Below are 56353 nucleotides of genomic sequence, written 5' to 3'. Positions count from 1 at the left end.
TACGCCCGGTGGGACGCCGACGACGAGTCCCTGCGCGTGTATTCGAGCACCCAGACCTCCACCAGCGTCCGGATGGCGATCGCGGCCAAACTCGGCCTGCCGCTGCCCAAGGTCGAGGTGATCGCCCCCGACGTGGGCGGCGGCTTCGGCGTCAAGATCGTGCATCCGTGGCCGGAGGAGGTGCTGGTCCCGTGGGCGGCCATCCGGCTCGGCCGGGAGGTGAAGTGGACCGAGGACCGGCGTGAGCACTTCGTCGCCGCCGCGCACGAGCGGGCCCAGGCGCAGTCCGTCCGGGTCGGCTTCGACGACGACGGCCGGGTGCTCGGCCTGGAGGTGGACATCCTGCACGACCACGGCGCCTACACGCCGTACGGGATCATCGTGCCGATCATCACCTCCACCCAGCTCCCGGGCCCCTACAGGATCGGCGCCTACCGGGTCGAGTTCTCCTCCGTCTACACCAACACCGTCCAGGTCACGCCCTACCGGGGCGCGGGACGCCCGCAGGCCGTCTTCTGCATGGAGCGGACGATGGACCACATCGCCGAGTATCTGGGGGCCGATCGCACGGCGGTGCGCGAGGCCAACTTCATCCAGCCGGACGAGTTCCCCTACGACCAGGGGATGACCTTCCAGGACGGCCGCCCGCTGATCTACGACAGCGGCGACTACCCCCGGTCGCTGCGGATGCTCAAGGAGCTCATCGGCTGGGACTCCTTCCCCGGGTTGAAGGCCGCCGCCGCGGCCGAGGGGCGCAGCCTGGGGATCGGCCTCGGCTGCTATGTCGAGGGCACCGGGGTCGGGCCGTACGAGGGCGGTCACGTCCAGATCACCTCCGACGGCCGGGTGCACGTCTCCACCGGCCTGACCTCCCAGGGGCAGGGGCACGAGACGGTGTTCGCCCAGGTCGCGGCGGCCGAGCTGGGCGTGCCGCTGGAGCGGGTCTCGGTGGTCACCGGCGACACCCGCAGGTTCGGCTACGCGGTCGGCACGTTCGCCTCGCGGGCGGCGGTGATGAGCGGCAACGCCATCGCGCTGGCGTGCCGCAAGGTCAGGGAGAAGGCCCTGCGGATCGCCGCGGAGGCGCTGGAGGCCGATCCGCGCGACCTGGAGATCGTCGACGGTGAGGTGCGGGTGGTGGGTTCGCCCGGCGCCTCCATCCCGCTGGCGACCGTGGCGGTGCTGTCCAACCCGCTGCGCTACGCCTTCGACTCCGAGGCGGTCCGCGCGACCCAGTTCGCGGGCACCCCGTCCCCGGGCAGGCCGCCGGTCGCCGAGGGGGAGGAGCCGGGACTTGAGGGCCGCGACTACTACTCGCCGATCCGCTCGACCTTCGCCTCCGGCATGCACGCGGCGATCGTCGAGACCGACCCGCTGACGGCCGAGATCCGCATCCTGCGCTACGCGGTCGTCCACGACTGCGGCAACCTGATCAACCCGATGATCGTCGAGGGGCAGATCCACGGCGGTGTCGCCCAGGGCGTCGGCGGCGCGCTGTACGAGCGGATGGTCTACGACGAGCACGGCCAGCTGCTGAACGCCTCGTTCATGGACTTCCTGATGCCCTACGCGACGGAGATCCCGTTCGTGGAGACCGCCCACCTGCAGACCCCGTCCCCGCTCAACCCCCTCGGTGTCAAGGGCGCCGGCGAGGCGGGCGTCATCCCGGTGTCGGCGGTCATCGCCTCGGCCGTCGAGGACGCCGAGGGGATCCGGATCGACAGGATGCCGATCTCTCCGTCGGAGCTGTTCGACCTGCGCCGGGGCGCCTCCCGGACCCGGCCCGGCCCTCCGTGACGGTCCCGCCGGATCGCATCCGACCCCCGTGACGGTCCCGCCCGATCGCACCCGGCTCTTCGTGGTGGTTCCGCCGGACTCTCCGCCGCCGATCCCGCCGGGCCCCTGCCGGCCCGGCGGGACCGGCGGCGTCAGGACACCTCGGCGGTCAGGCGCCTGCGGAACACCCAGTACGACCAGACCTGGTAACCGAGCACGAAGGGCAGCGCGATCAGCCCGATCCAGGTCAGCATGCCCAGCGTGTAGGGGCCGGAGGCGGCCTCGGCGACGGTCAGGCCGGGCAGCGGGGCGGGCCGGAGGGCGCCGAACAGGGCGGCGGAGCCCAGCGCGACGGCCGAGGCGGTGGCGGTGAACGCCCACCCGTCCCGGCCGCGCCAGGTCAGCGCGGTCCCGGCGGCCAGCGCCGCCATCGAGGCCAGCGAGCACGCCCAGAGCCACGGGGAGGCGGCCCAGTCGGTGCCGCCCTCCCCCGCGGCGGGGATGTTGGACAGCGCCACCACCGCGACGGGCAGCGCCACCGCGGAGGCGGCCATCGCGGTACGGCGGGCCCGGGCGCGCACCGGGCCCGAGGTCTTGAGCGTGAGGAAGACCGCGCCGTGCAGCACGCACAGGGAGAGTGAGAACACCCCGCCGACCAGCGCGGCCGTCGCGCTGCCCCGGAGCAGGTCCGCGAAGACCGCGCCCCAGAGGAACGCCGGGAGACCGCTGCCGACCAGGATGCCCAGGTCGCACCAGAAGCGGTCGGAGGCGTGGTGGACCTTGCCCCGCCACTCCAGGCCGACGCCGCGCACGATCAGCCCTACCAGGACCAGCACGAGCGGCAGGTAGAACTCGCTGAGCAGTCCCGCGTACCACGCGGGGAAGGCGGCGAACATCGCGCCCACCGCGGTGATCAGCCAGACCTCGTTGCCGTCCCAGACGGGGCCGATCGTGCCGAGCACCTGCCGGCGCTCGGCCTCGTTACGCGACAGCACCGGGAGCAGCAGGCCCACACCGAAGTCGAACCCCTCCAGGACGAAGTAGCCGGTCCAGAGGAACGCGATGACCGCGAACCAGAACGTGGTGAGTTCCATCGTCTCCGCCTTCAGTACATGAGGGTCGGCTGGAGCAGCGGGGACGTCTCCCCGCCGTCCCCGGCGTCGGCGCCCCAGCCGGAGGGCGGCACGCGGGGGGGATCGGCCGGGGCGGGTTCGGGGCCCGCCTTGACGTGGCGGACGAGCAGCACGGCCTCGGCCAGCGCGAGCGCGCCGTACAGGGCGGTGAAGATCGCCAGTGAGGTGGCCACCTCGCCCAGGCCGACGCCCGGCGACACGCTCGCGGCGGTCAGCAACTCACCCTGGACGGTCCACGGCTGGCGGCCGATCTCGCTGAGCAGCCAGCCGGCGGTCATCGCGGCGGTCGGCAGCGGCAGCCCCAGCAGGCAGGCGCGGGCGAACCACGCGGGGATCTCGCGCGGCGGCCCCGGGTTCCGGCGGCGCCGGCGGGTCAGCCAGAGGCCGAGAACGGACAGGCCCACCGTGGTCATGCCGAAGACGATCATCACGCGGAAGGACCAGAAGACCACCGGGAGGTTGGGCCGGTAGTCGGCGGGGCCGAACCGCTCGGTGAACCGCGCCTGCAGGTCCTCGGTGCCGCCGACGACCGCCCCGGGGTCGCCGGTGGACAGGAAGCTCAGCAGCATGGGGATCTCCACCCCGGGCACCGGCGAGAACGGCGCGGCGGCCGTGTCGTGCCTGAGCCCCTCGGCGGCGGCCAGCTTCATCGGCTGCTGCTCGTACAGCAGTTTCGCGGACATGTCCCCGCTGCCCGCGACCACGGCCCCCGCGATCGCCGTCATGACCAGCGCGGCCCGCATCGGGGTCCGCCACACGTCCACCCGGCTCCGCCGGCCGGGACCGTTCCGGCGCTCCCGCAGGATTCGGTAGCCGCACACCGCCAGTGCGAACCCACCCGCGACCACGAAGGCCGCGGCCACCACGTGGGGCACCTGGGCGAGCGCGGTGGAGTTGGTGAGCACCGCCCACAGATCCGTCATGCGAGCCCTGCCGTCGACCACCTCGTAGCCGACGGGGTGCTTCATCCAGGCGTTGGCGGCGAGGATGAAGTAGGCCGACAGGTTGGAGCCGATGACCGCCGCCCAGATGGTGGCCAGGTGGACGCGTTTGGGGAGCTTGTCCCAGCCGAAGATCCAGAGGCCGAGGAAGGTCGACTCCAGGAAGAAGGCGAGCAGCGCCTCCAGGGCCAGCGGGGCGCCGAAGACGTCACCGACGAAGATCGAGTACTCGCTCCAGTTCATACCGAACTGGAACTCCTGCACGATGCCGGTGACCACGCCCATCGCGAAGTTGATCAGGAAGAGCTTCCCGAAGAACTTGGTGAGCGTCAGGTAGTGCTCCTTGCCGGTGCGGTGCCATGCCGTCTGCAGTCCTGCGACGAAGACCCCGAGGCCGATCGTCAGGGGCACGAACAGAAAGTGGTACACGGTGGTGACCCCGAACTGCCACCGTGCCAGGTCCAGTGCGTCCATCTTCCCCTCACGGATATGGAGCTCTACAAGTTGTAGTTCTACCAACAGTAGTACTACAAGCTGTAGAGCATCGGGAGAGGGGGGCGCCGCGAGCCCCTGCGATCCTCGTCACATGGTCCGGTGCGGGACCGCACTTCCCGGCCGGACCGGGATCATCCCCTCGGGCTCGCGGCGCCGGCTCTCCCCCCCCCGCCGCCCGGGACGGTTCCCGGGCGTCCCGGACGGAGCGGATGTGGCGCCCTCCGTTCCGGGAGCGCTCGCCGGGCAGCGGTCCCCGCGAGCACATGACCCATGGTGGGGCACGCGGTGCCGGCCGGGCGTCAGCCGCTGGGGTGACCTCGGGGTACGCCGGGCGGCGGACCCCGGCCCCGTCCCTCGCCGGAGACGGGGAGGGACGGAGGTGTGGGTGTGTGCGGGCCGGGGGCGGGAGGGGGCGCGAGAACGCGGGGGAGCGCGGGGCCGCGGTCGGCGGCGGGCTATCCGGTCGCGGCCTTCAGGTAGGCGTCGAGGTTGCCCAGCTCGAAGCCCCGTCGCCTGATCTTGTCGACCAGGACGCGGAAGTCCCGCGACAGGTTGGGCCGGAAGTGCATCAGCAGCACGTCACCCGGGCGGAGTCTCTTGTCGGGCACCTGATAGGCGATCTTCCCGCCCGGCTGCACGGTGGCGGTCCAGAGCAGGAGGGCGTGGACCCCGCAGGACTTGGCCGCCCTGCGGGTCAGGACGTTCTGGTTGCCGAACGGCGGGCGGAAGAGGGTGGGCGAGATCCCCGTCCGCCTGCGGATCAGCCGGGAGGCGCCGCAGATCTCGGCCCGCTGCCCCTCATAGCCGAGAGCCGTCAGGTTCGGATGGGTCAGCGTGTGGTTCTCGATCATCGCTCCCGCGTCGCGCAGGGCGCGTACGTAGCCCCACTTGCCCGCCCCCAGGAACCTGCCTCCCTGGACGGTCGGGTCGGCGGCGCCCCTGGCCTCCACGGCGTCGCGGGTGACGAAGGCCGCGACCGGGATCCGCCGGTCGCGGACCTGGGCGAGGAAGCCCGGATCCTGCTCCCAGCCGTCGTCGATGGTGAGGAAGACGACCTTTCGCTCGGTCGGGATGGAGCTGATCACCGGTGGCAGCCCGTCCGCGGGCCGGGGGATCCGGCCGACCTCTCCCGGTCGGGGCAGCGCGCCCGGTGGTCCCGGCGGACGGGTGGGCGAGACGGTGGGGTGGAGGGTGACGCGGGGAGAGGCGGGGGCGGTCTCCTCGCCGGGAGTGTGGCCCGCGTCGCGGGGGCCGGCCGCGCATCCCGCGCTCGCCGCCAGCGCCGTCAGCGCGGCCCCCGCCCTGATCGTCCATGACGTCCCCGATGCCATGGGCCACCATCCTGCCAGCAGCGGGGGCTCGAACCAGCCAGTGAAACGCTCATCAGATCATCTGTCGGGAATATCGCTTTCGCGAGTAGATGGGTGCTATGTGGTCTTGTGTCCCTTGGGCTGCCCGCCGGGCCCCGATCCGGCTCCGGCCGATCTGATCTGAGGTGATGCGCGTCCGAGGGGGGGCGGCACTACTGTGAGCTGGGGAGGGGGCAGGGGTGCGTGGTCATGGTAAATATCGGAATTCTGTGAAGACCCTATTCCCCGGGCTGTTCGTGGATTTATCCAGTTATTTGGTTATTCGGCGCGCAAGGCTGATGTAGTGCTGTGCAGTGATCCGGCTCAACCGAGGAGAAGCGTGACCAACTCAACCGTGATCGGCCCCGCGGACCGATCGGCCGGTGCCGGGGACGGGGCGCGGGGCAGCGACTTCGCACGCCTGTCGCGCCGCATCGCCAAGGCGGGGCTGATGGACCGGCGCCCCGGCTACTACACCCTGCGGCTCGGTCTCGTCGGCACCCTGTTCGTCGCCGGCTGGGCCGCCTTCTTCGTGGTGGGCGACTCCTGGTACCAGCTTCTGGTGGCGGCCTTCCTGGCACTGGTGTTCGCCCAGGTCGCGCTGGTCGCGCACGACCTGGCCCACCGGCAGGTCTTCCGTACCCGCCGGGCCGGCCAGGCCGCCGGCCTGCTGGTCGGGAACCTCGGCATCGGGATGAGCTACGGCTGGTGGATGGACAAGCACACCCGCCACCACGCCCACCCCAACCACGAGGAGCACGACCCCGACGTCTCCCCCGACGTCCTGGTCTGGTCGGTCGAGCAGGCCGAGGCCAGCCGGGGGCTGCCCAGGTTCATCGGCCGCAGGCAGGCGTTCCTGTTCTTCCCGCTCCTCACCCTTGAGGGGTTCAACCTGCACGTGGCCAGTTTCCGGGCGCTGAGGCGCCCCTCGCTGAAGCATCGGGCGCTGGAGGCCGGGCTGCTGCTCGCGCACGTCGCGGCCTACCTGGCCGCCCTGTTCACCGTGCTGTCGCCGGGCAGGGCGGTGGTGTTCCTCCTGGTGCACCAGGCGATCTTCGGCGTCTACCTGGGCTGCACCTTCGCCCCCAACCACAAGGGGATGCCGATGCTCACCGGTGAGGACGAGCTCGACTTCCTCCGGCGCCAGGTGCTGACCTCCCGCAACGTGCGCGGCGGATGGGTGGTGGACACCCTGCTGGGCGGCCTGAACTACCAGATCGAGCACCACCTGTTCCCCGGCATGCCGACCCCCAACCTGCGCCGGGCCCAGCCGATCGTCAGGGAGTACTGCGCGGAGCTGAAGATCCCCTACCTGGAGTGCGGGCTGGCCGATTCCTACGGCCAGGTGCTGCGGCACCTGCACGAGGTGGGGGCGCCCCTGAGGGCCGGCGGGCGCCGCGCCACCGAAAGCGCCACCTGAACGCGCCAGTGAACGCACCACCTGGACACGTGGCCTGAAGACACCGCTCGAACAGGTTGTCCGGACGTCGCCCGAGCGGAGCCGTGCCGGGGCCGTGCTGTGACAACCGCACGCCCCGCCGGCGGGCAGATGTTGCTGTTATCCATCCGGCGGGTGATTGCCTAGGGTGCTGATGTGAAGCTCGCAGGCAGTGCCGTGCTCGGCATCGACAGAGATCGCGTGTGGTCCGCGCTCCAGAACCCGGCCGTGCTCGCGCGCACGATTCCGGGCTGCGAGCGCCTGGAGGAGACGGGGCCCGACACCTACCGGATGACGGTCACCGCGGGGGTGGCCTCTATCAGGGGCGTCTACCAGGGGGAGGTCGCCCTGTCCGAGCCCGAGGCCCCCCAGCGGTTCGTGCTCAGGGCCCGAGGTCAGGGCGCCCCCGGCACCGTGGAGGCCACCGTGCGGGTCCGGCTCAGCGAGGTCGGCGGCGGCACCCGGATCGACTACGACGCCGAGGCCGTGATCGGCGGCATGATCGGGGGAGTCGGCCAGCGCATGCTCAGCTCGGTCGCCAAGAAGACCGCCGGCGAGTTCTTCTCCGCCGTCGAGAGCCATCTCTCGGACGGTTCCCTCCCCGCCGGAACCGGAACCGGAACCGGAACCGGAACCGGAACCGGAACCGAGGACAGGGGCAGGACCGGGGACGGGGACGGGGACGAGGCCGAGCGGGCCGGGACCGGGCGCGTCTTCGAGCGTCCCGCCGGGCAGCCCAGGACACCGGGCCCGGCGTGGCCGGTTCTGGCCGCGTTCGGTATGGGCGCGGGCGTCGCGCTCGGCAGCGCGGTGATCGGCTGGCTGCTCGGCCGTACCGGCAGGAGGGCTTGAGTCTCCAGCGGTGCCACGCGCTCGGCGCCCCCCTCGCGGGCCGCGGTCTCCGGGCCCGGCGGCACCGGCCCCGGACGCGGAAACCTCGCGCCGGCCGGAGTCGCGGCGTAGCCTGGCCGGTATGCGCGAGGCACGTGCGGAGGATGCTCGGACCGAGGCCAGAAGACTGATCCATGACCTGTTGGGCGAGGAGCGACTCGACGCCGTGGCCCTGCTCGGCGAGGCGGGGGCCGTACTCGGCGCCGGCCGCGTCGCACACTGCGCCGGCCTCGCCCGAGGCGCCCCCCTCACCCGCCGGTCCACCGAGCTCGCGGCGCTGGCCGGGCTGCTGGTCGGCACCCGTGACCTGGGCGACGAGTGGTGGCGGCGGGCGCGGGGGGAGAAGCTGCCCTCGCCGGACGAGGTGCTGGGCACCGCGACCGCGATCGACCCGTGGAGCGACCTGACCGTGCTGGAGATGCTCGCCGCCTGGATCGCCGACGACGCCGCGGACGAGGTCTGGGGGCGGCCGACCGCGGCGGCCGACCTCAACTCCTGGCAGGCCGAGGACCGGGTCGAGCTCCCCCCCGACGCCGTCCCGGGGCGGCGGATCGTGATCTCCTTCGACGCGGGTGGCCGGCTCGACGCGGTGGTGGTCGAACGTCAGGACGGCGAGCTCGGCTCCAACCTGGACTTTCACTCCCTGCGCTACTCCCGCCCGGCCGAGGCCCAGTGGAGCTGGGGCGTGGCGGCCGGTCTCGGCCCGCACCCGCTGGGCGGGGAGGACCCCGACCCCTACGCGCGGCCGGTGGAGCCCGCGGCCGCCGAGACGCTGCGGGCCTGGGCCCTGCGGCACGGGGCCACGGCCGACGAGGTCGGCGGGCCCTGGCGGGTCAGGGGCGAGGTCGTCACGGCGATCGAGCAGGCCGACTGGATGTGGCGCAGCGGCGAGTGGTTCGCCTGGTGGCGTGGGGTGGCCGCCCTGGTCGACGGCGAGCCCGCCCAGCTGGCCGCCCGGCTCGAAGAGATCGCCGCGGACCCCTGAGGGCCGGTGGGACCCTCAGGAGTCGCCGAGGTCGCCGGAGCGGTAGTGACGGCGGCAGAGGACCTGATAGCGGATCGGGGCCTCGTCCGTGCCACCGCCGTCACCGATGTCGCCGATGACCACCTGCTCGCCGGTGCGGACCAGCCTGCCGCCGGCCACACGGGCGTTCAGGCGGCCGGGCCGGCCGCACCAGCAGAGCACCTCGACCTGGAGACGGTTGATCTCGTCGGCCAGCTCGAACAGCCGCTGGGCGGCGGGGAACATCTGTGACCGGAAGTCCGAGGCCAGACCGAAGGCGTAGACGTCGACGCCGAGGTCGTCGGTGATGTCGGCCAGCTGCTCGATCTGGGCGACGGTGTAGAAGCACGCCTCGTCGCAGATCAGGTAGTCGACCCGGTGGTGCGAGCGGACCAGGGCGACCAGGTCGAGGTCCTCCTCGACCTCGACGGCCTCGCTGCCCAGCCCTATCCGGCTGGTCACCTGCGGGCCGCCGGAGCGGTCGTGCCTGGTCAGCACCAGACCGTTCCTCCCCTGGCGGTGGTGGTTGTAGTTCATCTGCAGGGCCAGCGTGGACTTGCCACAGTCCATCGGGCCGAAGTAGAAACGCAGCACCCCGTCCCTGGTTCCGGCGGGGACGGCGGAGAGCGCGGACAGTTCGATCACGGGGCGCCAGCCTACTGGGTCGGATGTCAGAGTTTGGGCAGGCGGTGAGCTGGTAAGAATGTCGGATCCTGCGGTACAGAGCCTGACTTGGCTTGATTGGGAAAAGCGTGGGAGATTCATACTGGCCTTTCGAAAAGTGGGAGAACCTGTGACGACCGCCAAGACCTCTGCCCCGCCCCTCAACAAGACGCCCGCGGCGACGTCCTCCGCCTTGCCCCCCACCACGCAGCCGGGTGAGACCGTCGAGATCCCCAGCGCGCTCGCGGCGATGATGACGGAGGACGAGGCCGTGGCCGCCAAGGCGGAGGCGGCGCGCTGGCGCTACGGGTTCTACGTCGTCGTCACGGGCCTGCTGGTCATCCTGATCGCCTTCGCGGTCGTCGCGATACACGGCGGCGACTCGGCCGCCCCGTTCGCCGGTCTCGTCGGCGTCTCCGGCGCGATCATCGGCGCCTACTTCGGTGTGCAGGTCGGCCAGTCGGGCAAGGACCGGGTCGAGGCCGAGCTGCGCCGTACCAACGAGATGGCCATCCGCCTCGCGGCCAAGGTGCACTCCCACGACGCGGACGCGGTGATCGGCTCCACCATGGGCCCCCGCCGCCGCTGACACGCGCCACGGTGCCGCCGACGGGGGCGTCGGCGGTGCCGGGGGCGGTGCCGCCAACAGTGCCCAACGGACCGGGGCAGCTTCGGCAGGGTCCGCCGATTTGGGAACGCGGTCCGGCTGGGTAGACACGGGGGCATGCGCAGCGTCCGTATAGGAGTCGACACCGGGGGCACGTTCACCGACGTGGTCGCGGTGGACGAGCAGACCGGCGAGATCACCACCACCACCAAGACCCCCTCCACCCCCGCCGACCCGGCGGACGGGTTCATGGAGGGGGTGGGCAAGGTCTTGGTGGAGGCGGGCGCGGCGGCCGTGACGGCGGTCGTGCACGGCACCACCGTCGCCACCAACCAGCTCCTTGAGGACCGCGTCGCCGACCTGGGTTTCGTGACCACCGAGGGGTTCGAGTTCATCCTGGAGATCGCCAGGCAGAGCGTTCCCGACGGCTACGGCAACTCCTACTTCTGGGTGAAGCCGCCGAGGATCGTCCCGGTGCACCGGGTCAGGACCGTCGGCGGGCGGCTGGACCACACCGGCGCGGAGGTGCGGCCGTTCGACGAGGAGCAGGCCGTGGTGGCGGCCCGCTGGTTCCGGGAGCGCGGGATCACCGCGATCGGCGTGTGCTTCCTGCACTCCTACGCCAACCCCGGGCACGAGGTGCGCATGCGTGAGGTCCTCGGACGAGAGCACCCGGACGCGGTCGTCTCGATCTCCAGCGACGTGCTGCGCGAGTACCGCGAGTACGAGCGGTCCGTCACAACCCTGGTGGACGCCGCGGTCAAGCCCACCATGCGCCGCTACCTCGCCGCCCTGTCCGAGCGCCTGGAGCGGTTGAGCCGGGCACCGGAACCCCCGGAGACGGCCGAGGCGCCGGGGGGGAAGTGCCGCGCCGGGCCCGGCGGCCGGGCGGAGCCTGCCGTTCTCGGTGATGAAGAGCAACGGCGGCGTGCTCTCCGCGGCCGAGGTCGTGCACCAGCCGATCACCACGGTTCTGTCGGGGCCGGCGGCGGGCGCGCTCGGCGCCGCGCTGATCGCGTCCACCGCGGGGCACCCCTCGGTGATCACACTGGACGGCGGTGGCACCTCCACCGACGTCGCGGTGGTGGCCGACGGCGAACCCTCGCTTACCACCGAGGGCGGCATCGGCCGCTACCCCTGCGGGATCCCGATGATCGACATCGTGACCGTCGGCGCGGGCGGCGGATCCGTCGCGTGGATCTCCCCGGAGGGCGCGCTGAAGGTCGGCCCCCGGTCGGCGGGGGCCGATCCGGGCCCGCTCTGCTACGGCCGGGGCGGCACCGAGGTCACCGTCACCGACGCGCACGTCTTCCTCGGCCAAATCCCGCCGCGCCTGCTCGGCGGGGAGATCCCGCTCGACGCCGACGCGGCCCGGCGGGGGATCGAGGCGCTGGCCGGCAGGATAGGGCTGACCCCCGAGCGGACCGCGGCCGGCGTCCTGGAGATCAGCGCGTTCAACCAGTCCAACGCGATTCGGCGGCTCACCGTCAAGCGGGGTCTGGACGTGCGCGACTTCCCGATGGTCGCCTTCGGCGGCTCGGGGCCGCTCCTGGTCTGCCGGTTGATCGACATCCTCGGCCTGCCGTCGGTGATCGTCCCGCCCGACCCGGGCAACGTGTCGGCGTTCGGCCTGCTCACCGTGGACGTCAAGAACGACTACGTGCGCACCTTCGTCACCCGGGACCTCTCCCTCGGCGCGGCGGCCGAGATCTTCGGCGAGCTGGAGGGGCAGGCGGCCCGGGCCCTGGACCGTGAGGGGTTCACCGCCGACCGGCACGTCTACGCGCGCAGCGCCGACCTGCGCTACTGCGGCCAGGCGTACGAGGTCCGGGTGCCGGCCCCCGCCGGGCCGCTGGACGAGGCGTGGCGCGCCGAGGTGCTGGACCGCTTCCACCTGGCGCACCGGAGGCTCTACGGGTACGGCTACCGCGACGACCCCCGGCACGCGGTCGAGTGGGTCAACCTCCGCGTCTCCGGTATCGGCCCGATCACCCGCCCGGCCGTCGGGCGCAGGCCGTACGGCACGGCGGACCCCCGGCCGCCCGGGAGACGTGAGGTCTTCTACGACGCGTGGGGGCCGGCGCCGATTCACCGCCGCGCCGACCTGGCGGCCGGGGCGACGGTCTCCGGCCCCGCGGTCATCGAGGAGTACGGTTCCACGCTGCCCGTGCACCCCGGCTTCACGGCCACCGCCGACGCGTTCGGAAATCTGGAGGTGCGCCGGTGAGCGCGGACGGACGGCCGGGGAGCGGCGCCGACCCGGTGCTGGTGGAGATCGTCGAAGGGACCCTGGCGTCGGTGGAGCGGGAGGTCGAGACCGCCATCGCGCGCACGGCCCGCTCACCGATGATCCGTGACGCCCACGACTTCCGGGCGGGCATCCACGACGTACGGCTGCGCAAGCTGACCGGCAGGTCCTACTCGGCGCTGGTCCAGCCCGTGGTCAGGGACTTCCCCGTGGAGGAGATGAACCCGGGCGACGTGTTCTTCCACAACGACGTCTACCTGTCGGAGGGCGGCATCGGTCATCTGCCCGACCTGTGCGTCACGGTCCCGGTCTTCCACGACGGTGCGGTGGTCGCGTTCGTGCAGGCGTTCGGGCACCACGACGACATCGGCGGGGCGGTCCCCGGGTCGATGCCCTCGCACGCGCGCAGCGTGTTCGAGGAGGGCCTGATGGTCCCGCCGATCAGGCTGTGGGACGCGGGCGTTCCCAACCGGGCGGCGCTCACGATCATGACGCGTAACTCCCGGATGCCCGACTCGCTCGCCGGTGACCTGGACGCCGAGTGCTCGGCCTGCCTGATGGGCGCGCGGAGGCTGGGGGAGCTGTTCGCCCGCTACGGGCGTGCCGCGGTCGAGGCGTGCTTCGACGCGATCGTCGCCAGGACGACCGAGACGTTCCGCCGGGAGCTGCTGGACAGGATCCCCGAGGGTACCTACGTGTGGGAGGACTACGCCGAGCACGACGGCGTCGACGAGCCGCGCCTGCACACCCAGCGGATCACCCTCACCGTCGACCACTGCGCGCCGGCGCCGCTGCTCATCGACTTCACCGGCACGTCGCCGCAGGCCAAGGGGCCGATCAACCACGCGGGCGACTACGCGGACGGGGTGTTTTTGAAGAAGTGGCTGGCGCCGATCCTGCGGAACCTGGCCGAGACCCCGGAGCGGATGGCGGAGCTGGACGTCAACGAGGGTGTCGTGCCGCTCGTCGAGATGCGCTTCCCGGCGAAGGGGACGCTGCTCACGCCGGTCTTCCCGGCGCCCACGAACGCCCGGACGTTCGTGATCCTGCGGCTGCTCGGCGTGCTCGCGGGGGTCCTCGCGAAGGCCACCGGCGGCCGGATGCCCGCCGACCAGGAGACCATCCGCTACACCGGCGTCCACGGCGACGACGTCGACGGCAGGCCGTACCTGATGCGGGAGGTTCTCGGCGGGGGCTCCGGCGGGCGGTGGTACGCCGACGGGGAGGACACCATCCACGTGGTCCCCGACTCGCGTAACATCCCGGTCGAGTTCGCCGAGTCCCGCTGGCCGTTCAGGGTCGAACGGCTCGGCCTGGCCGTGGACTCCGGCGGTCCCGGTCTCCACCGGGGAGGTCTCGGCTACGACAAGCGTCTGCGGATGCTCCGCGACGCCTCGTTCATGTCCGTCGCCGACCGCTCGATCCTGTCCTGCTGGGGTGTGAACGGCGGCGGGGCGGGGCGGCCGTTCCTGGTGGAGATCGAGGGCAGGCGGATGGAGGGTCTCGTGGACGACTCGCCGGTCCGCGCGGGCGAGGTCATCCGGGTGCGCACCACCGGCGGCGGCGGGTGGGGGTCGCCGCTGGACCGCGACCCCGCCCTGGTGGCCGCCGACGTCCGCGACGGCAAGGTCTCGGCGGAGGGGGCCCGCGACGACTACGGGGTCGTCCTGTACGGTCCGCCGGACGACGTCCGGGTCGACACCGAGGCCACCGCCCTGCGCCGAGCCGAGCTCCGCGCGCTCCGGCCGGCCGTCGTCCCGTTCTTCGACCGGGGCCCCGGTTTCCCCTCGCTGTCGGGTGGTCTGCCGTACGCGGAGGTGGACCTCATCTGACGTCATCCGACGTCCCGCCGAGCCGCGGGGGACGGGGCCGGTCGCGGGCGTTCGGTGACAGGAGGGTGACTCTGAGTGGGGCCGGTGGTCCGGGTGGGTGAGTCGGCCGGGGGTGGAACGTACCATCACAAACCGGTTTCCTGATCTCCATTGACGTGCGCCCCGTCCTACGATCTGCTGCGGCTATCGGCGCGATGCCCGATCAGCGAGGTTCGAGGAGGGAGGGCCATGCGCGTGCGGATGGCGGCGGCCGGTCTCGTGCTGGCCATGGCGGCGGCCGTGTCCCTGCCGCCCGCGACGTCCGAGGCGTCCCCGGTGCCCTCGGTGTCACTGCTGGGCCACCCGTCGTCCGCTCCCGATGTCGCCGCACCCCTGGCCCCCGCCCCGGCGGCCGAGGCCGGGTGCGACCCGATCGCCGGCGCGCAGTGCCTGCTGCCGTTCCCCAACGACTGGTTCACCACGAAGGCGCCCACCTCCACCGGGCTGCGGGTGAACCTCTCCGCCGGGGCCATGCCCCGCAACGCGGCGGGCACCCCGATCGACCCGGCGCTCTGGAACACGGCCGACGGCTTCTCCCCGGGCTCCATGCTGCTGGCCCACGTGCCCGGCGTGGACCTCGCCAAGTCCGGCGTGGCGCCCGTCACCGACATCGGGTGGTCCCTGCGCCTCGACGCCCCCATCGTGATCGTCGACACGGTGACCGGGGAGCGCTGGCCCTACTGGGCCGAACTCGACGCGGGCGCCACCGACCCGGCCCGGCAGATGCTGATCATCAGGCCGGCGAAGAACTTCCTGGAGGGCCGCCGCTACGCCGTCGCGCTGCGCGGCCTGAAGAACGCCGGGGGTGAGAACATCCCGGCCCCGCAGACCTTCACCAGGCTGCTGGGAGACGAGCTCCCCCCGGGCGACGCGCTCGCCGCACGGCAGCGCGCGCTCCGTCAGACGCTCGCCGTCCTCGCCAGGGCCGGGGTGGAGGCCGGAGGACTCCACCTCGCCTGGGACTTCACCGTGGCCGACGAGCAGGGCATCGCCGGCCCCGTACTGAGCATGCGGGACCAGACGCTGCGCACGCTCAAGGGAGGCTCACCCGGCTTCACGGTCGACTCCGTCATCGACCTCACCGTGGGACAGGACCCCGACATCGCCCGCGAGGTCACCGGTGACATCCTGGTGCCCAACTACCTCGACAAGCCCGGAGGGCCGCCGGGGTCGAACCTCAACCGGGGTCCCGGCGGACTGCCGCGCCCGCTCGGCGACACGCTGAGGGCGCGCTACCAGTGCGAGATCCCGCGTTCGGCGTTCAAACGCCCGGCGCACCCCTCCCTGTACGGCCACGGCCTGCTCGGCAGGCATACCGAGGTGCGCGCCCGCGACGTGCGGAGGATGGCCGGGGAGCAGGGCTTCGCCTTCTGCGCCACCAGGTGGATCGGCATGTCCGATGAGGACATCCAGCACGTGGCGAAGGTGTTCGAGGACTTCTCCCGGTTCGGCACGGTCGCAGACCGGCTTCAGCAGGGCCTGCTGAACTTCGTCCTGCTGGGCCGGGCGATGATCAGCCAGGACGGTTTCGCGAGCGACAAGGCCTTCCGCGACGAGCGGGGCGAGTCGCTGATCGACTGGCGGGCCGGTCTCGCCTACGACGGCAACAGCCAGGGCGCCGTCGAGGGCGGCGCGCTGGTCGCCGTCTCCCCCGACGTGCGCAACGCCGTGCTCGGTGTGGCGGGGATGAACTACAGCACGCTGCTCAACCGCAGCGTGGACTTCCAGCCGTTTCAGCGGATCATGAACGGTTCCTACCCCGACAGGCTGACCCAGCAACTCTGTCTCGCCCTGGTCCAGATGCTCTGGGACCGGGCCGAGACCAACGGCTACGCCCAGCATCTGACCGACGACCCGCTGCCCGGTTCGCCCCGCCACCGTGTGCTGCTGCACGTCGCCTTCGGCGACCACCAGGTCTCCACGGTGACCGCCGAGGTCGAGGCCCGGACGGTGGGCGCGCGGATCCACCAGCCCGCCCTCGCCGCCGGGCGCAGCCCCGACGTGACGCCGTTCTGGGGGATCAAGCCCCTGCCCCGCGGGCCGTACGCCGGATCGGCCCTGATCGTCTGGGACAGCGGGTCGCCCGCCCCGCCGACGGCCAACGTCCCGCCGCTCGGCCCGCAGTACGGCAGGGACCCCCACCAGGACCCGCGCAACGCCTCCGAGGCCCGCGCGCAGAAGGCCCACTTCCTCAGGGACGGCATGGTCGTCGACGCCTGTGGCGACGCGCCCTGCAGAGCCGAACCCGCGCAGTGGCCGTAGTGTCGCGTTCCCCGGCGGCGGTGACGGCGCGGCGGCCCGTCTCCGGCACCCGGCCCCCGCGCCGTTCGCCCACCGTGGGGCGGGGCCTCAGAGCGCGACGAACTCGCCGGGGACCGCCGCGCCGTCGAGCACGAGGTCGGCGCGGGAGCGGGTGTCGTCGGCGGCGAACCACTCGGCCTCGGCCCGCATCCAGTGCCGCCACTGCGGTGCCAGCGAGGCGCCGTCCCTGGCCAGGACGCGGGCCAGGCGGATCTCCCGAGGCGCCTCCACCCAGACGGTGAAGGCGGCCGGGGCGGTACGCCGGGCCGTGCTCACCCCCTCCAGGATCAGCGCCGGCGCGACCGGTACGTCCACCCGGCCGGTGTAGACGCCGCCGACCCAGTCGTAGCGCCGATAGCACCCCGCCTCACCGGCCGCCAGCGGGCCGAGCACCTGGGTCTCCACGTGCCCGAACCACGTGGCGGGCGGCTCGTCCCACGGCACGGGGAAGTCGTCACTGTGGATCACCTGAGCCTCCAGCGCCTCCGCGAGCCGTCCGGCGAAGGTGGTCTTGCCCGATCCGCCGGGGCCGTCCACCGCGACGACCCGGACCGGCCCGCACGATGGGGGCAGCTCCCGGATCGCACCGGCGAGGTCCTCGAAGGAGACGATCGCATCCACCCGTCCATGGTGACAGCCTCCGCTCCCGGGGCCTCCGGGGGGAGACACCGGATGTGCCCACCTGGGTGCGGAACGGTGACCGCCGCCTGGCAGGCTGGCCGGTGGCGGCGGGTGTACTCTTCCCGCCGCGGTTCGGCTAGGCTCGGCGACCACCGACGGAGGTTGATCTTGCAAGGAGCCCTCGGCGACATCGTCGTCCTCGACCTGTCCCGCGCGCTGGCGGGACCGCACGCCGCCCAGATGCTCGGTGATCTGGGCGCTCGGGTGATCAAGATTGAGCAGCCAGGAACGGGCGACGACTCACGGGGCTGGGGGCCGCCGTTCGTCGGTCCCGGCGGCGACATCTCCACCTACTTCCTCGCCGCCAACCGTAACAAGTGGTCGGTCGCCGTGGACCTCAAGTCCGCCGAGGGCAGGGGCCTGATCGAGCGCCTGGTGCGGCAGAGCGACGTGCTGATCGAGAACTTCCGCACCGGTGTTCTGGACCGGCTGGGCTTTCCCGTCGAGCGCCTGCACGAGCTCAACCCGCGCCTGGTCGTGCTGTCGATCACCGGCTTCGGTCACGACGGCCCGGAGGGCGGCAGGCCGGGCTACGACCAGATCGCCCAGGGGGAGGCCGGCCTGATGAGCCTGACCGGTCCCTCGTCCGACGAGCCGTACCGGGTGGGCGCCTCGATCGCCGACCTGCTCGGCGGCATCCACGGCGCCTACGGTGTGGTCGCCGCGCTCTACGAGCGGGAGCGGACCGGGCGGGGCAGGGTCGTGCGGACCTCCCTGCTGGCCGCGGTGACCGGCGTGCACTCCTACCACGGCACGGCCTGGACGGTCGGCGGTCAGGTGCAGCGGGGCTCCGGCAACCACCACGTCTCCATCGCCCCCTATGGCGCGTTCCGCTGCGCCGACGGCATGGTCCAGATCGCGGTGGCCAACGACGTGCAGTGGCGGAAGGTGGCCACCCTGCTCGATATCGATCCAGATATACCGAAATATGTGACAAATCAGGAGAGATTTGCGCACCGGGACGAGCTGATCGCCGACATCGAGCGAGTGCTCGCCAAGAACGACCGCGCCCACTGGCTGGCCGCGCTCGACGGGATCGGCATACCCGCCGGGGCGATCAGGTCCATCGACGAGGTCTACACCTGGGAACAGACCCGCTCCCAGGGGCTGCTGGTCGAGGTGGACCACCCCGTGCTGGGCGCCATCGAGCTGCCGGGACCGCCGCTCCGCTTCGACGGCGAGCCTCCCATGCGCCACAGCGCCCCACCCGCTCTCGGCCAGCACAACGACACGGTGCTCACCTGGCTGGAGGAACGTGAAGGTTGACATCCCCATCGCACTTATCACGGCATCACGACCGAGCCGGAGGGTTCCGCCCGTGAACCCCGTCCGGCCCGACGCCCGCACACTGATCGACACCGTCCTCGACCCGGGAACGTGGCGGTCGTGGGACGAGACACCCGCCGACCCCGCCCCACCGGGCTCGGACTACGAGGAGGAACTCGCCGCGGCCCGCGCCAGGACCGGATACGACGAGTCGGTGATCTCCGGTGAGGGGCTGCTGGACGGACGCCGGGTCGCGGTGGTGGCCTGCGAGTTCTCCTTCCTGGCCGGATCGATCGGGGCGGCCGCCGCCGAACGCCTCACCGCCGCGGTCGAGCGCGCCACGGCCGAGCGGCTCCCGCTGCTGGCCGCCCCCGCCTCCGGCGGCACCCGGATGCAGGAGGGGGCGCTCGCCTTCGTCCAGATGGTGAAGATCACCGCGGCGGTGACCGCCCACCGCGCCGCCGGCCTGCCGTACGTCGTCTACCTGCGCCACCCCACCACCGGCGGCGTCCTCGCCTCCTGGGGTTCGCTCGGGCACGTCACCGCGGCGGAGCCGGGCTCGCTGATCGGATTCCTCGGCCCGAGGGTGTTCGAGTCGCTGCACGGCTACCCCTTCCCCGGGGGGGTGCAGGTCTCCGAGAACCTCTTCGCCCACGGCCTGGTGGACGCGGTCGTCTCGGCCGAGGACGTCCGGGAGGTCGCCGTCAGGGTGCTCGCCGTACTGTGCGCCCCGCGTGCGGGGCTGCGGCCGGGACCGGAGCCCGGCGGGCGCGTCCAGCCGGTCGGGGCGTGGGACGCGATCGGCCGTTCCCGCAGAGACGACCGTCCCGGCGTGCGGGAGCTGCTCCGGTTCGGCGCCTGTGACGTCACCCCGCTCAACGGCACCGGCGCGGGGGAGAGCGACCCCGGCCTGCTCATCGCGCTGGCCAGGTTCGGCGCGGCTCCCGCCGTCGTGCTCGGCCACGACCGGAGCCGGCGGCGGACGGCGGCCCCGCTCGGCCCGGCCGGGCTCAGGGTCGCCCGGCGGGGCATGGGCCTGGCCTCGGAGCTGGGGCTGCCGCTGGTCACCGTGATCGACACCTCCGGGGCCGCGCTCTCCAAGGCGGCCGAGGAGGGCGGCCTGGCCGCCGAGATCGCCCGGTCCCTGGCCGAACTGGTGACGCTCGACGCCCCGACCGTCTGCCTGCTGCTCGGCGAGGGGGCGGGCGGTGCGGCACTCGCCCTGCTCCCGGCGGACCGGGTGCTCTGCGCCCAGCACGCCTGGCTCTCCCCGCTGCCTCCCGAGGGCGCCTCCGCGCTGCTCTACCGCAGCGTGGACTTCGCCCCGGAGATCGCCGCCGCGCAGGGTGTGAAAGCCGCCGACCTGCGGCGCGACGGTATCGTGGACCGGATCATCCCGGAGCTGCCGGACGCGGTCTACGAGCCCGAGGCGTTCTGCCGCCGGGTGGCCGGCACGCTCGAACACGAGATCGCCGCCCTGCTGGGCCAGGACGGCGCCGCCCGCCGCGCCGCCCGCCTGGCCCGCTACCGCGCCCTCGGGGCCTGAGCCCCGGTCCAGGACCGTGCGGGAGGCGGGGGCGTCACGGCTCGCCTCCCGGCGGGGTCAGCGGGATCGGGACGCGCTCGACCCGGATGGAGAACACCTCGTCGCGCGGGACGACGACCTCGTAGGCGCCGTGGTCGACCATCCAGTAGCCCAGCGCCTCGGCCTTCAGCCCGCTGTGCCCGGTGTAGGCGATGTGCAGGCTCTCCTCGCCGTTCTCCTCGGAGACGTCGAGGACCAGGCAGGGCTCGCCGCCGAACGCGCCGACGGTGCGGACCAGCACCAGCCAGTCGAGCTCCTCGCGGGGCAGCGTCGCCCGCCAGTAGCCGGAGGCGGCCTCGAAGCCCTCCAGGGCCTCCTCGCTGAACAGCACCACCTCGGACTCGCCGGGGCCCATGGCCGCCGCGTAGGTCCGGCCGCCGTGGTGGGCGACGAACCCCGAGGCCGTCGGCTCGATTCCGCCGGTCATGAGACCCGCCGCCAGCCGAGCCCGTCGTAGCGGCCGAACAGGCGCTCCTCGTCGGCGGTCATGTGGATGATCTCAGCTCCCGCGGGGATCGGTACGGGCGCGGTGTGGAACTGCGGCACCATGTGCTCGCGCGAGGTGGTGAAGCCGTTTCCGGCGAACGGCGGTGCGTCGTTCCAGTCACCACCCATGTGCGGACCGTAAGGAACGGCGTAATTGTCGACGTCACGGGCGAACCAGCGCATCAGGTAGAGCTCCGGGCTCGTGACGGTCAGCTCCGACCCCTCGAACCCCAGGTCGAGGCCCACGAAGAGCTGCGCCGGGGTCGTCAGGCGGGCGCAGTCCTGCACCCGATAGACGTATCCCGAGACAACGGTCCGCCGGCCGGCCAGATAGGGCACGAGCAGCCGAGGCGGGATGACCTTCTGCATCTGCGTTCTACGCCCAGGTGGCTCACTCACGGACGCATTTTACGATCTGCTGACCTGAAGGCGTCGGTGTTCCAGGCACGGTAGGGCATTCCGGGTGGCAATCGTGATCTGAGGATCGAGGACACAGGTCTGTACGGCGGGTGCCGGACCCAGGTCGGCGCGGACGACGCCCATCGGGTCGACCAGCATGCTCCGGCCGATTCCGAAGCCGTCCCCGGCCTCCGGGTTCGGCGCCTGACCGACGGCCGCCACCCAGGTGGTGTTCTCGATCGCGCGTGCCCGCACCAGGGTCGCCCAGTGCTCCTCCTTCATCGGCCCCGAGCCCCACGCGGCGATCACCGCGAACAGCTCTGCCCCCTGGTCCACCAGCGCCCGGGTCAGCTCGGGGAACCGGACGTCGTAGCAGGTGACCAGGCCGACCCGGAGCCCGGCCAGCTCCACCACGGTCGGGCTCTCACCCGGCGAGACCAGCTCGGACTCCCGGGCGCCGAAGGAGTCGAACAGGTGGATCTTCCGGTAGGCCGCCCGGATCACGCCTGAGGGGTCGATGGCGACCGCCGTGTTGTGGACCCGGCCGTCTCCGGGCTCGAAGACCCCCGCGATCACCGACAGCCCGCACGTCCTGGCGGACTCGGCCAGGGCGCTGACGAAGGGGCCGTCCAGCGGCTCGGCCAGGCCGGTGATCCGCCTGCCGTACCGGGTGAGCGTGGCCTCGGGGAGGATCGCCAGCTCGGCGCCGCCGGCGGCGGCCTCCGCCAGGGCCTCGCGGGCCCGGCGCAGGTTGACGGCGGGCTCCTCGGAGACCGGGATCTGACAGAGCGCGATACGGGTCACAGGGGTGACCCTATCCGGCCTCCCGGCACCCGCTCCATCCAGGTGAGGCACCGCCACAGCCATTCGAGCGGGCCGTAGTGGAACCTCTCCAGCCACATCCTGGCGAACACGATCTGGCCCGCCAGCACGGCGACGGCCAGTGCCACCCCGGTGATCCGGGTCGGATCCGCGGTGAGCAGCGGCAGCGCCGCCAGGATGATCAGGGTGCCGGTCAGGTAGTTGGTCAGCGCCATCCGGCCGAGCGGGCTCAGCAGTGCCAGCAGCGGGTCGCGCAGCCGGGTCCGCAGGAGCAGCAGCAGCCCGGTGCAGTAGGCCGTCGCGGCGGCCAGTCCGGCGGCCGGGTAGACCCCCCGGAAGTACAGCAGGCGGTCTCCGCCCGTGAAGCGGATCCACAGGTAGCCGAGCGCGACCGCCGCCACGACGGAGATCAGGAAGACGGGCGTCAGCAGCCGTTGGGGCGGCGCGTACTCCATCATGGCCATGCCCAGCAGGAACAGCCCCGGGATGAGGACCGTCCCGCCTCCCTGGCGCACCCCCCAGGCCGTCACGGCGATCCCGAGCAGCAGCACCGCCGCCCGGGGGAGCAGTGAGGCGGGCAGCAGGATCAGCACCCCGAAGACCGCGTACGGCAGGAGCACCTCGCCCGGGTTCACCCACTGGTGGACCGCGCCGAGGCAGCCCAGCACCGCCAGCCTGCGCAGCAGCACCAGCCGGGGACTGCCGGTCCGCCGGGCCGCCGACCTGAGGAAGAGGACGATGCCGAGCCCGAACAGAAACGAGAAGATCGGATAGAACCTGCTCTGCAGCAGGTTCTCGACCGCCCAGTCCACCGTGTTGCGCTCCGTGGCCCCCACGTGCTCGCGTGTGTGCTGCCAGGTGTTGACCAGCATGATCCCGCAAACCGCGAATCCGCGGAGCGCGTCCAGTTCGTGAAGCCTTCGGGTCACAGAAACCAGACGTACCATCACATGAGTAAGTCGTATCGACAATTCCCGTCATAAGTCCATAAGTAAGGCAAGACATTCGGCCGGATCCTCCTCGCGGCCGATGTGCCGATCCCGGATCCGGGATGCCGCCCGGTGTCCGGCCGCAGCCGTTCCCGGACACCGCGCCGCGCCGGTCCCTGTGGATCCCGGTGGGCCGTACCGGCCCAGGTGGGGCACTCGATCTCCCCCACCGGCCGGGATTACGCTGGGCCGTGTGAATGATCCCCTGGTGGCGCGCATGCGTGGTTTCGGTACGACGATCTTCGCCGAGATGTCGGCGCTCGCCGTACAGACCGGCTCCATCAACCTGGGACAGGGCTTCCCGGACACCGACGGGCCCGCCTCGATGCTCGACCTGGCGGTCTCGGCGATCCACGGCGGCCTCAACCAGTATCCGCCGGGGCCGGGCGTTCCCGAGCTGCGCCAGGCCGTCTCCGAGCACCGCAAGGACCACTACGGCCTCGACTACGACCCCGACGGCGAGATCCTCGTCACCGTCGGCGCCACCGAGGCGATCGCTGCCTCGATCCTGGCGCTCTGCGAGACCGGCGACGAGGTGATCGCCTTCGAGCCGTACTACGACTCCTACGCCGCCTCCATCGCCCTGGCCGGAGCCGTGCTGCGCCCGGTCACCCTCCGTCCGGCCGGAGGGCGCTTCACCTTCGACCCGGCGGAGCTGCGCGCCGCCGTCGGACCGCGCACCCGGATGATCCTCGTCAACTCCCCGCACAACCCCACCGGAACGGTCTTCACCCGTGCCGAGCTGGACGAGATCGCCCTCCTGTGCCGGGAGCACGACCTGATCGCCGTCACCGACGAGGTCTACGAACACCTCACCTTCGACGGCGTCGAGCACATCCCCCTGGCCACCCTCCCCGGCATGCGCGACCGCACCGTGATGATCTCATCGGCCGGCAAGAGCTTCTCGGTCACCGGCTGGAAAACGGGCTGGATCTGCGCTCCGCCCCGGTTCGTCCGCGCCGTCCAGACCGTCAAGCAGTTCCTCACCTTCACCGCCGCCGCGCCCTGGCAGCTCGCCGTCTCCCACGGTCTCCGCCACGAGCTGGACTGGGTCTCCTCCCTCCGCGCCGACCTGCAGGCCAAGCGCGACCGGCTGACGGCCGGCCTCTCGGCGGCGGGCTTCGAGGTCTACCGCCCGGCGGGCACCTACTTCGTCCAGACCGACATCCGGCCCCTGGGCTTCACCGACGGCCTCGCCCTCACCCGCGAGCTCCCTTCCCTGGCGGGCGTGGTCGCCATCCCCACCCAGGTCTTCTACGCCCACCCCGAACGCGGCGGCCACTTCGTCCGCTTCGCCTTCTGCAAGAAGAACGAGGTCATCGACGAGGCCGTGAACCGTCTGGCCCGCCTCGCGGGAGGCGGCGGCTGAGAGCGGCCGGGCGCCCCCTCCATCGGATCGTGGGCGGGAGCCGTACCGGTCACGGCGTGATGCGGATCGGGAGGTGCCGGGCGCGGAGGGCGGCGCGGACGGCCTTCGCCAGCTGGCCGTACTCCGCGGCCCTGGCGGAACTCGCGCGGTAGGCCAGGCCGATGGTGCGGCCGGGGGTGGGGGGCCGGAAGCGGCGGAGCGCCAGCCGTACTCGCTTTCCCGTCTCCACCTGGACCGCCGACTCCGGCAGCAGCGTCACGCCGAGACCGCCCGCGACCAGCTGGACCAGGGTGGGCAGGCTGGTCGCGTAGGTGGCGGCCGTGGCCCGCGCGCCCACCTCGCGGCAGACGTCGACGGCCTGCTCGCGCAGGCAGTGGCCCTGGTTCAGCAGCACGATGTCCAGCCCCTTGAGCACCTCCCTGTCCACCGGCCCGTCGTCGCCCGACAGCGGATGACCCGCGGGGACGGCGAGCAGGAAGTCCTCCTCGTAGAGGGGCTCCTCGATCAACCCGGTGGCCTCGGTCGGCAGCGCCAGCAGCACCATGTCCAGCCGGCCCTCGCGCACCTCCTCCAGGATGGTCTCGGTCCTGGCCTCGTGCACGGTCAGCTTGAGCCTCGGAAACCTCCGGGAGAACATCGGCAGCAGCGCGGGAAGGATGTAGGGGGCCACCGTGGGGATCACCCCCAGGTGCGCCGGGCCGCGGAAGGGCTCCCGGTCGTGGGCGACCTCGTCCACTAGGTCCTCGACCGCCTTGAGCGCCTGGGCCGCGTGCGCCGCGGCCCGCTCGCCCGCCGGGGTCAGCAGGACCTTCCTGGTGGTGCGTTCCAGTAACTGGGTGTGCAGGGTCTCCTCCAGGGCCGACACCGCGCTGGACAGCGCGGACTGGCTCATCCGGAGCGAGACGGCCGCCTCCCGGAAGTGCAGGTGGTCGGCGACCGCGAGGAATGCGCGCAGCTGAGCGAGGGTGGGGACCGGGTCACTGATAGGGAACACCTCTCAGACTCGTTCGACTACTCGATTTCTCATATCAATGGTACGTGAGGCAATGTGGGATACGACAACGACGTCCCCTGTGAAGGAGATCCGGACTTGCTCACCATCGGTGATCACTTTCCTGAGTTCGAGCTGACCGCCTGCGTCTCTCTGGACGCGGACAACGCCTTCTCCCAGATCAACCAGAAGTCCTACGAGGGCAAGTGGAAGGTCTACTTCGCGTGGCCGAAGGACTTCACCTTCGTCTGCCCGACCGAGATCGCCGAGTTCGGCCGCCTGGAGGGCGAGTTCGCCGACCGTGACACCCAGGTCCTGGGCTTCTCCGTCGACTCGGAGTTCGTCCACCACGCCTGGCGCAAGGACCACCCCGACCTGCGCGACCTGCCCTTCCCGATGCTGTCCGACATCAAGCGCGAGCTCTCGGCCGAGCTGGGCATCCTGGGCGCCGACGGCGTCTCCCAGCGTGCCACCTTCATCGTGGACCCGAACAACGAGATCCAGTTCGTCATGGTGACCGCGGGCTCCGTCGGCCGCAACGTCAAGGAGGTCCTCCGCGTCCTCGACGCGCTCCAGTCGGACGAGCTCTGCCCGTGCAACTGGAACAAGGGCGAGGCCGTGCTGGACGCGAAGAAGCTGCTGGCCGGCGCCTGATGTCGATCGACGGCCTCAAGAGCGCCCTCCCCGAGTTCGCCAAGGACATCAAGCTCAACCTGGGCTCGCTCGTCACCACCTCGTCGCTGGGTGAACAGCGGCTCTGGGGGGCGCTGCTGGCCTGCGCCGTGGCGACGAAGTCCTCGCGGGTGATCACCGAGGTCGCCGCCGAGGCCGCCGACAACCTGTCGGCCGAGGCCTTCCGGGCCGCGAAGGCCGCGGCTGCGATCATGGCGATGAACAACGTCTACTACCGGTCGATGCACCTGATCGGTGACGAGACGTACGCCACGATGCCCGCCAGGCTCCGGATGACCGTCATCGGCAACCCCGGTGTGGACAAGGTCGACTTCGAGCTCTGGTGCCTGGCGGTCTCCGCTCTCAACGGCTGTGGCCGCTGCCTGGAGTCCCATGAGTCGGTGCTCCGCCAGTCGGGCATGCCCCGCGAGCAGGTGCAGGAGGCCGTCCGGATCGCCGCGGTCGTCAACGCGGTCGCCGCGGTCCTGGAGTCCGAGGCGGCCCTGGCCTCGATCTGATCCCCCCGCGGCAGGCGGTGGGCGCTCTCCAGAGCGCCCACCGTTCGTGTGTCCGGCCACGAAGCCGAAAATCGCCTCGCGACTGATCGCGCCCGCGTTACCGTCCCTGCCGCACGCGTGCTGACCGCGCGCGGCGGAGACGGGGGCTCCCCGCTTCAGGAGACTCGACGGGCCGTGCCCCGGCGGTCGTCTTCGGCGCCGGGCGGATTCACCGTTTTCGGCGTACGGGCACTTCAGTGTGGCAATGCCGCCCCTTGGAGGGTGGGTATGGCGGAGCCTGGGGAGGGTCAGGCACCTCCTTCTCTCCCCCGCGGAGGCAGGCATGGACGACCCTGGACGTTTCCGCCCCGCATGGGCCGCGCGCCTGCGCGCGCAACGGCGCGAACGATGCTGGAGTCAACGAGAGCTGGCCCGCCACCTCGCCGAAGCGGCAGGGGAGGACACCCGCCGTACCCCGCCGGGGCGGGAGAGCATCGTGCGCTTGATCAAGTCGTATGAGGCCGGGAACCACCAGCCCAGGACCCGTACCGCATCCTGTACTGCCGGGTGTTCGACATGGCGGAAGCGGAACTCTTCGCCGCCGAGGACGCGCCCTCGATGCCGCCGCAGAGCCGCCCGTCGGCCGTTTTCGATGGCGGGTCGTTCCCCCGGGACGCGGTGCCAACGACACAGGGACGTGTTGACGACGCCCTGGTCGAGTCATTGTTCGTGGCGCTCGCCGACTCCGCACCGCGCGTCTTCGATCGGAAATGGCCACCCGGAGATAGGTTCATTCGGAAGGTGCCAGATGGAGACGACATGGAACGCCGCGCGGTCACACAGATCCTCACCACGCTCACAGCCGGGGCGGCGATACCGATGGATGCCCTGGAAATCCTTCGCTCAGGTCTGGGCCGTGTCCTTGGCGCGACCGATGATCTGGCCGTGGAGGACTGGGAGCGGACTGCCTATGACCACGCGTGCGCGCTCCGTGTGATGTCTCCGGCCGCTCTGATCGGCTATCTGTCCGCCGATATCGCCGAGCTTCAACATGCTCTCGATCGCAGACCTGACCTTGATCGGGTGAGAATGCGGCGAGTGGGTGCTCAATTCGCCGCACTGATGGCCATGGCGCTCAGTGAGACCGGCGACTTTCTCACGGCCTCGCGCTGGTGGCGCATCGCCCGGCGTACCGCTGACGCCTCCGGCGACCGGGAACTGAGCATCTGGACGCTTGGCAGGCAGGCCCTTGTCGCTCAGACCATCGGAATGAGCACGCTGGCTCTGAGGCTCCTTCGCGATGTGGAGCAGCTCACGGACGACCGGCCGAGCTGCGGTCTCGCGGAGGCCCTGACAACCCGCGCGAAGATAGATGGTCTCCAAGACGCTGAAAGTGCTCGGCGAGCACTTGACGAGCTGCGGGATCTGTTCGAGCGGTTGCCCGTGGACGTGACCGGCGAGCGGGCGGCGATCTGGGGGTATCCCGAGGAACGGCTGCTGTCGGTTCGCACCGGTGTTCTGACTGCGATCGGGGATGCCGACGTGCATGACGACCTTGCCAGTGAGATCGCACGCTACGGGCAGGTAGACCAGCGCAGCCGTGTTCGCGCGGAACTGAAGATGGGGTGGTACCTCGTCAATACGGGAGAGGTCCGCGACGGCCTGAACGCGGCCGGGTCTGCCATGGCCGATCTGCCCGCCGGGCACCGCACCACCGCCGTGACACGCATGGCGGCCCGCGTGTACGCATCCCTTCCCGCGCGGGCTCGCACCCTGCCCGCCGCCCGGGAACTGCGCGTCCTGACAACGGCGGTGACCGGTCGACCTGACCCCTGCCGGACGGTCTCGCCGGACGACGCGCGAGCGCCCGGGACCGGCGGAGAGGTGGGTCGGTCCCGGGCGGTGTGAGGATGTTCCTGGTTAGGCGGGGACAGGGGGAGCGGTCTCCTCGGCGGGGGCGGGCGGGGCGGAGCGGAGCGGGAGCTCCTTCAGCATCACCGCGGTCACCGCGGCCAGCAGGGCGATCGGCACGCCCGCCAGGAAGACCATGTGGATGGCCCGGGTGAACGCCTCCAGGATCATCTCCAGCAGCGGGGCCGGCAGGTGGCGGATGGCCTCGGGGGAGCCGAGGCCGCCTTCCGTGCCGCCCGGCAGGGGCAGGTGGGCGGTCCTGGCCAGGGAGATCAGCTCCGCGCTGAGCCGGTTGGACAGGATCGCTCCGAAGGCGGCCACGCCGACCGCGCCGCCGAGCGAGCGGAAGAAGGTCACCGCCGAGGTGGTGGAGGCGAGGTCGGCGCGGGTGACGGCGTTCTGCGCGGCCAGGATCAGTATCTGCATGGAGGCGCCGAGACCGATGCCCAGCACCGTGGTGTCGACACCGATGATCGTCAGTGAGCTGTCGACGCGCAGCCGGGAGAGCAGGAACAGTCCGACCGCCACCAGCAGCATGCCCACCACGGGGAATATCTTCCAGCGGCCGGTCCTGGTGACGAACCGGCCGACCGCGATCGAGGAGACGAGCAGGCCGATCACCATGGGCACGGTCATCAGGCCGGAGCCGGTGGGGCTCATGCCCTTGACGATCTGCAGATACTGCGGGAGGAACATCAGCGCGCCGAACATCGCGGCGCCGACGAGCAGGGACGCGACGCCGCTGAGCACGACGGTGCGGTCGCGGAACAGGTGCGGAGGCAGGATGGGGTCGGCGGCTCCGCGCTCCGCGATGACGGCGAGGCCGAACAGCGCCAGGCTCAGCGCGCCCAGGCCGTAGGTCCAGCCGGAGTTCCAGTCGAACCCCTGGCCGCCGAGGGAGAGCAGCAGCATCAGCGCGGTGGTGCCGCCGGTGATGAAGGTCGCCCCCCACCAGTCGATCCTGGTGTCCCGGCGGATCAGCGGCAGCTTGAGCACCTTCTGGATGACCGTGAACGCGACCACGGCCAGCGGCACGCAGATCCAGAACGTCCAGCGCCAGGACATGTTGTCCACGACGAACCCGCCGAGCAGCGGCCCGGCCACGGTCGAGACGCCGAAGACCGCGCCGATGTAGCCGGAGTAACGGCCCCGCTCGCGGGGCTCCACCACGTCACCCAGGATGATCTGCGGCAGCGCGGCGAGGCCGCCGGCGCCGATGCCCTGCGCGGCTCTGGCCGCGATGAGCTGGGGCATGTCCTGGGAGAAGCCGGCGGCGATGGAGGAGATCACGAAGATCAACAGGGAGGCCTGGAACATGAGCTTGCGGCCGTACAGGTCCGACAGCTTGCCCCAGAGCGGGGTGGAGGCCGTCATGGTGAGCAGTGTCGCGCTCGCCACCCAGGCGAGCTGATCCTGACCGCCGAGCGTGCCCACGATCGTCGGCAGCGCCGTTCCCACCACGGACGTCGAGATCATCGACGTCAGCATGGCGAGCATCAGCCCGGCCAGGATCTCCAGCACCTGTCTGTGAGTGAAACGTGGTGTCACCTCGGCCTGGACCTGCTGTCCGGTCAGCATGAGTCATCCCTCAATATATGTACGATGCATATGAAATTAGTAGACGCTTGTTTACTCGTCAAATCTGGAAGGATCGGGCAGGTGGAGGAGATGCGGCACCGGAGCAGGGAAGGCACGAGACGGCGGATTCTCGACGCCGCCCACCGGCTGTTCACCGAGCTCGGCTACGACCAGGTGACGATGCGACTGATCTCGGCGGAGGCGGACGCCAACATCGCGCTGATCAACCGTTACTTCGGCGCCAAACGGGAGCTGTTCGCCGAGGTGCTGGCCATGCGGGGGCGCTTCCCCGGCGTGCTGGAGGTTCCGGAGGAGGAACTGCCCCGCCGCCTGGCCGAGTACGTGGCCGAACGGCTCCGCTCGGACCAGGGCAGCCCGGTGATGGCGGCGCTCAGCCGATCGTCCACCAGTCCGGAGATCCACGGGATCATCAGGGATCGGGTCACCTCGGCGATCCTGGAGCCGCTGGCCGCGCGGCTGTCCGGGCCGGACGCGGTGTTCCGGGCGACCGTCGCCGCCTCGCTCATCACCGGCGCCGGCACGCTCCGCCAGCTCTACGGCCCGGACGCGCTCGACTCACCCGACCACGAGACGGTGGTCGCGCGGCTTACCGGGGTCTTCGAAGCCTGCCTCAGGGGGTGAGCCGCGCCCCCTCTTCGCGGGGGCTGCCTTCACGGCTGCGGTGAGGCCGCCCTGCTCCTGCCGGCGCCCCGGCCTGTTTCCTTCTCGTCCGTGCCTCGAAACCGTCGCGGACCGTTGTGATCCGGCAGCCCGCACCCGGGATGTGGTCGACCTGCAAGGTGGTGTGCTCGATGTGGAACCGTTCGTGCAGCAGCTCGGCCAGCTCGCGGCGGACCCGGTGGCAGTCGCCGCCGGGCTCGACGGTCACGTGCGCCGACAGCGCGGGGAAACCGCTGGTCACCGTCCACACGTGGAGATCCGCCACGCCGGTGACCCCCGCGTGGGCGGCGATCGCCGCGCTCACCTCGGCCGGGTGCGTGCCGGCGGGCGCGGCCTCGAACAGGACGCGCCCGGCCTCGCGCAGCAGGGCGTGGGCGGCCTTGCCCATCAGTGCCGCGACGACCAGGGCGGCGATCGCGTCGGCCCGGCCCCAGCCGGTGAACCAGACGACCGCGCCCGCGATCGCGGTGGAGACGAAGGCGTACATGTCGTTCAGGATGTGCTGGAAGGCACCCTCGACGTTGAGGCTGCTCCGGTCGGCCCTGGCGATGAGCCAGGCTGCGGCGGCGTTGACCGCGATTCCGGCCAGGGCCGTGCCGAGGACCGCGGGGCCCTGCACCTCGGGCGGCTCGATCAGCCGCCGGACACCCTCGTAGACGAAGTAGACGACGAGCAGCGCGAACGTCAGCCCGTTGATCGCCGCTGACAGGATCTCGGCGCGCTTCCAGCCGAAGGTGTAGGCGCCCCGGGCGGGGCGGGCGGCCATGTTCATCGCGATCAGGGCCAGCGCGATGGAGGCCGCGTCGGTGAGCATGTGCCCGGCGTCGGAGATCAGCGCGATCGAGTTGGCGAGGATGCCGACCACGACCTCGGCCGCCATGAAGACCACCAGCAGCACCAGCGCCGCCCCGAGATAACGCCGGTCGGCGTTCGCCCCGTGCCCGTGCCCGTGACCATGTCCGTGACCCATCCCGAGATCCGTCCCTCAACACTTGAACAGTTGCTCAGATATTATGCAGGTTAAGCTTGGCGAGACAAGGTCCCGAAGCCCTTTTGTATAGGGTGAGATGGAAATGTGTCCGCAGTAAACATGGGCTTTCCTCATGGAGTTGAGTGGCGGTTCGGGCGACGTTGATGGCACAAAGGTGATTTTTTCATTCTATGTTGGATTTCCTAACCGCCTTTGGAAAAGGATAGAGCTCCGCCGCTCTTATCCGCCATGGCCGACAGGCGGTCCGGCGAGTCCGGCGGTGCTGAGAAGGCGGTGGGCCCTCCCTCCTTCGGTAGGTCGGAGGGTGTGCCCGGTGGGCGGATGCCGCCTCTGAACATCGGTGACGACCTCGGCGGCAGGGGGTTTCCGAAGAGCGCGTCGCACGTAGATGCCATTGGATGCTGTTTTAGCTGTTTTCGGTACTTCGTCTCTCAGGGGGTGGCAGATGGTGCCGGCTGCCGCGTTCGGGGTGACCGGAGAGACGGAAAAGGGGGTGACCGAGAGGCCGCGCCGGTATCCAAGACGGCGATTCTCATCGAAGAACGGCGTCTCCTTGGGCAAGGAGTGACCATGAGTCGGGCCGGAGGGGCGGTTAGCGTCGCGGTGTGGGTGAACGACCGCTGACCGCGCCGGCCGGTCGCCGGGTGTGCCCCACCCACGGCGACCTCCGCCGAGCGAGGTGGCGACCGGGTGACGCGCACTTGCCCGGCCGGTCTCGGAGCGGCGGTCACCGGGGAGGCGGACACCGTGGTGCGAGAGTGAGTCTGACCCGATTGACGTGCCCTGTCGAAGGGCCGAAAGGTGGCAGTGATGCCGGAACCGATTGAAGTGCGCAAGGTGGCGATCGAGAGCGTTACCGACGCCTCCGGGCTGAGCAGGCTCATCGACGACGGGGTGATCGAGGCGCACCGGGTGCTCGCGGTGATCGGCAAGACCGAGGGCAACGGCGGGGTGAACGACTACACCCGGATCCTGGCCGACCGCGCCTTCCGTGAGGTGCTCGCCGCCAAGGGGCATCCGTCCCCCGAGAGCGTCCCGCTGGTGTGGTCCGGCGGCACCGACGGCGTGCTCAGCCCGCATGCGACGATCTTCGCCACCACGGCGAACGCCGAGCCCGGCGATGAGCCGCGCGTCAGCGTCGGCGTCGCGATGAGCGACGTCATCCTTCCCGAGGACATCGGCCGCCCCGCCATGGTGGAGAAGGTCGCGGCGGGCGTCCGCGAGGCCATGAAGATCGCCGGTATCGACGACCCCGCCGACGTCCACTACGTCCAGACCAAGACACCCCTGCTGACCCTGGACACCATCAACGACGCCAGATCCCGGGGCAGGGACGTGGTCATCGAGGACACCGGCCCCTCCATGGACATCTCCAACTCCACCACCGCCCTCGGCGTCGCCGTCGCGCTCGGCGAGATCGAGATGCCCGAGGCAGGGCGGATCCACCGTGACCTGTCGCTCTACTCCTCGGTCGCGTCCTGTTCCTCGGGCGTCGAGCTCGACCGCGCGCAGATCGTGGTCGTCGGCAACGTCCGGGGCATCGGCGGCCGTTACCGCATCGGCCACTCGGTCATGAGGGACGCGCTGGACGCCGACGGCATCTGGGAGGCGATCCGCTCCAGCGGGATCGACCTGCCGGACCGCCCCCACCCCTCCGATCTGGGCGGCAGGCTGGTCAACGTCTTCATGAAGTGCGAGGCCGACCCGTCGGGCAGCGTCCGGGGACGCCGCAACATCATGCTCGACGACTCCGACGTGCACTGGCACCGCCAGATCAAGGCCGCGGTCGGCGGCGTCGCGGCCAGCGTCACCGGAGACCCGGCCGTCTTCGTCTCGGTCGCCGCGGTCCACCAGGGCCCCAGCGGCGGCGGGCCGGTGGCCGCCATCGCCGACCTGGGCTGACTCTCCGTGTTCCACCCCCGTCTCCGGCGCGGGTAGGCTCCCGAGACGTGCCGAGCATTCCCCAGCCCCTGGTCCCCGGCGACGACGGTGCCGCCGACGCCGCCGTGTCGTCCACGCTCGCGGCCTTCTCCGCCGGTGGCGCCGACGCGGGCGCGGTGCTGGCCGCGCTGGGCGGGGCGCGGCTGCTCGTCCCGGTGGTGGCCCTGCTGACGGAGTCCGAGGTCGGGGCGGACGGGCTGCGGCGGGAGAAGGAGAGCGAGATGGCCCTGCCGAAGCTCGTCGGCGGGGACGGGCGCGAGGCCGTGCTCGCCTTCACCGGGATCGAGTCGCTGAGGCTCTGGCGCCCCGACGCCCGCCCCATCCAGGCCACGACCCCTCAGGTCTGTCAGGCGGCGGTGCACGAGGACGCGGCGGCCGTGGTCGTCGACGTGGCGGGCCCGGTGCCCTTCGTGATCGAGGGCGGCGTCCTGCGGGCGTTCGCCGCGGCCGAGTCGGGCACCGTCGACCGGCTGGGACCCGAGGTCATCGTGGCGCGGATGGCGGAGGCCGTCCCCGCCTCCCGGCGCCGCCGGTTCGGCTGGCCGTTCCGCGGGCGCGGCTGACCTGGGTTTCCCGGGACACCGGCACCTCACCCCGTTTATGGTCGGACCGTGGACGAACGTGGTGAATCGCGGCCGGGCCGTGGCTGAGCGCGGCGGACGACTCCGTGGCGGCGACGGTCCGCGGACGCGGCCGGGTGAGCCGGACGGGCCCGGCGGGATGGACCTGTGATCCCACCCTGGTGGGTCATGACGTCGATCGCGGTCGCGCTGGTGGCCGGGAGTCCCCAGCGCGCGGCCGTGTTCCGCCACTCGGTCGGTCATGACCGGCCTCCGCGCGTCCGCTGCCCCGCCTGCGCCCGCCGCCTGCTGCCGGAGAGGGCGGGGGAGTGGCCCGCGCTGTGGCCCACCGGCCGCTGCCCGAACTGCGCGGTGCCGATCGGCCCCCCGCCGCTGTCGGTCGAGCTGATGACCGCGCTGCTCCTGCTGAGCCTCGCGGCGGGGATCGCCTCCCCCGGCGAGCTGGCCGCCTTCGGCTGGCTGGCCGTGCTCGCGGTCCCGCTGGCCTTCGTCGATCTGGCCGTCTACCGGCTCCCCGATCGGCTGACGCTGCCCGCCTACGCCGGCTTCATCGCCCTGCTGTCGGTGACGGCCCTCACCGAGCAGCGCTCCGGCGACCTGGCGCGGGCCGTCCTCGGCGGCCTGGTGCTGGGCGCCTTCTATCTGCTCCTGTTTCTCATCAACCCGGCCGGAGTCGGGCTGGGCGACGCCAAGCTCGCACTGGCCCTGGGCAGCGCGATGGGCTGGCTCGGCTGGACCCACCTGCTCACCGGGACCTTCCTCACCTACCTGCTCGGCGGCCTCTACGGCGTGCTGCTCATCGCGCTGCGGCGGGCACACCGCAAGACCGAGATCCCCTTCGGCCCGTTTATGATCATCGGCGCGTTCGGCGCGGTGCTCGTGGGAGCCGGTCTCTAGATCCGCCCGCGCACGGCGTCCGGCCCCGCCCCGCCCGAGGGCAGGCGGGCAGGGGTGGGGGGCTGGGCCGGCAGGGGGATCGGACCTCGCCCATCGACGTCTCGGTCAGTGAGCCGCGGCCATTTCAGTGGGCGGCACATGGAAGACTTGTCACCATGTTGCGCTGGTTGACCGCCGGAGAGTCCCACGGCCCCGAGCTCGTCGCGATCCTGGAGGGATTGCCCGCCGGGGTGGAGGTGACCACGGCCGATATCGACAGGGCGCTGGCCAGGCGTCGCCTGGGTTACGGCCGGGGCGCCCGGATGAAGTTCGAGCAGGATGTGGTGAACATCGTGGGCGGCGTACGGCACGGCCGCACGCTTGGCAGCCCCGTCGCCGTCCGGGTGGGCAACACCGAGTGGCCCAAGTGGGAGACGGTCATGGCGGCCGACCCGGTCGATCCGGCTCTGCTGGAGGGCCAGGCCCGTAACGCGCCGCGCTCGCGTCCCCGCCCCGGCCACGCCGACCTCGCCGGCATGCAGAAGTACGGTTTCGACGACGCCCGCCCGGTGCTGGACCGGGCCAGCGCCCGCGAGACCGCCGCCCGTGTCGCGCTCGGCCAGGTCGCCCGCAACTTCCTGAAGCAGGCCCTCGGCGTCGACATCGTCAGTCACGTCGTCTCGATCGGTGAGGCGCGGGTCGCCGAAGGCGTCCTCCCGGGCCCCGGTGACATGGAGGCGGTCGACGCCGACCCGGTGCGCTGCGCCGACGCGGACGGCAGCGCCGCGATGGTGGCCGAGATCGACACCGCGCACCGGGAGGGCGACACCCTCGGCGGCGTCGTCGAGGTGCTCGCCTACGGCCTGCCACCCGGCCTGGGCAGCTACACCCACTGGGATCGCCGTCTCGACTCCCGGCTCGCCGCCGCGCTGATGGGCATCCAGGCGATCAAGGGGGTCGCGGTCGGCGACGGCTTCGAGACCGCCCGCCGCCGGGGCTCCCGGGCCCACGACGAGATCGAGAACACCGAGGCCGGCGTGCGCCGCATCACCAACCGGGCGGGCGGGGTCGAGGGCGGCATGACCAACGGTGAGCCGCTGCGGGTCAGCGCGGCGATGAAGCCGATCTCCACGGTGCCCCGGGCGCTGGCCACCGTCGACGTGCTGACCGGCGAGGCCGCCAAGGCCCACCACGAGCGCTCCGACGTGTGCGCGGTCCCGGCCGCCGCGATCGTCGCCGAGGCGATGGTCGCGCTGATCCTCGCCGACGCCGCGATCGAGAAGTTCGGCGGCGACTCCGTCGAGGAGGTCGCCCGCAACCTGTCCGGTTACCTTTCGTCGATGGTGATCAAGTGAGCGGGCGGATCGGCGGCCGGGACGGATCCGTCCCCCGGCCCGCCGGGACGCCCGCCGAGGAGGCGCAGTGAGTCCTCGCGTGGTCCTGGTCGGTGCCCCCGGAGCGGGCAAGTCGACCGTCGGCCGCCTGCTGGCCGACCGGCTGCAGGTCGGCTTCCGCGACACCGACGCCGATGTGGAGATCACAGCGGGCAAGCCGGTGAGTGACATCTTCGTCGAGGACGGCGAGGAGCACTTCCGGGAGCTGGAGGCGTGGGCTGTACGGCAGGCGCTCACCGAACACGACGGTGTGCTCTCCCTCGGCGGCGGCGCCGTCCTGGCCGAGGCCACCCGGGAGCTGCTGGCCGGTCATCCGGTCGTCTACCTGGAGGTCGGCCTGTCGCAGGCCGTGCAGCGGGTGGGCCTGGCCTCGGCGCGCCCGCTGCTCGTGCTGAACCCGCGCAGCCGGCTGAAGAAGCTGATGGACGCCCGCCGCCCGATCTACGAGGGGCTGGCGGTGCTCACCGTGGCCACCGACGAGCGCGATCCGGACGAGGTCGCCGACGAGATCCTGAAGGGACTGGAGCGATGACGATCTCCAGGATCAAGGTCGGCGGTGAGGCCCCCTACGACGTGGTGGTCGGCACCGGTGTGCTCGGTGAGCTGCCGGGGCTGCTCGGCCCCTCGGCCCGCACCGTCGCGGTGATCCACCCGGCGGGCCTGCCGGAGCTCGCCCGGCCCGTCTGCGGAGCGATCGAGGCCGGCGGATACCACGTCGTCCCGCTGCCGGTGCCCGACGCCGAGCAGGCCAAGACGGTCGAGGTGGTCGCCGGGCTCTGGTCGGACCTCGGCCGCCACGGCGTCACCCGCTCCGACGCCGTGGTCGGCGTCGGCGGGGGAGCCACCACCGACCTGGCCGGCTTCGCCGCCGCCACCTGGCTGCGCGGTGTCAAGGTCGTGCAGGTGCCGACCACGCTGCTCGGCATGGTCGACGCCGCGATCGGCGGCAAGACCGGGATCAACACCCCCGAGGGCAAGAACCTGGTCGGTTCCTTCCACCCCCCGGCGGGCGTTCTGTGCGACCTGGCCACGCTGCTCTCGGTGCCCCGTGACGACTACGTCGCCGGCCTCGCCGAGATCATCAAGGGGGGGTTCATCGCCGACCCGGCGATCCTGGCGCTCATCGAGGACGACCCGGCCGGCGCCCGGCGCCCCGAGGGGCGGCACACCAGGGAGCTGATCGAGCGGAAGATCCAGGTCAAGGCCGACGTGGTCGGGGCCGACCTGCGAGAGGGCGGCCTGCGGGAGATCCTCAACTACGGCCACACCCTGGCCCACGCCATCGAGCGGGTCGAGGGGTATCGGACGCGCCACGGCGAGGCCGTCGCCATCGGCATGGTCTACGCCGCCGAGCTGTCCCGGCTGGACGGCCGGATCGGCTCCGGCGTCGTGGATCGCACCCGGTCGGTACTGGCCTCGGTCGGGCTGCCCACCTCCTACCGCCGCGACGCCTGGCCCGAGCTCCGCGACCACATGCGGCTGGACAAGAAGAGCCGGGGGGCCAGGCTGCGCTTCGTCGTCCTGGACGACCTGGCCAAGGTGTCCCTGCTGGAGGACCCGCCTGAGGAACTGCTCGAAGCCGCCTACCATGAGGTCGCCCGGTGAGCCCGGCGGCGATCTCACGGCGGCTGGGCGACATGGACTCCGCCGGGGACGGGCGGCCGGCGAGGAACGGTGAGTGACCAGATGAGGCCCGTGTACGTTCTCAACGGCCCCAACCTGTCGAGGCTCGGCGTCCGGGAGCCGGACGTCTACGGTGCCGAGAGCTTCGCCGACCTGGCGGCGCTCTGCCGGGACACCGGCCGGGGGCTGGGCCTGTCGGTGGAGGTCCGGCAGACCGACGACGAGGCCGAGATGGTCACCTGGCTGCACGAGGCGGCCGACGGCCGGATCCCGGTGATTCTCAACCCGGCGGCGTTCACCCACTACTCCTACGCGCTGCGCGACGCCATCGCCCAGCGCACCGCGCCCCTGATCGAGGTGCACATCACCAACCCGGCCACCCGCGAGGAGTTCCGGCACACCTCGGTGGTCGCCGCCGTGGCCACCGGCACCATCGCGGGCTTCGGGCTGAGGTCCTACGTGCTCGCGCTGCACGCCGTCGCGGAGAGCCAGGGGTGAGCTACCGCTCCTTCGTCGCCCTGGGCGACAGCTTCACCGAGGGGCTGAACGACCCCGTCCCCACCGGGGGCGGCACGGGACCGGTGGGGCTCGGACACCATCGGGGCTGGGCCGACCGGGTCGCCGAGAGGCTGGCCGCGCTCGATCCGGAGTTCCGCTACGCCAACCTCGCCGTGCGGGGCAGGCTCATCGACCAGATCGTCGAGCAGCAGGTCCCGCGCGCGATCGGGCTCCGGCCCGATCTGGTCAGCCTCTGCGCGGGGGGCAATGACCTGCTCCGCCCCGGCAGCGACCCCGACCGGATGGCCGGGAGGCTGGCGGGAGCCGTACGCGACCTGCGCGCCACCGGTGCCGAGGTGCTGCTCTTCACCGGTGTGGATCCGCGCGACACCCCGATCATGCGCCGCGCCCGCGGCACGTTCGCGATCTTCTACCTGCACGTCAGGTCCATCTCCGACCTGTACGGCTGCCGCCTGGTGGACCAGTGGTCGATGCAGGGCCTGCGCGACTGGCGGGCCTGGAGCGACGACCGCCTGCACATGAACGAGGAGGGGCACCGGATGGTGGCCGCCAAGGTGTGCGAGGTGCTCGGGATCGACTGTGAGGACGACTGGCGCAGGACGTGGCCGCCGCGCGGGCGGGTGGACCCCCGGGTCAGACGCGCGGAGGACGTCCGATGGGTGCGTGAGCATCTCGGCCCGTGGGTCGCCCGCCGCCTGCGAGGGCGCTCCTCCGGAGATGGCCTCGACCCCAAGCGCCCGGATCTGACCATCTTCCCCTGACCTCGCCCCTACTCCCCGCCTCCGGCCCGGTATCCCCGACTCCAGGGCCCCCTGAACGCTCCCTGAACCGGCTCCGCCCCGGCCCCTGAGCCGGTTTCCGACCCCGGCTCCGTCCCGGCCTTCTGAACGGTTCCCGGCCTCGGCTCCGTCCCGGTCTCCTGAGGACGCCCCCCGGAGCGGAGTCCTACGCGGCGCCGAGGCGCCTGAGCGCGTCGCGGACCTTGGCGGGGTCGTGGGTGGGCCAGAAGGGGGGCAGGGAGTCGCGGAGGAAGCCGGCGTAGCGGGCGGTGGCCAGCCGGGGGTCCAGGATCGCGACCACGCCCCGGTCGTGCTGGCTGCGGAGCAGGCGGCCGGCGCCCTGGGCGAGCAGCAGGGCGGCGTGGGTGGCCGCCACGGACATGAAGCCGTTGCCGCCCTTGGCGGCGACGTGGCGCTGGCGGGCCGAGCTCAGCGGATCGTCCGGGCGGGGGAACGGGATGCGGTCGATGACGACCAGCCGCAGGGACGGCCCCGGCACGTCCACGCCCTGCCAGAGGGAGAGGGTGCCGAACAGGCAGGTCGGCTCGTCCTCGGCGAACCGTTTGACCAGCAGCATCGTGGAGTCGTCGCCCTGGCAGAGCAGGGGCACGCCGAGCCTCTCCCGGAGCGCCTCGGTGGCGGCCCTGGCGGCGCGCATCGAGGAGAACAGGCCCAGGGTCCGGCCTCCCGCGGCCTGGATCAGCTCGGTGATCTCCTCAAGGTAGACCTCGGGCAGGCCGTCGCGGCCCGGCTGGGGCAGGTGCCTGGCGATGTAGAGGATGCCGCTGCGCGGGTGGTCGAAGGGCGAGCCGACGTCCAGGCCGGTCCAGCCGGCCCGCCTGTCCTTCTCGTCGCCGGCTCCGAGGCCCCACTGACGGGCCAGGCCGTCGAAGGCGCCGCCCAGGGCGAGCGTGGCGGAGGTCAGCACCACCGTGCGGTCGCCGAAGAGCTTGTCGCGGAGCATGCCCGCCACGGTCAGCGGGGCGATCCGCAGCAGGGGCGGGCGACGCTCGGTGCCCGCCTCCAGCCAGACCACCTCGGCCCGGTCCACCTCCTCGGCGTGGCCGAACGCCTCAAGCATCCGCTGCGCGGTGTCGTGGACCTCGTCCAGGGCGGTGAAGGCCGCCTTGCGCAGCCCCGCGCCCTCCGGGTCGTCCTTGTCGCCGCCCATCCGGGGGCCCAGCGCGGTGACGCACCCCCATGCCGAGTCGCGTACCAGGGCGAGGGTCAGCCCGAGCACGTCGGGGAGCTCGTCGAGGCGTCCGGCGGGCGCGGCGGCGAGCAGGGACTTCAGATCCTCCCCCGCCTCCAGCAGCCGGTCGGAGACGGACTGCTCGATCAGCCTCCCGACCCGGCGCACGGCCAGCGCCACCGTCTGCTCCGACAGCTCTCCGGTCACCACCGAGGTGACCCGGTCGACCAGCTCGTGGGCCTCGTCCACCACGACCACGTCGTGCTCGGGCAGGAGGGAGAAGTCCTCCATGGCGTCGATCGCGAGCAGCGCGTGGTTGGTGACGACGATGTCGGCCTCACCGGCGCGGGCGCGGGCCAGCTCGGCGAAGCACTCCATTCCGCTCGGGCAGCGGGTGGCGCCCAGGCATTCCCTGGAACTCACCGAGAACTGCCGCCAGGACTGCTCGTTGACGCCCGGGACCAGCTCGTCGCGGTCGCCGGTCTCGGTCTCCTGGGCCCACTCCTGGATGCGCTGGACCATCCGCCCGGTCGTGCTCACCTCGCGCGGGTCGAAGAGCTGGTCCTGCTCCTCGTCGGGCCATCCCGCGCTGGCCTTGTAACGGCACAGGTAGTTGCGGCGGCCCTTGAGGATCGCGAACGTGGGCTCGTGCGGCAACTCCGGGGCGAGCGCCTCGGCGAGCCGGGGCAGGTCGCGGTCGACGAGCTGGCGCTGGAGCGCGATGGTGGCGGTCGAGACGACCACGGCGCCCTTGGATGCCATGGCGTGCCGGATCGAGGGGATCAGGTAGGCCAGGGACTTGCCGGTGCCGGTGCCCGCCTGGACGGCGAGGTGGTCGCCGGACCGGATCGCCTCCTCCACCGCCTGTGCCATCTTGACCTGGCCGGGACGCTCGGCCCCGCCCACGGCGGTCACGGCGGTGCTGAGCAGTTCCTCGACCGGGGGCATGTCCCCTGCGGCGGAGGCGTCTTCGGCGGGAGCGATGGAGTCGGTCGGCACGACAGCCAACCGTACCCGCTCCTCCCGACAGACGTGGCTGGCTCCGGGGAGTCATCTGGCGGACGCATCCCGGTATTCCGGAACGTGAGGCTCGTATCGCATGGCAAACTGGCTGGATCATCCGGCTCGCCGACCTGGATAAGGTCAAGGAAGATCGTCCGCTGGGGTGTTAACCAGGCGGAGGATGGGGACGGAAAGACCGGTTCGGTAGGGTTTCCCGAGGTTGAGTGGACTAATAAAGGCTGGTTAAAGCACTATGTCCTCCATGTCGGAAGTTGTCCCGTTGCCGTCGTTCGGCGAGGTGTTCTTTGACGAGCGTGGCCAGGAGCGGGTGCTCCGGGTCACTTGGCACGAAGGCACCCTGGTGCTGAGCCTGTGGCGCGGTGAGATGTGCACCGCGAGTTTCCGCATGCCCATGAACGACGTGGGACGCCTGGTGGACACCCTTGACGAGGGCTTCGTCGAGGCCGGAGGCCAGTATCCCGACGAGGTCGACGAGCAACCCCAGACGGCCGATCGGCCCGGCTACCCGGCGCACGGCGAGTTCCCCGGCACCGGGCAGTACGCCCGGCCCCGTCCCGAGGACTACCCGCGGCCGCCGCAGCACCCCGACCCGGCCACCCAGGTGATCGCCCCGCCGGAGGAACCGCGCCAGGCCGCGGCCCTCAGCCCCACCGATGTACTGGTCGCACGCGGTGTCGCGTCGCCTTTGGACCGATCCCAGGAACGGGCGCTCGCCGGATACGGCCCGGCCGACGCGGTGCCGCGGGAGAACATGATCGTGAACGACTCCCTGGCCTACGGGCAGCCGCAGCCGGGCGACCCGCTCGGTTCCGGTCCCGGCGACCCGCCCTACCAGCTGCCCGGCGACCCCTACGCGCCGCAGGGGCCCGACCCGTACGGCGCGCCGTCCCCGCAACCCGACTCCTACGGGGCGCCACAGGCCCGTCAGGCCGACCCGTACGGCCTGGCGTCCCACGGCCGTCAGCCGGATCCGTACGGCACCGTCCGGCAGCCCGACCCGTTCGCCGGACCGTCCCCGCAACCCGATCTGTTCACCCCGTCCCCCCCGCAGGCCGATCCGTTCGCCGCGCCGTCGCCGGGCCCGCAGTCCGACCCTTACGGCATGCCGCCGCAGGGCCGGCAGCCGGATCCGTACGGCACGGTCCCCCCGGCGCCGGTGGACCCCTTCGCCCCCCCGCCCACCAGGCAGCAGCCGGTGGACCCCTTCGCCCCTCACGCCGAGCAGTTCCCGGCCTCGGGCCACCGGCCGCACCCGGCCCCCCACCCCCCGCCCGGGCACTCCACCGACCCCTCCGGATTCCCGGAGCAGCCCGCCTACGGCACCGCGCAGCCCGACCCCTACGGCTATCCCGCCCCCTCCCAGCCCGACCCCTACGGGTTCGGCGCCCAGCGGTCCCCGCAGGCCGGTCACCCGGCGGACCTGCGCGACCTGTACGGTACGCCGCCCGCCTACGAGCAGGAGGTGGACCCGTCCGATCCGCTGGGACTGCGCGGCCGGCAGCCCGGCCAGCGGGTGCCGCGCCCCTACGTCCAGGATCCGCCGCACTCCACCGGTGAGCGGCTCCGCCCGGAGCAGCGCTACGACGAGCAGCGCCGTGACGACCGTGACGAGCGCCGCGAGTGGTGAGCCGCGGGGCCCCGTCGTGGCGGATGCCGCGCGGGTAGCGGGTCTCCCATAGGCTGATCACCCGTAAACGGGTGGGGAGTGGCATGGATCAGGTGTCGGCCGTGCGACTGCTGGCCGTGCCGATCGTCGCCATCGCGGTGGCGACCGTGGCCAGGCGCAGGGGCTGGCCGGCGCCGCTGCTGCTCGTGCCGGCCGGGCTGGTGCTGTCCCCGCTGGTGCCCGGCTACGAGCTGGACCCCGAGCTGATCCTGCTGGTCTTCCTGCCGCCGCTGCTCTACTCCGCGGCCATCGACAGCTCCTATCTGAGGCTCAAGGCGGTGCGCCGTCCGGTCGCGCTGCTCTCGGTCGGCCTGGTGCTGTTCACCACGCTGGTCGTCGGCTGGGTCACCCATCTGCTTCTGCCCGCCCTGCCGCCGGCCGCCGCGTTCGCGCTGGGCGCGATCGTCGCGCCGCCCGACGCGGTCGCCGCGGTCGCGGTGGCGCGCAGGCTCGGGCTTCCACGCAGGGTGGTCACCATCCTGATCGGGGAGAGCCTGTTCAACGACGCCACCGCGCTCACCGTCTACCGGGTGGCCGTCGCCGCCACACTGGGGGAGGGGATCAGCCGGCTGGAGGCCTTCGCCGGCTTCCTCTACTCCGCGGCGGGCGGCGTGGCGATCGGCCTCGTCCTGGCCTGGTGCCTGACGTGGATACTGATGAGGCTCCGGGACGCGCTCGTCGAGAACACCGTCATGCTGCTCATCCCGTTCGGCGTCTATCTCGCGACCGAGGCCGCGCACGCCTCCGGCGTGATCGCCGTGGTGATCGTCGGCCTCTACGTCGGCCACCGCATGCCCCGCGCGGGCTTCGGCACCCGGCTGCTGTCCGACGCCGTCTGGCGGGTGGTGGACTTCTTCCTGGAGACGGTCGTCTTCGTGCTGATCGGCCTGCAGCTGTGGCCGATCATGCGGGAGCTGGAGGGGGAGAGCCCCTGGAGGCTCGCCGGGATGGCGCTGGCGGTCTTCGCCGCCACCGTCCTCGCCAGGGCCGTCTGGATCGTGCCCAGCGTCTACCTGCCCAGGGTCCTCTTCAGGGGCATCCGGCGGCGCGAGCCGCGTCCGCCGCCCTGGGAGAACGTGGTCGTGGTGGGCTGGGCCGGCATGCGCGGGGTGGTCTCCCTGGCCGCGGCCTTCGCCATCCCGCAGGGATTTCCCGGCCGGCCCACGCTGCTCTTCCTCACCTTCGTGGTGGTGATCGGCACCCTGCTGCTCCAGGGGATGTCGTTTCCGGCGCTCATCCGGCGGTTGCGGGTCTCCAACGAGGAGGAGGCCTTCGCCGACAACCTCGCCGAGGCCGAGGCCCAGCAGGCGGCGGCCGCCGCCGAGCTCGCCCGGCTGGAGGAACTGGTGGCCGAGGGCGTCGCCGACGTGCACGAGGAGGTCGTGGAGCAGCTCAGGTCCCGGGCCGAACGCCGGGCGCTCACCGCCTGGGAACGGCTCGGCGGGGGCACGGGGCCCGAGGGCGAGGAGACGCCGAGCACCGTCTACCGGCGGCTGCGCAGGGAGATGCTGGCGGCCGGGCGCGAGGTGTTCGTACGCCTGCGCGACGAGGGGCGCATCGACGACGAGGTGCTCAGCAGGGTCATCCACGAGCTCGACTTCGAGGAGGCCACCCTGGAGCGCGACTAGCCCGCCGGGTCGATCACGAGCCGGTCGCGGAGCTAGCCGACGATGTTGTCGAGATAGCACCACCGCCAGTGCTCGCCCGGTTCGAAGGAGGTGATGACCGGGTGGCCGGCCTCCTTGAAGTGGGCGGTGGCGTGCTTGTTGGGTGAGGAGTCACAGCAGCCGACGTGCCCGCAGGACAGACACTTACGCAGATGGACCCATCTGCCGCCGATCGCCAGGCACTCCTGGCATCCTTCGGGTGTGCGCGGGGGCGGGTCCTGGGCCGACGTGAGATGTTCGCAGGTGGGCATGTTCTCCCTCGTGGGTCTCTGACGGTCCCGGAGGACCTCCTCCCGGAGGCCGGCCGATCCGCCGCGGGCGCCGGGTGGCGTCGCGGATGCCGGCGGGTCACCGTCGCGGGTTGTGGCGGTCCGTGGTCACTCGGGGCGACGCTCAGCCGAACGCCGAGGGCGGTTCCACCTTACTCCCCGCCCCGTCCGTTCCCCGTGCCCGCCGGATCCGACCGGTAACGAGCCGGTATGGATGCCCCTGTGATATCGGTTCGTTGGGTAGGGTCTGGGCATGCGCCCCCTTCCGCGACGGATCCCCGTTCTCGCCGCCTCCGCGCTGGCCGCTCTTGTCGTCACCACCGGATGCTCGGAGGTTCGGCAGGCTTCCGAGGGCATCGACAAGGCTCAGCAGTGCCTGCAGGCCACAGGCATCGTCACCGACACCCTGCAGAAGATCACCGGCCTGGTCGACGACCCCGCCGCGATGGAGAAGGCGCTCAACGACGGGGGCGCCAAGCTCGGCGACCTGGCGGACAAGGCGTCCAACACCACGCTCAAGGAGGCCGCCGACGGGATCGGCAAGTCCCTGGAGGGCCTGAACGTCACCGATGCCAACGGCGCGGTCGACGCGGCGCAGAAGGTCGCGACGGACTCGGTGAAGTGGGTTGAGCAGCTGACCTCCGCCTGCGGCTGAGGTTCGGCTCCCTTCCCCTTGACTCCCGGTAAGAAACATTCCCGGGTTCTCTAGGGGAAAAGGGGTGGAAGTAGCGTCGGTGGTATGGCTACGTCTGGAGACGAACCGGACCCTCGGTTCACGCTCGCGAACGAACGCACCTTTCTGACCTGGCTGAGCACGTCGCTCGCGCTGAGCGCGGGCGGTGTCGCGATGGCCGCGGTCTCCGCCGATGTCTTCGTCCCCTGGATGCGGACGGTGCTGGCGCTGACCCTGGTGTCGCTGTCGGCCCTGTCCGCCGCGATGGCCTACCCTCGCTGGCGCCGGGTTGAGCGCGCCCTGCGCAGCGCCGCCCCGCTTCCGGCGCCCGCGCTGGCCCCCGTCCTCGGGTACGGCGTGGCGGCCGTGGCCGTGCTCGCCATGATCCTTATCCTGATGGGCCGATGACCCGCATCTGGGACGAGGGCCTGCAGAGTGAGCGGACCCGGCTGGCCTGGGTCCGTACCGCGGCCCTGCTGGCGGTCGGCAGCCTGGGGGCGGGAGGCGTCGCGCTGCGCGCCGGCGTCCCACCGGCCGCCGCGATCCCCTTCGTCCTGGCCGCGGCCTGCGGTGCGCTCCTGCTCGCCCGCACCGGTATCCGCTACCAGCGCGTCCAGCGGGCCCTCCACGAGTGCAGCCCCCTCGACAACAGGGCCGACGCCCTCATCGCCTGGTTCGCCACCCTCGCCGTCGCCGCCGGAGCAGCCGTTTTCATGTTGATCCGATAGGGCTTTGGACGCCGGCCCGGGAGGGCTCCGGCGGTCCCGCCCGGTGGGTCGCGTGGTCCCGCCGGACCTGCTCGCCGGCCGCCCGTTCCGGTGAGCCGTACGCCGCCCCGGCGGGGGGCGTACGGAGTCGCGCGTGGACGGCGTGCGGGCGCCGGGAGGAGTAGACAATGGGCCTTATGTCTGCCGAGCCGCTCTCCCGACCGCGAATCGTCGCCGCCGCCATCGACCTCATTGAGCGGGAGGGTGCCGACGCGGTGTCCATGCGCAGGATCGCGGCGGATCTGGGGGTGGGGGTGATGTCCCTCTACAACCACGTGCCCAACAAGTCCGCGCTGCTGGACGGGGTGGCCGAGACCGTGCTCTCGAAGATCGAGTTCATCGACGATCCGGACGCCGGCTGGCCCGATCGGGTGCGGGCGCAGGCGCTCGCGTTCCGGCAGATCGCGCACCACCACCCCCGCTGCACGATGGTGGTGGTCAGCCGCCGACTCCAGTCGACCGCGGGGCTTCCGGCGGTCGAGCGGGCTCTGGCCACGCTGCACAGCGCCGGGTTCGACGGGCGTGACGCGCTGCGCGTCCTGCGGGTGTTCATCGCCTACATCGTGGGCTCGCTGCTGCGCGAGGTCGGGGTCACCCCGACGTTCGCCCCGGTGCACTGCTCCGACATCCAGGTCGGCGATGTCGATCCCCTGCTGTTCCCGCGGGTGAACGGGGTGGCCGCTGAGCTGGCCGAGTGCGACCACGAGGCGGAGTTCGCGTTCGGCCTGGACCTGCTCATCCAGGCGATCGCCGTACGGCTCGCGGGGTGACGCCCGGGACCCGGAGGTCCCGGGCGTCCGAGGAGTGCTCCCTTCCCCTGGATACTCCTCGCGCGGTCAGTACCAGTTGCTGGACCGGAAATGACCCCAGGCGCCGCACGGTGACCCGTAGCGGCTCTTGATGTAGCGCAGACCCCAGTGGATCTGCGTGATCGGGTTCGACCGCCAGTCCCCGCCGCTGTCGCTCATCTTCGAGCCCGGCAGCGCCTGGGGGATGCCGTAGGCACCCGATGACGGGTTGTGCGCCTGATGATTCCAGTTGCTCTCCCTGGTCCACAGGCTGTCCAGGCACTGGAACTGGTCGTGGGACCACGAGCGGCGGGCGACGAGGCGGAACGCGATCGCCTTGTTCCTGACCTTCGGAGCTCGCACGACCGGCCTGATCCTGGGGGCGGTCCGGGTGAACCAGACGGCCCGGTGGATCGTCCTCGTCGGCGCCCTCAGGGCCGGCTCCGCGATCTCCCCGGCCTGCTCGGCTTCGGCCTGCCCGACCTGCCCGACCTGCCCGATCTGACCGGCCTCCTCGGCCTGCCCCATCTCCTCGGCTCGCCCGATCGCCATCGACCCGACCATGGTTGAGGCGGCGAGCATGGTCACAACGGTGTTGCGCAGAACGCGGTAGCTGTTCACATTCATCCTTGTCCGCTGGCCGCGTGCGGGGGCGCGCGGGGGACATGGCCCCCCGTGCGCCTGACGTTCCGGCGCCCGTGGCTCGGACGGGGAATACCCGCGTGGTCTCGCCGGCCCGTTTCCGGCATGAGACACCACGACGGTTTCTCTAGGCCGCTTTCTAGTACGCCGGGGGAGCGGCGAGAGGTGATTGCGACATGCGGAGAGAAGGTGTTTGCCCGATCTTCGTGGTCTACGGGTGGTTCGGCGGGGTCCGACTGACCGCCGGCGGTTCACCTATGCGGCGGGACGAGGTGAAAATCATTCCGGCATGGGGTTTGGATCAGTGCCGGCCGGGTGACTGGAGGCGCGTCCACGCCCGTGCGTGGCGAGCCGTGGCGTCTCCCGGCGCTCCTCGGGCCGGCGGGGGAGGATCGGCACCCGGTGAGAGGTCCGCCGTCTCGCCGGTGGCCCCCTCACATTTCATGCCATGGATGACATAACTCCCAAACCTGATAAGAGGATTAGGGTGTAGATCATGAGTATTCGTGACATCCCCATCCGCACTCTCGCCGACGCGCCCACCACGCTCGCCGAGCTGGCCGGTGACAGGGCGGTCCTGGTGGTGAACGTGGCCTCCCGGTGTGGGCTCACCCCGCAGTACGAGGGTCTGGTCCAGCTCCAGCGGACCTATGGCGAGAGGGGTCTCACCGTCGTCGGAGTCCCCTGCAACCAGTTCATGGGCCAGGAGCCGGGCAGTGCCGAGGAGATCCAGGAGTTCTGCTCCACCACCTACGGCGCCGACTTCCCGCTGCTCGCCAAGACGGACGTCAACGGCGGCGACCGGCACCCCCTCTACGCCTCGCTCACCCGGGCCCCCGACGCCGAGGGGGAGGCCGGGGACGTCCGGTGGAACTTCGAGAAGTTCCTGATCTCGCGTGACGGAGAGGTGCTGGCCCGTTTCCGCCCGAGCACCGAGCCCGGCGACCCCGCGGTCATCGAGGCGATCGAGAAGTCCCTCTAGGCCCGCAGCTCCCCCTGACGATCAGCTCGGTGGGCAGCAGCACGTTCCGCGGCCGCCGGGCGCCCGCGCGCAGCACCAGTTCGGCCGCGCGGTAGCCGATGTCCTGCGCGGGCTGGGCGATCACGGTCAGCGGAGGAGAGCACAGCTCGGCCCAGGGCACGTCGTCGAACATGACCAGCGACAGGTCCCTGGGCACCCGCAGGTCCAGCTCCCTGGCGGCCAGCACCGCCGCCTCGCCCAGCAGGTTGCCCCCGGCCAGCACCGCGGTCAGGTCGGGCCGGTGCTGGAAGAGCCCGGCGGCGACCGCGTAGGCGGAGTCGCGGGTGCCGCGAGCCAGGACGATGAGCTCCTCGTCGACCAGGGGGCCCAGCGTCTGCCGGAACGCCGAGAGCCGCTGCTCCTGGCCCGGGCCGCCGAGGTAGGCGATGCGGCGGTGGCCCAGTCCGGTCAGGTAGTCCACCGCGGTCCGCACCCCGGTGCGGTCGTCGGCCAGCACCGCGGGCACATCGTCGCGCCCGGCGGCGATCCGGTGCGCGAACACCGTGGTGAGCCCGGCGCGCAGGGTGGGCGCCCAGGTCTCGCCGTCGCCGGAGGGGACCGCGATCACCCGGTCCACGCCCTGCTCCAGCAGCATGCCGATCAGCTCGGCCTCACGCTCCTCGTCGTCACCCGTCGCGCCCAGGATCACCGGCTCGCCCGCCGAGCGCGCGCAGGTGAGCACGCCGTCGGCCAGGCGGGCGTAGAGGGTGTCGGTGATGTCGGGCAGCAGCAGCCCGATCCCGCCCGAGCGCCGCTGACGCAGATTGCGGCCGAGCGCGCTCGGCCGGTAGTCGAGCTGGGCCGCGACGCTCAGCACCCGCTCCCTGGTCTCGGGACTGGCCGAGCCGCCGGACAGCACCCGCGACACCGTGGCCACCCCCACCCTCGCCGCCTCGGCGACGTCCTTGATGGTGGTACGACGCATGTTCATGGAAACGATTCCAACATATTTTCTGTAGTTGATCCAGTGCGCAGGGATAAAAGATGTGGTGCTGACTAGGCGAGGTCGGCAGAACTCTTGACACGGATGTCCGTTTCCGGTGAGATGCATGAAAACGTATCCACACCGGGTGAACGCGGGGTTGGCCCGAGGAGCTAAGGATTCTCCATGGCATCCATCGTGCTCAGCAAAGTCGACAAGATCTACGCGGGCGGTGTCAAAGCCGTGAACGGTCTCGACCTTGAGATCCGGGACGGCGAGTTCATGGTGCTGGTCGGCCCGTCCGGCTGCGGCAAGTCCACCGCCCTGCGCATGATCGCCGGCCTTGAGGACATCAGCGGTGGCGAGATCTCCATCGGCGACCGGGTGGTCAACCACCTGCCTCCCAAAGACCGCGACATCGCCATGGTCTTCCAGAACTACGCGCTCTACCCGCACATGACCGTCGAGGAGAACCTCGCCTTCGGCCTCAAGCTCCGCAAGATGCCCAAGACGGAGATCTCCAAGCGGGTCAACGAGGCCGCCAAGATGCTCGGTCTGGAGCAGTACCTCAAGCGCAAGCCGGCCGCCCTGTCCGGTGGTCAGCGCCAGCGTGTCGCGATGGGCCGCGCCATCGTCCGCGAGCCCCAGGCGTTCCTCATGGACGAGCCGCTCTCCAACCTGGACGCCAAGCTCCGCGTCTCCATGCGCGCCTCACTCAACACCCTGCACGAGCGCCTCGGCGTGACCACCGTCTACGTCACCCACGACCAGGTCGAGGCCATGACCCTCGGCGACCGCGTCTGCGTGCTGCGCGACGGCCTGCTCCAGCAGGTGGACACCCCGCAGAACCTCTTCGACCAGCCGGTCAACCTGTTCGTCGCGGGCTTCATGGGCTCCCCGTCGATGAACTTCGTCAACGCCGAGCTGGTCCGCGGCGACGGCGGCGCGGCCGTCACCTTCGCCGGCTTCAGGCTCCCGGTGCCGGACGAGACCTTCGCCGGCAAGCCCGGCCTCGACCGGTGGTTCGGCAGGAAGCTCATCCTGGGCATCCGCCCCTCCGACTTCGACGACGCCGTCGCCGCCAACGGCACGGCCGGGGGCTGGAGCGGTCTGCAGGTCCGCGCCCAGGTCACCGAGGAGCTCGGCTCCGAGATCAACGTCCTGTTCCTGATCGACGCCCCGCCCGTCCAGCACCAGGACACCGTCGCCGCGGCCGACGCCGGTGAGGACGAGGAGGCGACCCTGCCGCTGGTCGGCGACAAGTCGCTGTGGACCGCCCGGGTGAACTCCCGCAGCCACGTCCGCCCCGGCCAGCAGGTCGAACTGGCCGTCGACACCCACCACCTGCACTTCTTCGACCCGGTCTCGGGTCTGGCGATCGGCCACCCGGCCACCGCCCGCGTCTGAACGTTCCGCCCTCCCCGCCGGGGCGGAACCGCCCCCTATTCGCGGCCGAGACGGCGGGAGACCTGACCGGCCAGGCCCCTGGGGATCAACCTGCCGACCCCGACGATGACCTTGTAGCGCAGGTCGGGAACGCTCACCCGCCTGCCCCTGGCCAGATCCCGCATGGCCTCCCGCACCACGTCGTCCGCCGACAACCACAGGAAAGCCGGGATGCCCGAGGTGTCCATCGAGGCGCGCTCGTGGAACTCGGTGCGGACGAACCCCGGGCACAGCGCCATCACCCGCACCCGGGTGCCGGTCAGCTCCGCGGCCACGGACTCGCTGTAGCTGACCACCCACGCCTTGGACGCGCTGTAGCTGCCCCGGGTGAAGAACGCCGCGACCGACGCCACGTTGATCACCGCGCCCCGGTCCCGCTCCCGCATTCCGGGCAGCGCGGCCATGGTCAGCCGGAGCACCGCCTCGCAGTGCACTTTGAGCATCCGCAGCTCCCCGGCGACCGGGACGTCGAGGAAGGAGCCCGGATGACCGAAGCCCGCGTTGTTGACCAGCAGGTCGACCCCCTCGGCGAGCCGTTTCTCGACCTTCCCCAGCCCCTCGTCGGTGGACAGGTCCGCGGGGAGCACCTCGACCCCCACCCCGTAACGCAGGCGCAGGCTCTCGGCGGAGGCGCCCAGGCGATCCTCGTCCCTCGCGACCAGGACAAGGGAGAATCCGTCCGCGGCCAGGCGGCGGGCGAACGCGGCGCCGATGCCGGCCGTCGCGCCCGTGATCAATGCTGAAGGCATGTCCGCAGTCTAGAGACCGCGCGGCCGGATTCGGCAACCCGCGCGTTCCGCCCCCGCTGTCGCCCATCATTGAGAAATGATGAACATGCCGACTCTCTACCGGGCCGGAGTGGGAGCGGCCGTGCTCTGCGCGACGCTGGCGGCCTGTTCCGCGGCCGGCTCGGCGCCCACCCACCCCGCCGCTTCCGGCCCGGCGACCCGGAAAACCGCGGAGCGGGTGCGGTTCGCCGAGGTCGCACGGCTGGACATGCCGGTGGCGATGGCCGTGCGCAAGGGCGACCGGACCCTTTACGTGGCCGAGCAGCCGGGCCGGCTGCGCGCGCTGGTGGACGGCAAGGTCACCGCGGAACCCGTCGTCGACCTCTCGGCGGAGGTGAGCCGGGGAAACGAGCAGGGGCTGCTCGGGGTGGCCTTCCACCCCGGCGGCGACTTCCTCTACCTCGACTGGACCGACCGCGACGGCCACGTCCACGTCACCGAGTGGGCCTTCGCCGACGGCAGGGCCACCGGCCGCAGGGACGTGCTCGTGCAGCGGAAGCCCTACGCCAACCACAACGGCGGGCAGCTCGCCTTCGGCCCTGACGGCCATCTCTACGTGGCGGTCGGCGACGGCGGCGGCGCGGGAGATCCACAGGGCAACGGCCAGAACACCGGCACCTGGCTTGGGAAGATCCTCAGGATCGACCCGCGCGGCACGCCGTACCGGGTGCCCCGGGACAACCCGTTCGTCGGCAGGCAGGGGGCGAGGCCCGAGATCTGGGCGTACGGCCTGCGCAACCCCTGGCGGTTCACCTTCGACCGGAGAACGGGCGACATGTGGATCGGTGACGTCGGCCAGAACTCCTGGGAGGAGGTCGATTTCGAGCCTCGGGGAAAGGGGGGCCGCAACTACGGCTGGAATCGCAGGGAGGGCCGCCACCCGTTCGCCGGTGAGGCGCCCGGCGACGCGGTCGACCCGGTTATCGAGTACTCCCTGCGCGAGGACGGGAACTGCTCGGTCATCGCCGGATACGTATATCGCGGCAGCCGGATCCCCGGCCTGGCCGGGCGTTTCCTCTACGGTGACTTCTGCGCCGGATGGGTCAGGTCGGCCCCCGCGGACCAGCCGGGCCGGGGCGAGGTCGAGGGCCGGGTGGAGCAGCTGTCCTCCTTCGGCGAGGATCACGACGGCGAACTGTACGCGCTCAGCCTGGCCGGTCCGGTCTACCGGCTGGAAGGCGCGCGCTGACCCCGCCGCGCGGCCGGACGGAGTCCGCCGTCCGGCGGGCCCCGCCGGACCGTCAATGGACAGAGAACAGTCGGTGATCGTTCAGTAAGGGGCGCGGACCGCGCGGGCCGCTTTTCGCGGTGGTCGATATAACGGGTTCCGTGGAGATGTTTATTCGTATTCCGAATGACGTGTCCCGAGCCTTGATCAACGCTGGCGGGGAGTTTTGAAATGGCTGGAAAATACACGGTGTCCGTTCTTCTCGCGGTGGTCGTGGGAGGCGGGCCGATGCTCATAAGCGCGGGACCGGCGGCTGCCTGGACCGGCTGCCTGGCCGCCGCGGCGTCCACGCCGGACAGGCCGCCCTACCCACCGCGCCCCTGTGACGACGATGACGACGATGACGACGACGGCGGGAACGGTGGCCGCGGCGGCGGTCGCGGCGGGGGCGGTGGTGGCCGCGGTGGCGGCGGTGGTGGCGGTGGTGGCGGGGGCGGCGGCGGTGGTGGTGGCGGCGGAAGTGCCCACCACCACCACCATCGGAACGCCCACGCCCTGGGGGCCGAGCACAGGTCCGCCGACGGCTTCGAGTGCGGTAACGCCCGCTGCGCGGAACTCATCGAGCGGGCCGCCTTCACCAGGGAGCACCGGGCCTCCGAGGAACTGCCCCTCACCGGGGCGCCGCTGTCGGCCGTGGCCGCGGCGGGTGCCTCACTGCTGGTCGCCGGGGCTGCGAGCAGCCTGATCTCCGTACGGCGCCGTCGCGCTTCCAGTGCCAGGTAGGACGGGCAGGAGGCGCCGGCGAGTCGTCGCGATCGGCCTGCTGGCCCCGGCCGCCGTTCTCGCGCTGGCCGGGGGCTGGTCGGCCTATCTCGGCCTGAGCGTGCGAGATCGGCTGGAGGAGACCAGAGGCGCGCTGCTCCGGCTGCGCGCCCTGGCGAACGAGGGCGACCTCGGCCACCTGGCCGGGGCGCTCGCGGACGCGAGCCGGCCCGCGGCCCAGGCGCGCCGGCTCACCGGCGGCCTCGACTGGTCGCTGCTCACTCACGCCCCGCTGGTGGGGAACGGCGCGGCGACCGTGCGCGGGCTGGCCGAGACCGCCGCCGAGCTGACCGAGGTGCTGGCCGGGGTTCAGCGGGCCGGGGACGGGTTCATCACCGGCGGAACACGTTCCCTGGACGACGTGCGGCAGATGCTGGCCGGCCTCGACGCGGCGGCCCCGGTGCTGCACACCGCCGCCGCCCGCCTCGCCCGGGCGAGAGCCCGCCTGGCGGTCACCCCGGCGGACACCGGGGCAGGGGCGCTGGACCAGGCTCGCGACACGGCGCTACGCGAAGTGGATCGGCTGAGCGGCCTGCTCCGTGACGCGGCGACCGCCGCCGCCCTGCTGCCCCCGATGCTGGGCCACGACGGCCCGCGCCGCTACTTCCTGGCCTTCCAGACCAACGCCGAGGCGCGGGGCACCGGCGGCCTGGTCGGCGCGTTCGGCCTGGTGGACGCCGATCGCGGCAAGATCGGCATCCGGCGGCTCTCCGCCAACACCGGCCTCGACGAGAGCGCCGTCCCCGTCACCGACCACGGCCCGGCCTATCGGGCCCGATACGGGACCGGCGCGACCCGGCTGCTCTCCGTCTCCAACCTCTCCCCGCACTTCCCGTACGCCGCGGCCACCTGGTCCGCGCTCTGGGAACGGCAGAACCACCGGCGGCTGGACGGCGCGGTGGCGACCGACCCGGCCGGGCTCTCCTACCTGCTGGAGCTGATCGGCCCGGTCACCCTCCCCGGCGGGGAGACGCTGACCGCGGAGAACGTCGTCGACCTCACCGAGCGGACGGCCTACGCCCGATATCCGGACCCCCTGGAGCGCAAGCGGTTCCTCGTCGGAGTCGCCGGCGCCGTCGGCGACGCGCTGACCGAGTCGTCCGCGGGACCCACCAGGCTGTTCACCGTGCTGTCCCGCATGGTGAGCGAGCGGCGGCTCCAGATCTGGAGCCGCAGGCCCGCCGAGCAGCGGTACCTGGCGCAGACGCCGCTCGGCGGAGTGCTGTCCCGGCGGCCGGGGCCGTTCGCCGGACTGGTGATCAACAACTCGGCCGGCGGCAAGCTCGACTACTACCTGGAGCGCTCCCTCGACTACGAGCTGGGTCCCTGCCGGGGCGGGACGCGTCCGGTGAGGGTCCGCGTCCGGCTCACCAACGACGTGCCGGCGGGGAGACTGCCCGGCTACGTCACCGGCCGTCTCGACTCGCCCGGCCGTCCGCACGTCGTCGGCTCCAACCTGCTCTGGGTCTCGCTGTACGCCGGGGTCGGCGCGGAACTCGGCGCGGCACGGCTCGACGGTGACCGCGTGCCGGTCATCAGCGAGGTCGAACGCTCCCATCCCGTCTACTCGACGCTGCTGGAGCTGAACCCGGGGCAGTCGAGGACGCTGGAGCTCGACCTGACGGAACCCGCCTCCGACGCGCCACCGGTGGTTCCGGTACAGCCGCTGGTCCGTCCCCAGCACACCGGGATCACCCAGGACCCGCGGGGCTGCGCGCTCCCCGGCGGCGCGACCGGCGGCCACTCCTGACGCCCCGGAGGCCCCCGGACGCGACGATCTCGATCCGCGATCCTGGAGGGATGTACAGAGCGATGCCCATGCCGGGGGACGACACCGATTTCCACATCCTGTTCGTGTGCACGGGGAACATCTGCCGCTCCCCGCTGGCCGAACGGCTGACGCGGTCGGCGCTCGGGGCGTGCCCGGCGTTCCAGGTGACCAGCGCGGGCACCCACGCGGAGCGGGGAAGGGCGATGACCGAGCACGCGCGGCGCGTGCTCGTCCGTCTCGGCGGCGATCCCGGCGGCTTCGTCTCCCGGCGGCTGACCCCGGACCTGGTGGCCGCCGCCGACCTGGTGCTGACCGCCACCGCCCGGCACCGCGCCGAAGCGGTGGCCGGGCACCTGCCCGCGGCCACCCGGGCCTTCACCA

Annotated in this window: 52 protein-coding genes and 1 pseudogene (2 of these 53 only partly in view); 36 read left to right on the top strand and 17 right to left on the bottom strand. The window is 71.8% G+C overall.

What is annotated here, in order from left to right:
- A protein-coding gene (gene cutA / locus ABZ194_RS01960) for an aerobic carbon-monoxide dehydrogenase large subunit (RefSeq protein WP_355590893.1) crosses the window boundary here: on the top strand, window positions 1–1797 show its 3' portion. 612 nt of this gene lie to the left of the window's left edge; 1797 of the gene's 2409 nt are visible here — the last part of the coding sequence; its start codon lies beyond the left edge, outside the window; the stop codon is at window positions 1795–1797.
- A 131-nt stretch (window positions 1798–1928) separates the two neighbouring features.
- Here cutA and cydB read toward each other — a convergent pair whose 3' ends face one another.
- The 3 genes from cydB to ABZ194_RS01945 all read right to left on the bottom strand — a co-directional run bounded on the left by cydB (window position 1929) and on the right by ABZ194_RS01945 (window position 5676).
- Window positions 1929–2870: a cytochrome d ubiquinol oxidase subunit II gene (gene cydB / locus ABZ194_RS01955; RefSeq protein ID WP_355590890.1), complete on the bottom strand. Its 942-nt coding sequence runs from the start codon at window positions 2868–2870 to the stop codon at window positions 1929–1931.
- Between the two features lie 11 nt (window positions 2871–2881).
- Complete coding sequence (locus ABZ194_RS01950; protein ID WP_355590887.1) at window positions 2882–4324, bottom strand: cytochrome ubiquinol oxidase subunit I; 1443 nt, start codon at window positions 4322–4324, stop codon at window positions 2882–2884.
- A gap of 476 nt (window positions 4325–4800) precedes the next feature.
- Window positions 4801–5676 (bottom strand): polysaccharide deacetylase family protein, encoded by an 876-nt coding sequence (locus ABZ194_RS01945; protein ID WP_355590885.1) that lies wholly within the window; start codon window positions 5674–5676, stop codon window positions 4801–4803.
- A 469-nt stretch (window positions 5677–6145) separates the two neighbouring features.
- On the opposite strand from ABZ194_RS01945, the gene ABZ194_RS01940 reads away from it, so the two are divergent.
- From ABZ194_RS01940 to ABZ194_RS01930, 3 genes are all read left to right on the top strand, one after another.
- Window positions 6146–7114, top strand: a complete 969-nt coding sequence (locus ABZ194_RS01940) for an acyl-CoA desaturase (RefSeq protein WP_355591474.1) — start codon at window positions 6146–6148, stop codon at window positions 7112–7114.
- Window positions 7115–7288: 174 nt separating this feature from the next.
- Window positions 7289–7984 carry a carbon monoxide dehydrogenase subunit G gene (locus tag ABZ194_RS01935; RefSeq protein ID WP_355590882.1) on the top strand — a complete coding sequence of 232 codons (696 nt, stop codon included), beginning with the start codon at window positions 7289–7291 and terminating at the stop codon, window positions 7982–7984.
- A 121-nt stretch (window positions 7985–8105) separates the two neighbouring features.
- Window positions 8106–9008 carry a hypothetical protein gene (locus ABZ194_RS01930; protein WP_355590879.1) on the top strand — a complete coding sequence of 301 codons (903 nt, stop codon included), beginning with the start codon at window positions 8106–8108 and terminating at the stop codon, window positions 9006–9008.
- A 15-nt stretch (window positions 9009–9023) separates the two neighbouring features.
- Here ABZ194_RS01930 and ABZ194_RS01925 read toward each other — a convergent pair whose 3' ends face one another.
- Window positions 9024–9671, bottom strand: a complete 648-nt coding sequence (locus ABZ194_RS01925; protein ID WP_355590876.1) for a thymidine kinase — start codon at window positions 9669–9671, stop codon at window positions 9024–9026.
- Window positions 9672–9819: 148 nt separating this feature from the next.
- Here ABZ194_RS01925 and ABZ194_RS01920 point away from each other — a divergent pair, with 148 nt between their 5' ends.
- The 5 genes and pseudogenes from ABZ194_RS01920 to ABZ194_RS01900 all read left to right on the top strand — a co-directional run bounded on the left by ABZ194_RS01920 (window position 9820) and on the right by ABZ194_RS01900 (window position 16677).
- The gene (locus ABZ194_RS01920) at window positions 9820–10278 is read left to right on the top strand and encodes a hypothetical protein (protein WP_355590873.1); all 459 of its coding nucleotides are present in this window, start codon (window positions 9820–9822) and stop codon (window positions 10276–10278) included.
- Between the two features lie 135 nt (window positions 10279–10413).
- A pseudogene (locus tag ABZ194_RS01915) lies at window positions 10414–10902 on the top strand (hydantoinase/oxoprolinase N-terminal domain-containing protein); the annotation flags it as partial.
- 304 nt (window positions 10903–11206) lie between these two features.
- Complete coding sequence (locus tag ABZ194_RS01910) at window positions 11207–12523, top strand: hydantoinase/oxoprolinase family protein (RefSeq protein ID WP_355591471.1); 1317 nt, start codon at window positions 11207–11209, stop codon at window positions 12521–12523.
- The gene (locus ABZ194_RS01905) at window positions 12520–14376 is read left to right on the top strand and encodes a hydantoinase B/oxoprolinase family protein (RefSeq protein WP_355590870.1); all 1857 of its coding nucleotides are present in this window, start codon (window positions 12520–12522) and stop codon (window positions 14374–14376) included. The genes ABZ194_RS01910 and ABZ194_RS01905 overlap by 4 nt, the downstream gene beginning before the upstream one ends.
- Window positions 14377–14604: 228 nt before the next feature.
- Entirely contained in the window at window positions 14605–16677 is a 2073-nt protein-coding gene (locus ABZ194_RS01900) for a hypothetical protein (RefSeq protein ID WP_355590867.1), read from the top strand.
- An 87-nt stretch (window positions 16678–16764) separates the two neighbouring features.
- Here ABZ194_RS01900 and ABZ194_RS01895 read toward each other — a convergent pair whose 3' ends face one another.
- Complete coding sequence (locus ABZ194_RS01895) at window positions 16765–17337, bottom strand: hypothetical protein (RefSeq protein WP_355590864.1); 573 nt, start codon at window positions 17335–17337, stop codon at window positions 16765–16767.
- Window positions 17338–17505: 168 nt separating this feature from the next.
- Between ABZ194_RS01895 and ABZ194_RS01890 the strand changes: the two genes are divergently transcribed.
- Together ABZ194_RS01890 and ABZ194_RS01885 are read left to right on the top strand one after the other, a co-directional pair.
- A complete protein-coding gene (locus tag ABZ194_RS01890) occupies window positions 17506–18663 on the top strand; it encodes a CoA transferase (protein WP_355590861.1) in 1158 nt (385 codons plus the stop codon).
- Between the two features lie 52 nt (window positions 18664–18715).
- Window positions 18716–20209: a carboxyl transferase domain-containing protein gene (locus ABZ194_RS01885; RefSeq protein WP_355590858.1), complete on the top strand. Its 1494-nt coding sequence runs from the start codon at window positions 18716–18718 to the stop codon at window positions 20207–20209.
- A gap of 34 nt (window positions 20210–20243) precedes the next feature.
- Here the strand turns inward: ABZ194_RS01885 and ABZ194_RS01880 are convergent, their stop codons facing one another.
- From ABZ194_RS01880 to ABZ194_RS01865, 4 genes are read right to left on the bottom strand one after another with little or no spacing between them, the layout of a single operon-like run.
- On the bottom strand, window positions 20244–20675 hold the full coding sequence (locus ABZ194_RS01880) for a hypothetical protein (protein WP_355590855.1): 432 nt from the start codon (window positions 20673–20675) through the stop codon (window positions 20244–20246).
- Window positions 20672–21133 (bottom strand): hypothetical protein, encoded by a 462-nt coding sequence (locus tag ABZ194_RS01875; RefSeq protein WP_355590852.1) that lies wholly within the window; start codon window positions 21131–21133, stop codon window positions 20672–20674. The genes ABZ194_RS01880 and ABZ194_RS01875 overlap by 4 nt, the downstream gene beginning before the upstream one ends.
- A 9-nt stretch (window positions 21134–21142) precedes the next feature.
- Window positions 21143–21937 (bottom strand): carbon-nitrogen hydrolase family protein, encoded by a 795-nt coding sequence (locus ABZ194_RS01870; protein ID WP_355590849.1) that lies wholly within the window; start codon window positions 21935–21937, stop codon window positions 21143–21145.
- A complete protein-coding gene (locus ABZ194_RS01865; RefSeq protein ID WP_355590846.1) occupies window positions 21934–22884 on the bottom strand; it encodes a DUF418 domain-containing protein in 951 nt (316 codons plus the stop codon). The genes ABZ194_RS01870 and ABZ194_RS01865 overlap by 4 nt, the downstream gene beginning before the upstream one ends.
- Window positions 22885–23137: 253 nt before the next feature.
- On the opposite strand from ABZ194_RS01865, the gene ABZ194_RS01860 reads away from it, so the two are divergent.
- Window positions 23138–24313 carry a pyridoxal phosphate-dependent aminotransferase gene (locus tag ABZ194_RS01860; RefSeq protein ID WP_355590843.1) on the top strand — a complete coding sequence of 392 codons (1176 nt, stop codon included), beginning with the start codon at window positions 23138–23140 and terminating at the stop codon, window positions 24311–24313.
- A gap of 49 nt (window positions 24314–24362) precedes the next feature.
- Here ABZ194_RS01860 and ABZ194_RS01855 read toward each other — a convergent pair whose 3' ends face one another.
- The gene (locus tag ABZ194_RS01855; protein ID WP_355590840.1) at window positions 24363–25307 is read right to left on the bottom strand and encodes a hydrogen peroxide-inducible genes activator; all 945 of its coding nucleotides are present in this window, start codon (window positions 25305–25307) and stop codon (window positions 24363–24365) included.
- A 96-nt stretch (window positions 25308–25403) separates the two neighbouring features.
- Between ABZ194_RS01855 and ABZ194_RS01850 the strand changes: the two genes are divergently transcribed.
- The 3 genes from ABZ194_RS01850 to ABZ194_RS01840 all read left to right on the top strand — a co-directional run bounded on the left by ABZ194_RS01850 (window position 25404) and on the right by ABZ194_RS01840 (window position 28381).
- Window positions 25404–25958: a peroxiredoxin gene (locus ABZ194_RS01850; RefSeq protein ID WP_355590837.1), complete on the top strand. Its 555-nt coding sequence runs from the start codon at window positions 25404–25406 to the stop codon at window positions 25956–25958.
- Window positions 25958–26494, top strand: a complete 537-nt coding sequence (locus ABZ194_RS01845; protein WP_355590834.1) for a carboxymuconolactone decarboxylase family protein — start codon at window positions 25958–25960, stop codon at window positions 26492–26494. The genes ABZ194_RS01850 and ABZ194_RS01845 overlap by 1 nt, the downstream gene beginning before the upstream one ends.
- Window positions 26495–27040: 546 nt before the next feature.
- Window positions 27041–28381 (top strand): hypothetical protein, encoded by a 1341-nt coding sequence (locus ABZ194_RS01840; protein ID WP_355590831.1) that lies wholly within the window; start codon window positions 27041–27043, stop codon window positions 28379–28381.
- A 12-nt stretch (window positions 28382–28393) separates the two neighbouring features.
- Here ABZ194_RS01840 and ABZ194_RS01835 read toward each other — a convergent pair whose 3' ends face one another.
- Window positions 28394–29962 (bottom strand): MDR family MFS transporter, encoded by a 1569-nt coding sequence (locus ABZ194_RS01835; protein WP_355590828.1) that lies wholly within the window; start codon window positions 29960–29962, stop codon window positions 28394–28396.
- A 90-nt stretch (window positions 29963–30052) separates the two neighbouring features.
- Between ABZ194_RS01835 and ABZ194_RS01830 the strand changes: the two genes are divergently transcribed.
- On the top strand, window positions 30053–30604 hold the full coding sequence (locus tag ABZ194_RS01830) for a TetR family transcriptional regulator (RefSeq protein WP_355591468.1): 552 nt from the start codon (window positions 30053–30055) through the stop codon (window positions 30602–30604).
- Here the strand turns inward: ABZ194_RS01830 and ABZ194_RS01825 are convergent.
- Window positions 30594–31613: a cation diffusion facilitator family transporter gene (locus ABZ194_RS01825; RefSeq protein WP_355590825.1), complete on the bottom strand. Its 1020-nt coding sequence runs from the start codon at window positions 31611–31613 to the stop codon at window positions 30594–30596. The two genes, ABZ194_RS01830 and ABZ194_RS01825, sit on opposite strands and share 11 nt — an antisense overlap.
- Before the next feature lie 831 nt (window positions 31614–32444).
- Here ABZ194_RS01825 and ABZ194_RS01820 point away from each other — a divergent pair.
- The 8 genes from ABZ194_RS01820 to ABZ194_RS01785 all read left to right on the top strand — a co-directional run bounded on the left by ABZ194_RS01820 (window position 32445) and on the right by ABZ194_RS01785 (window position 39329).
- Window positions 32445–33536, top strand: a complete 1092-nt coding sequence (locus ABZ194_RS01820) for a ring-opening amidohydrolase (RefSeq protein WP_355590822.1) — start codon at window positions 32445–32447, stop codon at window positions 33534–33536.
- Window positions 33537–33583: 47 nt separating this feature from the next.
- Entirely contained in the window at window positions 33584–34138 is a 555-nt protein-coding gene (locus tag ABZ194_RS01815; RefSeq protein WP_355590819.1) for an SseB family protein, read from the top strand.
- 186 nt (window positions 34139–34324) lie between these two features.
- Window positions 34325–35053, top strand: a complete 729-nt coding sequence (locus ABZ194_RS01810) for an A24 family peptidase (protein WP_355590816.1) — start codon at window positions 34325–34327, stop codon at window positions 35051–35053.
- Window positions 35054–35208: 155 nt separating this feature from the next.
- On the top strand, window positions 35209–36387 hold the full coding sequence (gene aroC, locus ABZ194_RS01805) for a chorismate synthase (RefSeq protein WP_355590813.1): 1179 nt from the start codon (window positions 35209–35211) through the stop codon (window positions 36385–36387).
- Window positions 36388–36454: 67 nt separating this feature from the next.
- Complete coding sequence (locus ABZ194_RS01800) at window positions 36455–36958, top strand: shikimate kinase (RefSeq protein WP_355590810.1); 504 nt, start codon at window positions 36455–36457, stop codon at window positions 36956–36958.
- Window positions 36955–38031 (top strand): 3-dehydroquinate synthase, encoded by a 1077-nt coding sequence (aroB, locus tag ABZ194_RS01795; protein ID WP_355590807.1) that lies wholly within the window; start codon window positions 36955–36957, stop codon window positions 38029–38031. The genes ABZ194_RS01800 and aroB overlap by 4 nt, the downstream gene beginning before the upstream one ends.
- An 81-nt stretch (window positions 38032–38112) precedes the next feature.
- Complete coding sequence (gene aroQ, locus ABZ194_RS01790; RefSeq protein ID WP_355591465.1) at window positions 38113–38547, top strand: type II 3-dehydroquinate dehydratase; 435 nt, start codon at window positions 38113–38115, stop codon at window positions 38545–38547.
- Window positions 38544–39329, top strand: coding sequence for an SGNH/GDSL hydrolase family protein (locus ABZ194_RS01785; protein ID WP_355590804.1), 786 nt, complete (start codon window positions 38544–38546; stop codon window positions 39327–39329). The genes aroQ and ABZ194_RS01785 overlap by 4 nt, the downstream gene beginning before the upstream one ends.
- A 184-nt stretch (window positions 39330–39513) precedes the next feature.
- On the opposite strand, the gene ABZ194_RS01780 is transcribed toward ABZ194_RS01785, so the two are convergent.
- A complete protein-coding gene (locus tag ABZ194_RS01780) occupies window positions 39514–41487 on the bottom strand; it encodes an ATP-dependent DNA helicase (protein WP_355591462.1) in 1974 nt (657 codons plus the stop codon).
- 316 nt (window positions 41488–41803) lie between these two features.
- On the opposite strand from ABZ194_RS01780, the gene ABZ194_RS01775 reads away from it, so the two are divergent.
- Complete coding sequence (locus ABZ194_RS01775; protein ID WP_355590801.1) at window positions 41804–43189, top strand: hypothetical protein; 1386 nt, start codon at window positions 41804–41806, stop codon at window positions 43187–43189.
- 83 nt (window positions 43190–43272) lie between these two features.
- Window positions 43273–44856: a Na+/H+ antiporter gene (locus ABZ194_RS01770; protein WP_355590798.1), complete on the top strand. Its 1584-nt coding sequence runs from the start codon at window positions 43273–43275 to the stop codon at window positions 44854–44856.
- Window positions 44857–44888: 32 nt separating this feature from the next.
- On the opposite strand, the gene ABZ194_RS01765 is transcribed toward ABZ194_RS01770, so the two are convergent.
- Window positions 44889–45146: a UBP-type zinc finger domain-containing protein gene (locus ABZ194_RS01765; RefSeq protein WP_355590795.1), complete on the bottom strand. Its 258-nt coding sequence runs from the start codon at window positions 45144–45146 to the stop codon at window positions 44889–44891.
- A gap of 271 nt (window positions 45147–45417) precedes the next feature.
- Here ABZ194_RS01765 and ABZ194_RS01760 point away from each other — a divergent pair, with 271 nt between their 5' ends.
- The 4 genes from ABZ194_RS01760 (at window position 45418) to ABZ194_RS01745 (ending at window position 47374) form a co-directional block, all read left to right on the top strand.
- A complete protein-coding gene (locus ABZ194_RS01760; protein ID WP_355590792.1) occupies window positions 45418–45819 on the top strand; it encodes a hypothetical protein in 402 nt (133 codons plus the stop codon).
- Window positions 45820–45903: 84 nt separating this feature from the next.
- The gene (locus ABZ194_RS01755; protein ID WP_355590789.1) at window positions 45904–46245 is read left to right on the top strand and encodes a DUF202 domain-containing protein; all 342 of its coding nucleotides are present in this window, start codon (window positions 45904–45906) and stop codon (window positions 46243–46245) included.
- Window positions 46242–46565 (top strand): DUF202 domain-containing protein, encoded by a 324-nt coding sequence (locus ABZ194_RS01750; protein WP_355590786.1) that lies wholly within the window; start codon window positions 46242–46244, stop codon window positions 46563–46565. Before ABZ194_RS01755 ends, ABZ194_RS01750 begins: the two co-directional genes overlap by 4 nt.
- A gap of 176 nt (window positions 46566–46741) precedes the next feature.
- The gene (locus ABZ194_RS01745) at window positions 46742–47374 is read left to right on the top strand and encodes a TetR/AcrR family transcriptional regulator C-terminal domain-containing protein (RefSeq protein ID WP_355590783.1); all 633 of its coding nucleotides are present in this window, start codon (window positions 46742–46744) and stop codon (window positions 47372–47374) included.
- A 66-nt stretch (window positions 47375–47440) separates the two neighbouring features.
- Here ABZ194_RS01745 and ABZ194_RS01740 read toward each other — a convergent pair whose 3' ends face one another.
- Window positions 47441–48013: a lytic transglycosylase domain-containing protein gene (locus ABZ194_RS01740; protein ID WP_355590781.1), complete on the bottom strand. Its 573-nt coding sequence runs from the start codon at window positions 48011–48013 to the stop codon at window positions 47441–47443.
- A 517-nt stretch (window positions 48014–48530) separates the two neighbouring features.
- Here ABZ194_RS01740 and ABZ194_RS01735 point away from each other — a divergent pair.
- Window positions 48531–49016 (top strand): glutathione peroxidase, encoded by a 486-nt coding sequence (locus tag ABZ194_RS01735; RefSeq protein ID WP_355590778.1) that lies wholly within the window; start codon window positions 48531–48533, stop codon window positions 49014–49016.
- Here the strand turns inward: ABZ194_RS01735 and ABZ194_RS01730 are convergent.
- On the bottom strand, window positions 48988–49986 hold the full coding sequence (locus tag ABZ194_RS01730) for a LacI family DNA-binding transcriptional regulator (protein ID WP_355590775.1): 999 nt from the start codon (window positions 49984–49986) through the stop codon (window positions 48988–48990). The genes ABZ194_RS01735 and ABZ194_RS01730 overlap by 29 nt on opposite strands.
- Before the next feature lie 177 nt (window positions 49987–50163).
- Between ABZ194_RS01730 and ugpC the strand changes: the two genes are divergently transcribed.
- The gene (gene ugpC / locus ABZ194_RS01725; RefSeq protein ID WP_355590772.1) at window positions 50164–51384 is read left to right on the top strand and encodes a sn-glycerol-3-phosphate ABC transporter ATP-binding protein UgpC; all 1221 of its coding nucleotides are present in this window, start codon (window positions 50164–50166) and stop codon (window positions 51382–51384) included.
- A gap of 35 nt (window positions 51385–51419) precedes the next feature.
- On the opposite strand, the gene ABZ194_RS01720 is transcribed toward ugpC, so the two are convergent.
- On the bottom strand, window positions 51420–52172 hold the full coding sequence (locus ABZ194_RS01720) for an SDR family oxidoreductase (protein WP_355590770.1): 753 nt from the start codon (window positions 52170–52172) through the stop codon (window positions 51420–51422).
- Between the two features lie 76 nt (window positions 52173–52248).
- Here ABZ194_RS01720 and ABZ194_RS01715 point away from each other — a divergent pair, with 76 nt between their 5' ends.
- From ABZ194_RS01715 to ABZ194_RS01700, 4 genes are all read left to right on the top strand, one after another.
- Window positions 52249–53400 (top strand): PQQ-dependent sugar dehydrogenase, encoded by a 1152-nt coding sequence (locus tag ABZ194_RS01715; protein ID WP_355590767.1) that lies wholly within the window; start codon window positions 52249–52251, stop codon window positions 53398–53400.
- 210 nt (window positions 53401–53610) lie between these two features.
- The gene (locus tag ABZ194_RS01710; protein WP_355590764.1) at window positions 53611–54162 is read left to right on the top strand and encodes a hypothetical protein; all 552 of its coding nucleotides are present in this window, start codon (window positions 53611–53613) and stop codon (window positions 54160–54162) included.
- Window positions 54152–55951, top strand: a complete 1800-nt coding sequence (locus ABZ194_RS01705; protein WP_355590761.1) for a DUF4012 domain-containing protein — start codon at window positions 54152–54154, stop codon at window positions 55949–55951. Before ABZ194_RS01710 ends, ABZ194_RS01705 begins: the two co-directional genes overlap by 11 nt.
- Window positions 55952–56001: 50 nt before the next feature.
- Window positions 56002–56353 carry the 5' portion of a hypothetical protein gene (locus ABZ194_RS01700; protein ID WP_355590758.1) on the top strand. It continues 248 nt past the right edge of the window, so only the first 352 of its 600 coding nucleotides appear in the window; its start codon is at window positions 56002–56004; its stop codon lies beyond the right edge, outside the window.

It is taken from the genome of Streptosporangium sp. NPDC006007 (genome assembly GCF_040614315.1).
Taxonomy (GTDB): Bacteria; Actinomycetota; Actinomycetes; order Streptosporangiales; family Streptosporangiaceae; genus Streptosporangium.
The sequence above is the reverse complement of the archived record's forward strand: the minus strand, read 5'-3'. Positions and strand labels throughout refer to the sequence as shown.

Bases quoted from the DNA above. Each gene is read 5' to 3' on its own strand.
- cydB (WP_355590890.1), bottom strand. From the start codon at position 2,870: ATGGAACTCACCACGTTCTGGTTCGCGGTCATCGCGTTCCTCTGGACC.
- ABZ194_RS01950 (WP_355590887.1), bottom strand. From the start codon at position 4,324: ATGGACGCACTGGACCTGGCACGGTGGCAGTTCGGGGTCACCACCGTG.
- ABZ194_RS01945 (WP_355590885.1), bottom strand. From the start codon at position 5,676: ATGGCATCGGGGACGTCATGGACGATCAGGGCGGGGGCCGCGCTGACG.
- ABZ194_RS01940 (WP_355591474.1), top strand. From the start codon at position 6,146: ATGGACCGGCGCCCCGGCTACTACACCCTGCGGCTCGGTCTCGTCGGC.
- ABZ194_RS01930 (WP_355590879.1), top strand. From the start codon at position 8,106: ATGCGCGAGGCACGTGCGGAGGATGCTCGGACCGAGGCCAGAAGACTG.
- ABZ194_RS01910 (WP_355591471.1), top strand. From the start codon at position 11,207: ATGAAGAGCAACGGCGGCGTGCTCTCCGCGGCCGAGGTCGTGCACCAG.
- ABZ194_RS01900 (WP_355590867.1), top strand. From the start codon at position 14,605: ATGCGCGTGCGGATGGCGGCGGCCGGTCTCGTGCTGGCCATGGCGGCG.
- ABZ194_RS01880 (WP_355590855.1), bottom strand. From the start codon at position 20,675: ATGACCGGCGGAATCGAGCCGACGGCCTCGGGGTTCGTCGCCCACCAC.
- ABZ194_RS01845 (WP_355590834.1), top strand. From the start codon at position 25,958: ATGTCGATCGACGGCCTCAAGAGCGCCCTCCCCGAGTTCGCCAAGGAC.
- ABZ194_RS01835 (WP_355590828.1), bottom strand. From the start codon at position 29,962: ATGCTGACCGGACAGCAGGTCCAGGCCGAGGTGACACCACGTTTCACT.
- ABZ194_RS01830 (WP_355591468.1), top strand. From the start codon at position 30,053: ATGCGGCACCGGAGCAGGGAAGGCACGAGACGGCGGATTCTCGACGCC.
- ABZ194_RS01825 (WP_355590825.1), bottom strand. From the start codon at position 31,613: ATGGGTCACGGACATGGTCACGGGCACGGGCACGGGGCGAACGCCGAC.
- ABZ194_RS01820 (WP_355590822.1), top strand. From the start codon at position 32,445: ATGCCGGAACCGATTGAAGTGCGCAAGGTGGCGATCGAGAGCGTTACC.
- ABZ194_RS01810 (WP_355590816.1), top strand. From the start codon at position 34,325: ATGACGTCGATCGCGGTCGCGCTGGTGGCCGGGAGTCCCCAGCGCGCG.
- aroC (WP_355590813.1), top strand. From the start codon at position 35,209: ATGTTGCGCTGGTTGACCGCCGGAGAGTCCCACGGCCCCGAGCTCGTC.
- aroB (WP_355590807.1), top strand. From the start codon at position 36,955: ATGACGATCTCCAGGATCAAGGTCGGCGGTGAGGCCCCCTACGACGTG.
- aroQ (WP_355591465.1), top strand. From the start codon at position 38,113: ATGAGGCCCGTGTACGTTCTCAACGGCCCCAACCTGTCGAGGCTCGGC.
- ABZ194_RS01780 (WP_355591462.1), bottom strand. From the start codon at position 41,487: ATGCCCCCGGTCGAGGAACTGCTCAGCACCGCCGTGACCGCCGTGGGC.
- ABZ194_RS01775 (WP_355590801.1), top strand. From the start codon at position 41,804: ATGTCGGAAGTTGTCCCGTTGCCGTCGTTCGGCGAGGTGTTCTTTGAC.
- ABZ194_RS01770 (WP_355590798.1), top strand. From the start codon at position 43,273: ATGGATCAGGTGTCGGCCGTGCGACTGCTGGCCGTGCCGATCGTCGCC.
- ABZ194_RS01765 (WP_355590795.1), bottom strand. From the start codon at position 45,146: ATGCCCACCTGCGAACATCTCACGTCGGCCCAGGACCCGCCCCCGCGC.
- ABZ194_RS01760 (WP_355590792.1), top strand. From the start codon at position 45,418: ATGCGCCCCCTTCCGCGACGGATCCCCGTTCTCGCCGCCTCCGCGCTG.
- ABZ194_RS01755 (WP_355590789.1), top strand. From the start codon at position 45,904: ATGGCTACGTCTGGAGACGAACCGGACCCTCGGTTCACGCTCGCGAAC.
- ABZ194_RS01750 (WP_355590786.1), top strand. From the start codon at position 46,242: ATGACCCGCATCTGGGACGAGGGCCTGCAGAGTGAGCGGACCCGGCTG.
- ABZ194_RS01745 (WP_355590783.1), top strand. From the start codon at position 46,742: ATGTCTGCCGAGCCGCTCTCCCGACCGCGAATCGTCGCCGCCGCCATC.
- ABZ194_RS01735 (WP_355590778.1), top strand. From the start codon at position 48,531: ATGAGTATTCGTGACATCCCCATCCGCACTCTCGCCGACGCGCCCACC.
- ABZ194_RS01730 (WP_355590775.1), bottom strand. From the start codon at position 49,986: ATGAACATGCGTCGTACCACCATCAAGGACGTCGCCGAGGCGGCGAGG.
- ugpC (WP_355590772.1), top strand. From the start codon at position 50,164: ATGGCATCCATCGTGCTCAGCAAAGTCGACAAGATCTACGCGGGCGGT.
- ABZ194_RS01720 (WP_355590770.1), bottom strand. From the start codon at position 52,172: ATGCCTTCAGCATTGATCACGGGCGCGACGGCCGGCATCGGCGCCGCG.
- ABZ194_RS01715 (WP_355590767.1), top strand. From the start codon at position 52,249: ATGATGAACATGCCGACTCTCTACCGGGCCGGAGTGGGAGCGGCCGTG.
- ABZ194_RS01710 (WP_355590764.1), top strand. From the start codon at position 53,611: ATGGCTGGAAAATACACGGTGTCCGTTCTTCTCGCGGTGGTCGTGGGA.